We start from the raw sequence: 51093 nt of genomic DNA on the forward strand, positions 1-51093 counted from the left end.
ACTTCTCTTCGTTGTGATTGACATCACTTCGGAAGAGGCGGCTATTCTAGCGACTTAATTTTCAGTGTCAAACACTTTTGAAAATTAATTTCTACTTTCTAAAAGTAGAAGCGAATAATCGCTTGAAGCTAGTTGCCAAACTAACATTCTTCGCTGAAGCCTTATGGCGTCTGCCGTGCCAGTGAGGCGGCATTATAGAGATGTCGCTCACATTGGCAAGTGTTTATTTAAGAAAAATGCAAAAACGAGGCTTATGTGATGGATAAACCACCAAGGGCTTATTTATGCAAGTTTACTTACAAAGTACCTACAAAATAATCACAGAGTTATCCACAGGCGTTGTTGTTTTGCCCCCAGAAAAGCAAAAAAGCTGCCCTAAAGCAGCTTTTTAATCAACAATGAGCCTAAATACCAGAGCCATATTGTTCGCCATCGTCCTCATGAAGCCCACATTCTCGTTTTAACCCGTTAAAGCGGGTTTCTTCTTCTGTCATACCAGGCTCCCACTTCTTAGTTGTGTGTGTATCGCCAACTGAAAGGTAACCCTGCTCTCGAAGCGGATGATAACTCAGACCGTGCTCTTCTAGGTAGTAGTGAACATCTTTATTGGTCCAATCTATTATAGGTAAGAACTTAAACACACCATTCTGGATAGATAAGATTGCCAAGTTTGCACGAGATTGGGATTGCTCTCTTCTCAACCCTGAGAACCAAGTACCAGCCTCAAGTTCATCTAACGCCCTTCTCATTGGTTCAACTTTATTTAGCTTGTTGTACTTCTCAATACCTTCTAGTCCTTGCTCCCAAAGTTTCCCATATTGTGCTTCTTGCCAATTAGGGCTTTGCTGAGCACGAAATACTTGTAGGTTTAAGGTGAGCTTCTGGCTTAACTCATCTATAAAGCGATAGGTATCTGGAAATAGATACCCGGTATCGGTAAGGATAACTGGAATATCCGGCTTTGCCTGAGTGACTAAGTGCAGCATGAGTGCTGCTTGGATTCCAAAACTTGAGGACACCACATGTGTCCCTTCTAAGTTTTCTAGTGCCCATTTCACTCTTTCTAAAGCAGTTAGCTGTTCTAACTCTGCGTTAATCTGTCCAAGACGAAGTACCTGCTCCGTCTTGGTTAGTGCGAGTAGTTCTGCTAACTTCAATTTTGAAGCGACAGAATTATGCATGCAGATCCCTCTTTGAAATGATCACCTCTTGGATGATGCCAGCTCGGATTGTGAAATCACCGAACCCTTCGTTCTCTTCTCGCTCTGCAGCCCAACGGCCCACCAGCGTGTCAATCTCTTCTAAGATTTGAGCTGATGTGATGTTCTCTTTATACATCTTAGGAATACGAGTACCGGCTTTGTTGCCACCTAAGTGCATATTGTAACGACCTGGCGCTTTGCCTACTAAACCAAGCTCAGCCAACATTGCACGGCCACAGCCATTTGGACAACCGGTTACACGAAGGATAATGTTATCGTCTTCTGGTAAACCGTGTTTCTTGAGAATACCTTCAACATCGGTAACAAACTCTGGAAGAAAGCGTTCGGCTTCTGCCATTGCTAGAGGACATGTTGGAAATGCCACACACGCCATCGAATTTTTGCGTTGTTCACTTACCGCGTCATCCATCAAACCATATTGACGAGCAAGCTTCTCAATTTTTGCTTTTTGGCTCTTAGGTACACCTGCAACAATTAAGTTTTGGTTTGCAGTCATACGGAAATCGCCTTTGTGGATCTTAGCAATTTCTGCGACACCGGTTTTCAATGCTTTACCAGGAAAATCAAGCAAGCGACCATTTTCAATAAACAGCGCCAAATGGTGCTTACCATCAATGCCTTCAACCCAACCGATACGGTCACCACGCTCCGTGAATTCATAAGGGCGACTTTCCGAGAACTTAACACCCGCACGCTTTTCAACTTCCGCTTTGAACACATCAATACCTACACGGTCTAGTGTGTACTTAGTTTTTGCATTCTTACGGTTTGAACGGTTACCCCAATCACGCTGTGTGGTAACAACCGCTGCCGCAACATCTAACGTATTTTCTAGTGGTACGAAACCAAAGTCGTCAGCTTTACGAGCATAAGTAGAGGTATCGCCGTGCGTCATTGCTAAGCCGCCACCAACTAACACGTTAAAACCCACCAGCTTTCCGTCTTTAGCAATTGCGACAAAGTTAAGATCGTTAGCATGAACATCAACATCATTTTGTGGTGGGATCACAACTGTTGTTTTGAATTTACGCGGTAGATAATTATTACCTAGGATAGGCTCATCATCGGTTGTTTCTAATTTCTCACCATCAAGCCAGATCTCAGCGTAAGCACGAGTTTTAGGAAGTAGGTGTTCACTGATCTTCTTCGCCCACTCATAGGCTTCTTGGTGAAGTTCAGATTCAACAGGGTTTGTCGTACACAGAACATTTCGGTTTACATCACCCGCAGTAGCAATTGAATCAATACCAATGCTATTTAACGTTTGGTGCATCAGCTTGATATTTGGCTTTAACACGCCGTGAAACTGAAACGTTTGACGGGTCGTTAAACGGATTGAACCATAAGACGTACTTTCATCAGCAAACTTATCTATTGCTAGCCACTGCTTAGGAGTAATGATGCCACCAGGCATACGCGCACGAAGCATAACATTATGTAGAGGCTCTAGCTTTTGCTTAGCACGTTCGTTACGAATATCACGGTCATCTTGTTGGTACATGCCATGGAAACGAATCAGTTGAAAGTTATCTGCTGTAAAGCCGCCAGTGATACGATCTTGTAAGTCTTGCTCGATCGTACCGCGCAGGTTATTACTCTCACGCTTTAGACGCTCATTGTCAGCCAATGGACCAAGTACTTGGCCTAGCACTTCTTGCTCTATTACTTGCTTGCTCATTAGTACACATCCCTTTGGTAACGTTTCGCTTTACGTAAATCATTAATGTATTGTTCAGCTTGCTCGCGGCTTTGATTGCCCAGCTTTTCAGCAATCGTAACTAGCGCTTCATGTACGTCTTTCGCCATTCGAGTCGCATCGCCACACACATAGAAGTACGCGCCCTCTTGTAGCCATTGCCATACTTGTTCTGCTTGCTCGATTAAACGGTCTTGAACATACACTTTCTCTTTTTGGTCGCGGCTAAAGGCAACATCTAGCTTGGTTAGGGCTCCAGATTTGAGGTACTTCTGCCATTCAACTTGGTATAGGAAGTCTTGAGTAAAGGTACGGTCACCAAAGAACAACCAGCTCTTACCTTGAGCATCTGTGTTTTCGCGCTCTTGAACAAAGCTGCGGAATGGTGCGATACCTGTACCCGGACCGACCATAATGATTGGAGTATTGTCGTCTTGTGGTAGCTTGAAGTTATTATTGTTCTCTACGAACACCTTCACTTCACCACCTTCTTCTAAACGCTGAGCGAGGAAACTTGATGCTCCACCTAAGCGAGACTCTTCACCTTTTTGGTATTCAACCAAACCAACCGTTAGATGAACTTCTTCATCCACTTCAGCTTGGCTCGATGCGATTGAGTAAAGACGAGGTGTAAGCTTACGCAACAGACCTAGAAGTTCATCAGCCGATAGTTTGGTTTTCTTCTCAGCTAATACATCAACAATTTGCGTGTTGCTCGCGTATTCACGAAGCTTGTCTTTATCTTCCACCAGCTTTAACAGTTTCTTGCTACCAGATAGCTCAGCAAACTTAGTCACAAGTTGAGGGTTTGAAGCCGTGATCTCGAACTTACTCACTAGAGCACTATGAATTGAGAGGTTTTCACCATCCACATCGACACTCTCGATACCAGAGAGCCCAACTTTAGCAAGAATCTGATTCGCTAATTCTGAACTGTTTTCATACCACACACCCAGTGCGTCACCCGGTTGATAAGTAATACCGGACTCATCCAGATCAATCTCGATATGACGAACGTCTTTACCCGAATCACGCCCTGTGATCTTTTGACTTGTTAGCAATGTTGCAGTGTATGGGTTTTGCTTGGTGTACTGTGAATGACCGGCAGCAGCTTGACCTACTGGTAATTGAACTACCTCGGCCTCAGCGCCCGTCGACAGTGTTTCTTGTACTTGTGATAGAGCTTTAGCGCGCCACTCGGTTGCTGCCGCTTCGTAATCTACGTCGCAGTCAAGACGGTCAACAAATGATTTAGCACCAAGCTTAGCTAGGAAGTTATCGAAGTCTTTCGCAGTTTGGCAGAAAAACTCGTAGCTTGAGTCACCCAGACCAATCACACCATATTGTAAGTTTGATAGCTTTGGCGCTTTCTTTGATTGTAGGAATTCGTGCAGCTCAATCGCGTTATCTGGCGCTTCACCCTCGCCATTAGTTGAAGCCACGAAAATGACGTGCGTCTCTTTAGCCAGGTTCTTGCCTTTGTAATCACTGGCATCGAAAAGCTCGACGGCGATACCTAGGGCTTTTGCTTCTGCCTCTAGTGATTCAGCGACACCTTTGGCATTACCGGTTTGAGAAGCAAAGATAATGCTGAGCTTGCCAGCAGGTTTTGCAGCAACCGCCGCAGCTGCTTGAGTAATCGGTGCGGCTGCGCCCACAGGTTGAGCCTGGCTCACCCCCCATAGGTAACCACTGACCCATGCCAGTTGCTGAGAAGATAATTCGGAAACAGTTTGTTGAAGATGACCCAGTTGTTGGTCATTAAGCGGTGCAGCTAATCCAGGTAGCTCGTTCGCCCCAGACTGTGCATTATTATTTTGTGAAGACTCTTTCTTATTTAAAGACATGGTCACGACATCCTTAATCATTGCGTGACGATAGATTAACCACTCCTTTTAATAACAAGAAAGAATAGAAAAGTATGTTTTATAACTTTTTGGAAGTAAAAAGCGATTGAATAGGTAAATGGGCTACTGGTTTTCAATACGAACTTGTTGAAAACCGACCGCCATTGCCGACTTAGATGCTAGGTCTAAATCCGCGTAATGGCACTCCTCACCATGGACATCAGTAAGCAGAACAAAGCCGCCTCCCATATGGCGAAACTCCACAACCCAAGACCCTTCTTGTATTGAGGGTTCTATGATGGCTTCAACTAACAAATTTTCTCGATATAAATTGCGTAATTCATTGAGTGTCATATTCCATCCCTTGTTCTGACCCAACAACATAGACCTTATAAGAATAGACGTTAATCAGCTCTCTGTATAAGGATGGTCGAAAGTGATGAATGTGCTAACTAATTACAGAAAGATATATACCCAAGTAACCTCAAGATGCTTGGGTATAATCAACAGATATAAAAAACGCCACTTAATAAAGCGGCGTTCTTAAAATTAGTTTTAGATGTTCTTTAGGGTGTACTTAGAATCGCACTTCTGCGCCAGCAAACCAGCCATCTACCATGACAAAGTTTTTACCTAGCTCAGAATCAAAGAACTCATCAGAATCTAAGTCGATAACACGGTAGCCACCACGCAAGGCAATTTCAGACTCTGATACTGGGATTCGGTACTGAACACCCGCCATCAAATCTGTGCTCTTAATACCACTGCTATCACCGAACTCCATGGTACCAATGATATCGAAATTGGTGTCAGGAACGTTGATCTCTGCGTTACCGTAGAAGCTCCACGTAAATTCATCGAAGCTAGCTTGAGTTCCTTTTTGAGGTTCAATGTAATTCGAGTTTGAGTACTGAGTAAACGTCAGACCCGCATCGAAGTTCATCAACTTGTGCTCTAGCAACGTGTAGTAGAATGTGTAGTCGTACTTATCAAAAGCCAGTGCATCCGTATCAATAGACGTATAACGGAAGCTAGCATTTGGCAACATTGGGGCATTATGCTCAAATGCGAAATACACAGAAGGAGAGTTAGAGTCTTCGTCTTGTCTCACTTCGTTTAGCTTGGTACTTCCCCACCACATATCGGCACCGACTTTAGCCGTGTAAGAAAACTCTTCCTCAGCAGATACCGCTGAACTTAAAGATAGCATTCCCACTAAAGCAATTAATGGCATTTTATTCATTTGAGATAGCTCCAATTCCATATCGTTGTGCTAAGTGTATGCACATTCATAGATTATTGGGGAAAATTCTACCACACATCTGAAAGACTAAAACGATAAACCGACGGCAAGCCGATATTTGACGGTGTCATGACTTTAGTAGCGTCTCTGGTTCGAGCTATGTACAAAGTTTTTGAAAAACCACACACCGATTGCAATCACAATCAACCAAGGCAGTAATTTAAACACCACACTCATCATACCAAGCAGCAACATTACAGCTAATGCGACTCCTGTTGCCGCTAATACCGTCATAAACGTAATACCGGTCACAAGTAGCGTAGCAACGAAAATAAGAACAAAGATTAATTCAAACATAATGGTCTCCCTAATGAGTTAATGACCTATCTTTCATAATTTCTAACATTGCAGCTTCTGTACCAAGTCACAAAAACCAATAAAACTCTTATTTATCAAGCAAATAAAAAGCCACACATTCTCATGCGTGGCTTTTTAAACAAATCAGAGTGGTAAATTTTGCCTTTGGTGGCGAATTTAACCTATACGTTCAGCTCTTTAGGAATCTTAGCCAATGCCGTCTGCATGACTTCGATACCCGCGCCTTTCTTATGCGCATTTTCGCTGATGTAGCGACGCCATTGTCTTGCACCCGGCATGCTTTGGAACAGGCCAAGCATATGACGAGAAATGTGTCCTAGGCTTGCACCCTTTGAAAGCTCACGCTCAATGTACGGGTACATCTCTTCGACAACTTGTGAGCGTTTCTTGATTGGCGTATCTAAGCCGAAGATCTGTTGGTCCACTTCCGCCAGAATAAATGGGCTATGATAAGCCTCACGACCGATCATCACGCCATCAAGGTGCTGAAGATGCTCTTTTGTCTGCTCTAAAGTGGTGATACCACCGTTTACTGCGATCACTAGATCTGAGAAGTCTTTCTTGATCTGGTAGGCACGATCATAATCCAGAGGTGGAATCTCACGGTTCTCTTTCGGGCTAAGACCACTCAACCACGCTTTACGCGCGTGAATAGTGAATTGCTCACAACCACCCTTTTCAGAAACCGCTGAGATAAACTTCGTCAGAAACTCATAAGAGTCTTGATCATCGATACCAATGCGAGTTTTCACCGTGATTGGAATATCAGTCACTTCTTTCATTGCTGATACACAGTCTGCTACTAGCTCTGGTTCAGCCATTAAGCATGCTCCAAAGCGACCGTTTTGAACTCGGTCTGAAGGGCAACCTACGTTGAGGTTTACTTCATCATAACCACGCTCAGCTGCAAGCTTGGCACAAGCCGCAAGATCAACTGGATTTGAACCACCAAGTTGAAGAGCTAGTGGATGCTCTTGCTCGTTATATTCTAGGAAATCGCCCTTACCGTGTAAGATCGCGCCTGTTGTTACCATTTCCGTGTACAGAAGAGTCTGCTGAGATAGCAAACGGTGAAAGTAACGACAGTGGCGGTCAGTCCAATCGAGCATGGGTGCAACAGAAAGTCGGTTACTAGCGTATTTGCTGGTTTTATTAGTGTTTGTCATGATTCAGTCTCAATTAACACTGTACAAACATACAGTGAATTACCTAGAATTAATCGGAATTACTTCCTGTAGTACCCCTCAAGTACCCCTTTAGGAGTTGGACAATGGCAAGTTATACCATCGAGACCAGAAAGCTAAAAAGCGGTGAACCAAGGTTCAAGGTAACAATCATCGTTAAAAAGAATTCGCGCATTATACACAGGGAAAGCAAAACTCTAAAAAAGAAAGCTCTCGCTAAAGCTTTCGGTAAAAAAAGGGTAGCTGAACTAGAAGCTCAAGGGGTACTCAATCAGCCAAAAACAGTCCCCCTTTCGGTACTCCTCGATTTATTTATGACGGAGCGTGACCTTTGGGACAATACGGGGCGAACCAAACGCTACGTCATTAAGATGCTCAGGGATTGTGACATCGCCAATGTTGAGAGCAATCAACTCCGCACAAGCGACTTAATCGAGCACTGCAAAAACAGAAGAGGTGCAGGAGCCAAACCCGCAACGATTTATCATGATATTGCTTACCTACGTTCTGTAATGAAAAAGTCTAAGCCTGTCTTCAACATCGACACCAATCACCAGATATTTGATGAAGCCGTACCCGTACTCATTGATATGGGGTTAGTCGGTAAGAGCCAGAAACGAACACGCCGCCCTACTTCTGAAGAACTGAAACTCTTAAAGCTTGGGTTAGAACAACGTGAGTCTTTCCGGCCAAACGGTACAACTCGAATCCCATTCACTGACATTCTTGAGTTCAGCATTCTTACTTGTATGCGAATAGGTGAAGTCTGCAAGCTACGCTGGGAAGACCTTAATCAAGAACATAAAACGATACTCGTTAGAGATAGAAAAGACCCAAGGAAGAAAGAAGGTAATCACATGATTGTTCCTTTGCTTGGCGAGTCATTTGAGATCGCACAAAAACAACCAAACAAAGGGGAGCTTATTTTCCCATACAACTCGAGGAGCGTTAGTGCAGGTTTCCAGAGAATCAGAAACGAATTAGGTATTGAGGACTTGAGGTATCACGACTTGCGAAGAGAGGGGGCTAGTCGATTATTTGAAAAGGGTTACTCCATTGAAGAAGTTGCCCAAGTAACTGGTCACAGAAACCTGAATATTTTGTGGCAGGTATACACGCAGCTATTTCCGCATAAATTACATAAAAAGGCTCAGTAATGAGCCTTTCACTAACTCAAACTTCCTTCTTGTAATCTTTTTGTTGACGAAGTACTGAAGTACGGCCACCCACTATCGCCTCTTGATAATCATAATAACTTCAACACCTTAAACACTCAAAAAACTAACAGACTAGCTATTTTTCTATTGTTTTTTGAACAAAATCACACAACCAGATAGTCAACCAGATGCCTATGCGCTAGATTTGAAATTAAATACATCATCGATGGCGTTAGCTCTCAATGCAAAATAAATATAAAACCAAACTTAATGGAGAAGAACAGTCAATGACTCGATATATCTCTGACATAGTCGAACACGACTTATTGACTGCAGAAGAAGAAGTTTTCCTTTTTGAAAAATATAAAATGGGATGCAGCTCGGCTAGAGATAGGCTTATAACTTGCAACCTCAAACTTGTAGTAAAAACGGCTCGATCTTATTCGCAAAGAATTTGTGTCTCACTTAACCTTTTGGACTTAATTAGTGAGGGTAACATCGGCCTGATGAAAGCCATCGACAGGTTCGATCACACTTCTGGTAATCGCTTTTCAACTTACGCTATATGGTGGATAAAAGAATCTATCGAAACGGCGTTGTATAATGTGAGCCGAACTGTTCGCATACCTGTTTACAAGTTAAGACTTGCTTACAAAATCTCTCGCATCATGCGCAACAAATATGAGAAGAACTCCATTAGTCGATGCACAGTTCAGAACATTGCCGATGAGCTGGAGGTCTCCATCTCAGACATTTATGAAGCCATGTACATCGTTGGAATAGGATTCGATAATACAGCTAACGCAGAACCACAAACCCATTTCATTACAGAAATGCACTCTGAGTCTATCGTTTGCCCACTTGATTTTCTGTGCAAAGCCGAGCTAGAGAGTGACATAAGAATACTTATTGAAAACTTGCCTGAGCGAGAGCGTATAGCAGTTTCAACTCGTTTCTCGGTCTCATCGAGATCCGACTCTATGGTCCATTTCAAAGATGTAGGGGATGAACTAGGAGTATGTTTTGAACGAGCACGCCAGATCAACAAGCTAGGTATTGAGCGATTAAGATTGAGATTAAGGGAGAAAGGGTGGGACTCACTCAATTAGCTTTTTACTCGGTGTCTTGATTGTTATGTTTATTTAGCTCTTTTAAGTCGTTTGCTCTCATGCGTAGATATTTAAATGTAAAATAGCCTCCAAGAGTAAGAGATATAACTAGTAGAGCTGATAATACAATTGTCACTTCTGAGTTCATATAGTTAGCTCCGTTAATGTCCCTTTAAATACTATAGAAGGCACCATACAGTTTGTCATGTAAACTACACGTTAGGGCTTTTACTTTCTAAACGCGTCAGACGTTCATCCATCTTTTCCATCATCAGACGCAACCACTTTACATCCGTTTTGAGTGTGATACCCACCCCCACCCCGCTAGACAAGGCACTCGCAACCGCGACTATTAGTGTTTGATACTCTGCCATTTACTTGAACTCATTGCGCAGGGTTTCCCATAGGCCAAATACTATTGGAGCACTTACGCCAATAATGCCACCGAATTGAACACCGTCTGCCGATACGCTCGCGGTGATAAGTTCAGGATGACCAGCTACCAAAGCAGCTCCCGCGCCAAGTAACGCTAAACCCTTTTTAGTGGATGGTTGGTCGAGGTCGATTCCAATTTTTTCTAATAAGCTTTTCATAGTAATTTACTCTTCCTTAAATACTTGATGGTGTAACTATGAGTAATGGGCTCTATCAAGTTCGATATGAGGACCATCTTTAAAACTGACCCAATCACCGCCCCATACAATCGGAATACCTAACTCGTCCGCTGCCTGTTTGAATGCCCAACTCACTTGTTCGTAATAACTAAAGCCCCACGTCACTTTGCCGTTTTCGTCGTACACCACGAAATCAACCGCGCAGCCTGATTGGTGGCGGCTTTTTTTGCTGTACCCGTCTAACTGGCTTGCGCCTTGTTTGAACAGAGCGTTTTGCTCCTCTGCGGTGCGCTTACCTGATGTGATACCAAAATCAAAAGGGGTTAGCTCAATAGCTCGGCGAACGACACGTTTTAAATCACCGTGTACGCCCACCATACGCATCTCACTTCTAGCTGATAAAGCAAACCCGCCCACTATTTTGATTATCTTGTCTTTTTTCATTAGATACCCCCCAAGCAGGATTAGAAAAATCAGTCCTAAAAAATACTTAATATTCATTACCGTCAACGCCTTGTTAATCCGGTATTGGGGGAGAGACTTGCTCAGCAATCCACGCCTTTTTGACATGAATAAACCCAAACAAGCTTTCTAACGTTGCAGGAGCCTCTTCCAAGTAAACCATCACATCATTAGTTATATCTTCCACATCGAAAGACATTTGAAGCTCTGACTCTGCAATACTGGCTACATCGCCCGCTTGAACATTGAGAACAACATCAGACGAACCACCAAATACCAATGATGAATCACTCGAAGAGTACGCTGCTGTCACACTGCAATACGTACCTCTATAGGATGGGGCTGCTTGAGTCTTAATTCCGATTACGCAAGAAATGGGCGCACTCATAGCACTTACTTTCGCAGCCGTTGACGCATCGAGGTTTACTTTCCCTTTGAGCGTAACCCCAAGCAGAAAGGAGACAGAATCATAAGGCTCTGCTTTCGTGAGCAAGTCGACAGCCGACTTCAATTCCAATCTTCGACCGTATTCACCATTAACGCTCTCATCTCGATGATATAGAGCGGCATTGTGACCGCGCTCAGAGTCATCATGAGTGTTATTTAAGATGGTCACGAAACCAGATGCACTCCCACCATATTGAGCATCTAGAGGAATACAGGACAAAACATTAGCCCCGACTTCCCCAACGGAGCCCGGATTCGAAGAACCTTGGGGCGGATTTGAAAGTTGAAACATTAAATAAACTCCCCTACTTTTACGCTGTCACCCAACGCACCTTTCAGCGTCACAATGGCATCTGTTTGAATTAACACGTGACCGCCAGCCGCAAGGTCAATAAAGCCTTGCACCAAGACGGGACTAGCATTTCTGGTGGAAGCCTGAATAAAGAGCCCTTTACGCCCTGCTTTCCCATCAATAACTTGCTCATCGCTTGTTAAATCCAGTAATCCATTGCCGACCTTTTGCAAGGTGTACAAGTCAGCAAGCTTTTCCACCTTGAGGACATCATTTTGAATGCGTGTTTTGACCTCGGCTTGGACTTCGCCCACCTTGATGGGGGATAGAACTTTATCAACCGTAATTGGCGTTAAAATCTCGCTGATCGCCACCGAATTACTGATATCAATTTTTTGCGCTTTGGTAATGATTGGAATATCTGCAATTTGATACTCAATCGTCACGGCATCCGCTTTGTGATTAAAAAGTTCAAGCTCATCAAAACGAGTAATATCAACCGTGTCACCGCGCTCAACCTCTACAGGTCGCAGAGCATCACCGCGCAACATAACGGTATTGCTAGCCTCGCGCATGATGAGGTACTTACCCGACTGACCAGCATTAAATTTAATGGTTTCACCCATCTTTAAGGTATGCAGTTGCTTCATTGCTTACGCCCCGCGAACATATAAGCCATAGTTAATACTGAAACAAGAATCCCCACGATAAGAGACACATTTTTCAGTAACTCGTTATTGCTTTCGTTCTCACCCGTTTGCTCTCGTGCTTTTGCCGCCCCTGCTATAGCAAGTGCCGCTTTGGTCGTTTCAGTTTGTTGGCCTGCCATAGACTTAATGGAATCTATCGCGTGCTCACTAAGACTTGCATTTGCATCTAATGCACTCTCACCAAAGCTGAATGCTCCATCTAAAGCTTTCTCACCAAACTCCAAAGACGCATCAACGGTATCTGCTGAAAAATCTAATGTGTCAGTTCCGAATTTAAACGCCTCTTCTGCCGTTCGACCTGCAACTGCCATTGCACCATGGTCAGTCATGCTTAAATTAATGTCAGAGTTTTCTATCCCTGACAGAGCAAAGCCATTGTTATCACCACCGATACCTTGGCTATTACTTTTGTTTGTGGTTGTGGTGACGGTTTTAGCGTCACTTCTTGAGCTGCTTCTTCCGCCCATATCATCAAACCTTATCTGTAATACATGCTCATTCTTGTGAGTTTCAATCTCTCGAACGGGCAATCGTAATTTACGCTGAATATAGCGATAGGCTCCGCGTTTACTAAAGTGGGCGCGAATGGAGTCAAACCCATTCGCTTTGCCGTGATTAATTGCACTGAGCGTCCCTGCTGCCATATCCCCCGCTAAAGCCACCACAACCAACTCTTTTGAGCCTGATTGTGACTGCTCACCACGGAGTAACATGTAGGTATCTTCCACTCGATAAAGGGACTCTCGCCCCTCCTTAACTTCAATTTCTGCTTGTTTGAGGTAATCACCAAGGGCTTTACATAGCCTCGGCTTGGCATTACTCCAAGTCTCAGGAATTAAGTTACTTTCGAGTGAGAACATACAGCGCAATCAGAGCAACAAGCGCAACTCCCCACCACGGTATGCCGTTGTTACTGCCAAAATTCATTCCGCCAACAGTAAAGCCACTGTTATTCGTAGTGTTAGACGTGTTACCTGACTTTGCAGGACCCGAAGACCCGCCTGTCAGACCACCACCACCCGTTAAAGACGTCAAAGAACCTAGCATTAGCGAAATACTCCCGATTTGTAGGCAAGGTATAGAAGGGCAACCACTGCGGTAGCAGTCAGAGCTTTATTGATACCCTGACTCACACCAAACCCAAGCGCAGACCCAAGCCCAAGACCACCTAACCCCATGAAAATTAATGGCATAACTATTTACCTTTCAGCATGGTGACAAGTAGAACCAGCACTAACAGCGCAGCAATACCGCCACCGATATAAAGCAGGGTATTATCTTTCGCTACAAGTGAGCCTTGAGGGGTTGTAACTGCATTGCCGTTGTTATCAACAACGGGGGCATTTGGTTGTTGAGTAGTGCTCGGGTTAGATGAATTATCATCATCACCAAACAGCCAATCGGCATTTTCACCTACGCTATCGAGCGCACCGCCCCCAAACTCTAAGAGGTCATCAAAAAAGCTCATATCGGCTCCTTAGCTGCGACCCGCGAGCATTTCAGGGCGAACCACTTTCACCGATTCAACCAAAATAGGAATTGAGCCAGCTACGTCACTCGTTGTTACAGAGAACTTCAAGTTAGAGCTGTGCTGCGTTGGAAATAGCTCATCAATAGAGAAACCACGCACAATTGGGTCGAAATGAAAGTAACCCGCTTGAGGTGTACGCTCGTTACGCTTGGCGTTAGCTTCATTGATAAACTTGTTGGCTTCGTACTCTTTAACAAAGTCGCGCTCAACTTCAAGCTTAGTGATACCCGTATGCATAAAGTGCGCACGACGTAGACTAATCAACGGGCTTGATACAAGGCTTGTAAATTCGTTTACCCCTGCGGCATTCGCAGGCATGGTTTCACGCTTGACCATTGGCACAATAATTCGTGCAGGCTGCGCATTCGTTACCCACGCATGAACTTGAATTGATAGCGGGTCACCACTGGCTTTCGCTTTAAACTGAATATCCAAGTGAATATTGTCACCCGCTTCCGTTACCAGTCCCGTGTAGCGAACACCATTTTTGGTGCGAGCCGTGATATCACTGAATGGGATCACGTAATGACCCGTTGTATGAGCACGTTGTTTGTAGCGCTCAAGCATCAAAATCTCACTGCCCGTTAAGACATAGATTTCTTCTGCATTAAGCGTGATAGACAAACGCTCAATATCGGCAGCTTCTGCATTGGTTTCTAATACCAACTCTTGATAAGTAGGTCCGACAGGGATAGGTAAAGTACCTTTTTGTCCCCAAGCAGCACCGACCATTGAGTTAAGTTTGATTGGTTTTACTGACATGTTTATATCTCCTTAAAACCAGCCACGCTTGCCGTTAATGAGTTCTTTGACTGCTTCTAGCGTTGATACGTTATTGATGATGGCAATCACCAGTAAGGTCAGTGCTACAGCAATCAACATGTTTTTATGTTGTGCTTTCATAAGCTCCCCTGTCTCTCGACGTTGGATTGTGAATGTTCAAATTGAGCGTTTATCAAATAGGAGTAAGGTGAAAAAAGGAAGGGAACTTAACCTATAGGTTGAACGGGTAACCTATAGGTTAAAAACGTCGATTAACGGTAGTTTAAATTGAGCTTAGAGCCAGACTGGCAGTTAAACGCTTTGTGCTCGATATTGCCGATACCATCACCAATCAATAAATATTCGGCTATCGGTTTACCAATGCGCTCTTTATTGACCTTGGCAGACTTTAGCCCTGCAACGGTGTTTACATCTAACCCACGCTTATCAGCAATCCAGTGTGCATCACTCATTGAATTGACCGCACCCACCCACCAAACACTTGATTGTTCAGTCACGGTTTTAGGTACCTCTTGACCTCGTTGAAACACCGTATGAACAACGAGACCATACTGACGACCACCTCGTAAAAGCTCACCCGCACGACCTCGAAGCTTGCCTGCGGTTTCAACACATGAGGCTAATTCTTCGATAACGGTATAGAGCTTACTCGCTCGACCGTTACCCACCGACCACACCACCGATGCAAAGAACTCTAATTCGTCACCAGTTGCCCCGTTCCTTGGGATATAAGCCAGCTTAAACGACCCACCACGACGACGCGCCATAATGAGTGTTTTGACAAAGGTTAAGCGTGATGAAGTGCCGTGACACATTTGACCTTGGAACTTACTTCCTGCGTAGTTGGTGTAGGGGTCAAAGAAGACCACTTGAGCCGCTTTGGGAACGAGTCCCAAATGCTTAACGGCTGAGGTTTTACCTCCACCCGTTCCCGCCACATAAATCGTGTGTTCTGCATCATGCGACGGGTTCGAGTTAACGGGGTTCGGTAGAGCTAGGGGCTTCAGCTTTTTCACCGTCCACCTCCTTTGATTGTTGCAACATTACCAATTGCTTTTTAGAGGCATAAATCAAACCAAGAACCGCAAGCAATAAAGTTGCCTCTTCGATGTAATCCCCAAACACGCCCATAAGCGCATTACCATGTTTTGCAAAGACAGGTTCAGCAGCATCCATCACCGCTTGCTTACCTTTACCGTCAAACTCAAATTCAACCCCTGAAATAATGGAGGTCGCTTGCTCAGTTAAGGCAAACAAAATATTCAGTAAGCCCGCCATAGCTTGAGTTTTATCTTCGGTTTCCGTCTCAGCTGACTCAGTTAAACCAATCAAATCGCTATCGGTTTTCTCTTGTTCTTCAAGCTGATTAATAACGGAGCCAAAGTCCCCCCAATCATCCAGTTCAATTTGCTCACCTGGTAAGGTTTCATTAGCTTGCTCCATGCTCACCCCCTTGCGATTGTTCGATTGGGGCTTTCGGTAGCAATTGAGACACAGCCCAAATGATGAAGATAACCGACGCTAACCCCGCGAATACTCGTTTAAAGGGGAATTTACTTAGGGGACTTTCTGTTTTTTCAGTGACGACCGTTTCGGTTACCTCTCGGTTAGAAACCTCTTCTTTACTGACTTCATCCACTTGCACCGATTCGGTTAACTCAATTGCATCGGTAGGGTTAGGCTCAGTTATCAAATCAGACTCAATAACCGAACCTTTTTCGGTTGAGTTCGGTTTAAGTTCGCTTAACTCTGCGACAGAATTTGCTTTGATGAACTCTGTAACCTTTTTACTATTCGAACTATTACCGCACTCAGGGCAACGGTAATACATGAGCCCAATGTTACGACTGTTTTTTGGTGGCTCACCAGACGCAATCAATTGTCCCTCACCCACTTGGTGAGTAGTGGCTGCAGACTGGCAAACAGGACAGGAAATATACCCACGAACAGGGTTTTCATATTTAGCCATGTTTCACCTCAACGCTCTCCACTTCACTAAGCTTTTCTTGGTTAGCCACAACGACAGCTCGGTATTTACTGCGCGCCACCCCGTTGAGTTTTTCGAGCTGCTCTAATTGCTCAAATAAATTGACGGGAAGCCCTAACGCCTCAAGTGATAGGTTTCCACCCATCAGCATTCCCATGGCTTTTTTCATGAGCTTGCTGGTATCCATTTCTTTGAAGCGGTCGATTTCCACTTTCATGTTATTCGTTAGCTTTTCAGCCGCATCCAAAGCGGCTAAATCTCTTTGGCACTCTTCAAGCGATAGTATTTTCATTTTTAATCCTCTGTCTCACGACGTTGTTTAGTTTTTAGCCCCTGATTCACATCGTTGGCAATGGTTTAATACACAATCAGACGGTTGTTTCTAAAGCTGATACTCGTGTATTTATCAATTTGAACTTTGGCTCCCCGCATCAGCGGTGATATCAAGCATTGGACTCCCTCCACGCTCCATCCGGTCGCGCGTTGAAGATGTTCAACTAAGGGAGAGTTACAGTTATTTTCAGTACTCCAAGGTGAGACGCTCCGCGCCTCTTGAAGACGCTTCACGTCTTTTTTCTTAACGAGCGAATAGCACTCGCTAGATGTTTCGATAAGACGACCGAGCCAAGAAAAGCCGATCACCTTTTTGGTTGTTTCACCGTATTGGTTTTGTTTCGATTGGTAGGCAACTTTTGCACTATCAGCCAATTGACAGAACAGCGACCACTTCGAAGAATCTGCCGCTTGGCGTAGCTCTTCGAGCTTTGGGTCTATCATGGTCTGTTCCGGTTTTGCCCTGCGTAGATTTCGCCAAAGGGACACAGGCTTACCACCAAATTGCTGAAACTGGCGGATTCGATGAGTAGAAGCCCAAGCACGAGCACGATAGGCAGATTCTTCACCCTCGCTCTCTGGCATATGCTTTCCGTTGATGTTTTTCGATACGTATTTGGCAATGTAGGCAGTCGCCCCGCCCTTTTTCGGGTCTGCTTCTTTCACATCAAAGCGAGGCGAAATATCAGAGCCAAGCTCGAACCTATCCTCAGAGATCGCGCACGACTTTAAGGTTTCGATAATCAAGTCTTTATCGTCGGGTGAGCAAAACAGAAAGTAGTGAGCATGACTGGTCGCGTCCTTATGTGGCTCAGCCACTCGAAACCCAAAATAATGAATATCTTCCTTAGCTATCAAGGCGCGACCTAAAGCCCACTGCTGCATTAGAACTTGGTGACCATCTTTAATGCTCGCCCCTTTCCAATTTTTAGAGACTCGGTGATATTTGCTCGGCAATGTCCAAGTAATAAATAGTGCGGTATAGCCCAAGTCTTGAGCCAATTCTTCGAAACCACGAGAGCGCACCATCATTTCAATACGACGGTTTTCTGGGTTTGCAGTCGTTCGCTTGATCACATCTTCAAGGTCGAACGAATCACCCGTCTCGTTATTCATCACCGCCATGGTTTCAAGAAATGCTTTAGCGTCACGTTGTTTCTGTTTCCAGTTAGAAAATGACAATGCACTAATCACAGGGGACTGGTGCTTACCTTGCCCCACACGCTCAAGCGTGATTTGTGAGTACTCAATGTATTGCGCTCGGAGGTGTAACAAGCGTCCCTCAATCCAAGATTCAGATTGCATCTTGAGTACCGCGACCTGTAGGTCTTGCTCTAGCTCTTCCGGTTTCTTGTCGCGCTTTTTTAGGTTCACTTGTGGCGCATTAACATGAATTGTTTTTAGTTCGGCTGACTGCAATTGGTAAACGTGCTCTATCGCATCCAAAAAGCTTTTGAATACTTCAGGTTGGCTTTCTTCAGTAAGCAATAACGCGCATTTATCAGCGAACTCTTTTGCTAGTTCGCTGACAGCATCATCACGCATTAAAATATCGTGGCTTAAAGGTTGAGCTCGGCTCTTGGCGCGACTATCGACAAACGGAAATTTATCCTCAATGAAGTGCGCTCTTTTCAGTCCAAACTTCACCGCGTCTTCTGCTGCGAGTATTAGGTTTTCTTTGGTAGGGTTTTGACGCTGCTTACGCTGCACAATTTTGCGCTTCACATCATTACGCACGATTTTAGGTAAGCGGGGAAAGAAGCGTTTCGTGAACGCAGAGTAACGAGGAATGTCCCCTGCTTCACTTTTAGCTTCCATGCTAGTAAGTGCATCTATTGCCGCTTGTTCGTTCATTACAGCCCCGCACACGAATGATTTGTGCAAACGTAGTTCATCGGCTTTGCTTTGCGCTTTGAGCGCTTAGACAAGCCGTGTTTCTCACGTAATTTATCTAACAAGTAGATAGAGCGTTCGCGTAGCTCCGGTTTTGGGTCAATCATGCCGAGCATATCGGGGCAAGGTAGGTGGATAGGGTCAGATACATTCATGGCAACCACCTACCCGTTAACGGAATGCCAATCTTGCTTGGCTTCCTCGTGGCACTTATCGATATAAACAGCTAGATCTTCAATCTTGATCAGTGACGGGCTACGCTCCGAATTACGGAGCTTGAATGTAGGAACAGGGAAGTCACAAGCTTTCGCTCGTTGCTCCGCTGTCCTAGGAGTGATGCCAAAAAACTCTTGGCTGACTTGTTTTAATTCTACGGTTGGGCTCTCAAACCTAGCTAGTAGTGCAAATTTTGTGTTCATGCATCCTCCGTGTAGTACACTTGAAGTCATTCGAGGAAACTTAAGTATCCCTCAAACATCCCTAATCATTTCACAGGGAATTATTGAGGATCTAATTTCAATTAGCAACCCCAAATGTACACGGAGATATTTAAATGGGAAGTTTTGAGGAACAACTTAAAGAATTAAAAGAACTGACGAACACATCTAAGAATGTTGATTTAGCAAGAGTTTTAGGTAAATCACCTAAGACAATTTCAAACTGGAAACACCGTGATCACATCCCTGAAGATATTTTCTTAAAAGCGAAAGAGATCGCAAAAACGGGGTCTCTTGCACCAAAAGGTTATTTGGAATTGAAGTTCTTCGATATTGAAGTAAGTGCAGGACATGGAGCGCTTGTTGAAAAAGAAGAAGAATCTAGCGCGATGGTTTTTAGTGAGCGATTTATTAGACAAGAGCTTGGCTTTAATCCAAACAACATTTTCTTAATGCCTGTTCGCGGTGACAGCATGATCCCTACCCTCAAAAATCAGAGTGTCGTAATGGTGAACCGCGTTGATGGTTTTTCTACTGATGGGATTTACGTATTCAGGTATGACAATCGATTGATGGTGAAGAGACTTCAATTTCTACCAAACGGAATCAAGGTAGTCAGTGACAACAGTGCTTATGAAGCATGGGAACTTGGAAAGAAAGAGATAGAAGGTGCCGACTTCGAAATCATCGGTGAAGTGGTTTGGTCAGGACAGAGAATGTAACTTAGAAAAAGGAGAATAACTTGGGATTAAAATACTCACCAAAAGTTGGCCAGATACTCATGTGTGATTTCAAAGGAATGAAAGAACCTGAAATGGTAAAAAGACGTCCGGTTATCGTTATAAAATCTTCTCGTTATGGACCAAAATTAGTACAAGTAGCTTGCCTAAGTACTGCCACCCCAGAACCGCAAATGGCCTATCACATGTTAATCGATGATAAATACCTACCCAGAGATAAATTCTTTGAAGGAAAGGAAACATGGTTGAAAGGCGACATGATTTACACAATGGGTTTTGAGCGGTTAGACCTGATCAGGCTAGGGTTTGATAATGGTAAGAGGGTTTACTTCGAGCAATCACTTAGCCGTGAAAATATGAAAAGTATTTTTACTTGCGTATTACATGGGATGAACCTAGGACACTTGGGTAATCACCTGTAATGCTTAATATTATTTGCCTAAACTAAAGGTCATTGAGGGTTATTGAGAGTCATTGGAGGATATTGAACGCGGTTAATAACTTGTCAGTTCTAGGCTATACATGTAATATTTACTTGTTCCCGCTCCTTTGAGGAAACTCAAAGAGATGCACTAAGACTGTTTTCGTAGGATTACAGCCAGCCCAAAGACAGGTGATAACAAACCTATTGGTGCTGCCGATTTACAGAACCCTCGCTTCGGCGGGGGTTTTCTGTATTTAAGGAATAGCATAGAACACTACGTGGTACTCCTATGGTACCCCTCAAACTCGCTCAGCCCTTGCTAAGGCTGCTTAATCAATCCAATCGAGCATTGGAGCGACAGACAACCTACATGAATGTGTCATGGCAAAGTACCCTAGTAGCGAGTCAAACAAAGATGCTGGAATACCCAGCATAAGCAAAGTCGGCTATTGTAAAGGCTATGCTCTGTTTGTGCTATATGAACTTTGCCTCACACTTTTTTATAAATCATTCACCAGATCTCTAATTCAGCCTCACTAATCAGTTATGCCTTGAGTCACAATGTCATTTTGAGTTACCTTGTCTTATTCAAAGTCGTGGGTCACAATACGCTCTGTACCTGACTTTAATAGAAATCAATGGCTCCTTAGCCGAAATAACCTGAAAATAGGGTTTGTTTAAGGATGTCCGATTGAATGGTGAAGAATTTGGACCACACATTAATAGAGCAAGTTGAAGGGATATGCGCATCGCGTGGCGTTAGATTAACGCCTCAAAGAAAGCGAGTGTTTGAGCTCATCCTCTCTAATAAGAAAGCCTCTAGTGCTTATGAATTATTAGAGCAATTGAAAGTCAGTGAGCCGCAAGCCAAGCCACCTACAGTATATCGCGCTTTGGATTTCTTGTTGGAGCAAGGTTTCATTCACAGAGTTGAGTCAACCAATAGCTTTATATGCTGCTGTTCTTGTAATGCCAACAAACATTTCTCCCAACTACTGATCTGCGATAAATGTGGCACAGTGGTAGAACTACAAGACGATTCCCTTGTAACTCTGCTCGCGAGTAACGCTGAGAAGCATGGATTTCAATTGACCAACCACGTCATTGAGTCGCATGGCATTTGCCAGTCTTGCTCCTCCGATATGAAAGAATAAGATTATAGAAGAACATTATGCGCGCTGAATTTGTAAACCCGTTTTTAGCTTCTTTGATGAACGTTCTAAAAACGATGGCTTCTCTAGAATTGAAGCCACAAAAACCAAGAGTTAAGAAAGATGAAATCGCTCGTGGTGATGTCTCTGGTTTAATCGGTATGGTTGGTCCACAATCACGTGGCTCAATGTCGATTACCTTTGATGAAGGTCTGGCTCTGGAAATCATGGAAAACATGCTTGGTGAGCGACCAAACGGTTTGAACGAAGAAGTCACCGACATGGTTGGTGAGATCACCAACATGGTAACGGGCGGTGCAAAACGTATTCTTGCGGAAAGCGGCTTCGACTTCGACATGGCAACGCCGATTGTGGTTTCTGGTAAAGGCCACACTATTCGTCACAAATGCGAAGGCGCAATCATCATCATGCCTTTCTCATCTCAGTGGGGTAATGCCTTCATCGAGATCTGTTTCGAATAAAAGTAACTACTGCAAAATATTTAGAAGGCTGGCGTCGATACGTCAGCCTTTTTTATTACCTGCGATTGAACCGTTATTAGATCGTTAGAGTTATAGATACAAAAACGCCAACCCTAAGGTTGGCGTTTACTTTTATGCTATCAACTCAATTAAGCTTTAAGTGCTTTGAATGCGTTGATTAGACCGTTCGTTGAGCTATCGTGAGATATCACTTCTGCGTCATCAGCAAGCTCTGGAAGAATTTGGTTTGCTAGTTGCTTACCAAGTTCTACACCCCATTGGTCGAAGCTGAAGATGTTCCAAATAACACCTTGAACGAAGATCTTGTGCTCGTACATCGCGATTAGGTTACCCAGAGAGCGAGGTGTAATTTGCTTAACAAGAATAGAGTTCGTTGGGCGGTTACCTTCAAACACTTTGAAAGGTACCAGTTCAGCTACTTCTTCTGCAGTTTTGCCAGCCGCTAGGAATTCAGCTTCCACTGTTTCTTTTGTCTTACCGAATGCTAGTGCTTCAGTTTGAGCAAAGAAGTTAGACATTAGCTTCTGGTGGTGATCAGATGCTGGATTGTGGCTGATTGCAGGCGCGATGAAGTCTGATGGGATCAGCTTAGTGCCTTGGTGAATCAGTTGGTAGAACGCGTGCTGGCCGTTTGTACCAGGTTCACCCCAGATGATAGGACCTGTTTGGTACTCTACTGGGTTACCTTCACGGTCTACAAACTTACCGTTTGATTCCATGTTGCCTTGCTGGAAGTAAGCAGCAAAACGGTGCATGTACTGGTCGTAAGGTAGAATCGCTTCTGACTCAGCGCCGTGGAAGTTGTTGTACCAAATACCGATTAGCGCAAGGATAACTGGGATGTTGCTTTCAAATTCAGTTGAAGCAAAGTGCTTATCCATCTCGTGAGCACCTTCTAGTAGCTCAACGAAGTTATCGAAGCCAACAGAAAGAGAAATAGAAAGACCGATCGCAGACCATAGTGAGTAACGACCACCAACCCAGTCCCAGAATTCGAACATGTTGTCAGTATCGATACCAAACTCAGCTACTGCAGTTGCGTTAGTCGATAGTGCAGCGAAGTGCTTAGCTACGTGCGCTTCATCACCTGCTTCAGCTAGGAACCAATCACGAGCAGAGTGTGCGTTCGTCATTGTTTCTTGAGTCGTGAATGTTTTTGATGCTACTAGGAATAGCGTTGTTTCTGGGTTTAGAGGCTTAAGTGTCTCAACGATGTGCGTACCATCTACGTTTGAAACGAAGTGCATGTTTAGGCGAGTTTTGTATGGCGTTAGTGCTTCAGTCACCATGTATGGACCAAGATCCGAACCGCCGATACCGATGTTTACAACATCAGTGATCTCTTTACCTGTGTAACCTTTCCACTCACCAGAAACGATGCGGTGTGTGAACAGTTCCATTTTTGCTAGTACAGCGTTAACTGCTGGCATTACGTCTTTGCCGTCAACCATTACTGGCTTGTCGCTACGGTTACGTAGTGCAGTGTGAAGCACTGAACGGCCTTCAGTCTTGTTGATCGCATCACCGCTAAACATCGCTTCAATTGCAGACTTAACTTCAGTCTCGTTTGCAAGAGCAAATAGGTGCTGCATCGTTTCTGCGTCGATTAGGTTCTTAGAGTAATCGACTAAGATGTCTGAACCGAAACGAGTAGAAAAGCTCTCGAAACGTTTTGCATCTTGAGCAAACAGCTCTTTCATATCCATATCTTGAGCAGACTCAAAATGAGCTGTTAGAGCTTTCCACGCTTGTGTTTGCGTTGGGTTGATATTTTTCAACATGGTATCTATCCCGATGTTACTGTAGGTTTTATTCTAAACGTCACCTAGGTGATGAATAGAACCCCCGATTAGGCGAAAGTTTATATTTTTCTGTGATGACCAAACCGCGTCACCACTGAAAGATTCTTTGTAATTTTTTTTCACGACGTATTATGCCGTATATGAAGAGCTGTACCTTGAGATAAATCAGGATTAGATTTCCTGAGACAGGAATCGGTACAGACTCTGGCTCTAACATAATTAAATGTGAGCGAGACCTGATAAATTCAAGTTCAAAAGATAGCCTCAAACCACTTTTTTTCCAAATACATTATAAAGGATGGCGTATGTGGATTCAGAAGACTATACACCTAAACGCACAAAAGCGTGGATTTCATCTCATTACTGATGAAATTGAACAACAGATACACGAGATGAGCTCCCTATCTGTTGGTTTATTACATCTATTTATTCAGCATACTTCTGCCAGCTTAACGCTCAATGAAAACGCCGATCCGACCGTCCGTAGTGATATGGAGTCACACTTCAACAAGTTTGTGCCCGAACGAGCGCCCTATTACAAGCATACTTATGAAGGTGATGATGATATGCCAGCTCACATAAAAGCATCGACACTTGGCAACAGTGTGACAATCCCTATCACCAATGGTCGTTTAGCTTTAGGAACATGGCAGGGCATTTACTTAGGAGAGCACCGAGACTATGGTGGTAGCCGCACTGTAGTTGCTACGATTCAGGGAGAGTAGACTGCTTAAAAGCAAGATCTTCATAATAAAAGCAATGCCTTCTTAATAAAAAAGAGTGGTGTATTTCCACGACCACTCTTATAAATACAGCGCTTGGCCTACTGTGGGCCAAATGCTTTAGAAAGGTTGGTTTATCATAACCCGAAAGGTCCCTTCATCACCGCCTCGCGCTAATTCCGCACGAACCACAATACCTTCCACTTGGAAACGAACCGCGCCGCCGAGGCTCCATTTCATATCCGTATGCAGTGTTTTGATGTCATACTCATCAGCAACGCGCCCAACTTCAGCAAACGCCACCCATTGCCACCAAGGCAAATCGTAGTAGTTAATCAGTGGGATATCACCCAGTGGCTGCCAATCTGGAAGTACACGGTATTCTGCAGAGTAATGCACCGCCGAGCGTCCATGATAGCGACCTCCGGTGTAGCCTCGTAAGCGATACAAACCACCCAATCGAGCTTGCTCCGTTTCTGGTGGACGAGCGCAGTCTTGACTTGAGCAGTTATCCCAAGTGGGCGTATCAGCCGTATAGAAATCAAATGCCACGACTTGTTGATCGAATAAGTCCCCCAACGGACCTAAAGCAAAATACTGGCTGTTTTGAAATGTCCACTTCAGCCATAAATCGTCGTTAGACCAACTTTCAGCACCAGTAGTGAACTCAAGGTTAGTATGAGAACCTTTGGTTGGATTACGTGTGCTATCACGATTATCCCAATCAAACGCAAAACTAAAGCCCGTCGCCTCTTCATTATTATTTAAACCTTCTAACTCTCGAGAAGTATAAAAAGGTGTAAAAATAATCGAACTGACACCCGACTCAACAGGTGAAGCAAAACTTACATCTTTAATTGGTTGAAACGCACCCAACAAACCATGTTCAGCAACATTGCCCCATGGCAACAGGTACTTAAACTCAAACTGATAGTTTTCTTCTAAGCCATCAGCAATGGTTTTGTCATCAATCGATGAATCGTTATCGCCTTGAGAGCCAATGTAATACGGGTTTTCGTTAAAACGAGCTTGGTACATCTGAGTGCTGAACAATATGTTCTCAGACAGTGCAAAATTAAAGGCAGATAGGAAACCGACATAGCTGTCTTTATCTGAATACAACGCCATACCAAACAAAGCGGCTTGAGGTTGCCAAACACCCTTTGCAACACCAGCAACCCCAAAGGTATTACCCATGGTTTCAGTGCTGAAGTAGAAAGGGACAAAGGCTGAGTCTTTTTCTTCACTCAGAGCTGAAGAAGAAAAGCTAACACCGAGTAATGCCATTGCTGACATCACTAGTTGTCGAGTGGTTCGCTTGAACATCATTTACTGTACTGAACCCATAGCTACTTCACATATTCCATCGCTACACGCGAGGTAAGCTTAGTAACCAGCTCGTAAGCGATCGTGCCGATATGTTCTGCGACTTCTTCAGAAGGTAACTCTTTCCCCCAAAGTGTCGCTTCATCACCGACTTTATCTTGAGCATCCGGCCCAAGGTCGACCGTTAACATATCCATAGAAACTCGGCCTGCAATAGGCACTTTTCGACCATTTACAAACACAGGTGTACCGTTAGGGGCGGTTCGAGGGTAGCCATCACCGTAGCCAATTGCGATAACACCAACCTTGGTATCACGTTCGCTGGTCCAGTTACCGCCATAACCCACGCTTTCACCTGCTTTCAAATCACGAACCGCAATCAGGTGAGAGGTGAGAGTCATCACAGGTAAAAAGCCAAGCTCTTGAGCCGACTTATCTACGAAAGGTGATACGCCATAAGAGATGATCCCAGGACGAACCCAATCTAAATGGCTATCTGGCCAAGCAAGTAAACCTGCAGAGTTAGCAAGAGAGCGCTCACCTTCACAGCCTTCAGTCAAAGACAGGAATAATTCAGTCTGTTGCTCTGTGGTTGCTTTATCTAACTCGTCAGCACAGCCAAAGTGGCTCATGTAGCGCAAAGGCTTAGCCACATTCACACATTGATGCAGGCGCTCAACGAAATCTTGATACTGTTCAGAGCGAACACCTAAGCGGTGCATACCACTATCGACTTTTAGCCATACCACAACCGGTGATTCTAGAACTGAATTTTCCAGAGCACTAAGCTGTTCTTCACAATGCACCACCGTTTGGATGTTATTGGTCACCAATATTGGTAAATCGCCTGAAGAGTAAAAACCTTCTAGCAATAAAACCGGCTGAACAATACCACCAGCACGCAGTTGTAAGGCTTCCTCAATACGAGCCACACCGAATGCATCTGAGCTTTTTGAGTGCTTAGCAATGTGCAGTAAGCCGTGACCATAGCCATTGGCTTTGACAACAGACATCACTTTGCACTGCGGGGCTTTCGACTTAATTTGGTTCAGGTTGTGCTCAAGCGCATTTAAATCAATGCTCGCGGTCGCCGCTTTCATATACGTCATTAGCGATTACTCGTCATCAAATGCAGGACCTGCATAGTTATCGAAACGGGAGTGTTGCCCTTGGAATGTAAGACGAACCGAACCGATCGGACCGTTACGTTGCTTACCGATAATGATTTCAGCGATGCCCTTCAGCGAGCTGTCTGGGTTATAAACTTCGTCACGGTAGATGAACATGATTAAGTCGGCATCTTGCTCAATCGAGCCCGATTCACGCAAGTCCGAGTTAACTGGGCGTTTATCGGCACGTTGCTCTAGGGAACGGTTAAGCTGAGAAAGTGCCACAACTGGAACGTTCAACTCTTTCGCTAGCGCTTTTAGGGAACGTGAAATCTCGGCGATCTCAAGGGTACGGTTATCAGACAGTGAAGGGACACGCATCAGTTGAAGGTAATCGATCATGATCATTGAAAGACCGTCATGTTCACGAGCAATACGACGCGCACGAGAACGAACTTCGGTTGGTGTTAGGCCAGAACTGTCATCAATGTACATGTTCTTCTTATCCATGAGGATACCCATGGTCGAAGAGATACGAGCCCAATCTTCGTCATCAAGTTGACCGGTACGAATTTTGGTTTGGTCTACGCGAGACAGGGATGCAAGCATACGCATCATCAGCTGTTCACCTGGCATCTCTAGCGAGAAGATAAGCACGGGCTTGTCTTGTTTCATCGCCGCGTTTTCACACAAGTTCATCGCAAACGTGGTTTTACCCATCGATGGACGAGCAGCGACAATGATTAAATCAGAACCTTGTAGACCAGCGGTCTTCTTGTTGAGGTCATTAAAGCCGGTATCGACACCTGTCACACCGTCTTGCGGAGTCTTGTACAGGATTTCGATACGCTCTAGCGTCTTCTCAAGAATGCTATCTACGTTTTGAGGGCCTTCGTTTTCGCTCGCACGACCTTCTGCAATCGCGAATACTTTACTCTCAGCAAGGTCGAGCAGGTCTTCTGATGTACGACCTTGTGGATCGTAGCCAGAATCGGCAATCTCATTCGCCACACCAATCAGGCTACGAACCAGTGCGCGCTGAGCGACGATATCCGCATAAGCGTTAATGTTAGCCGCACTTGGCGTGTTCTTAGCTAGGTCAGCAAGGTAGGCAAAGCCACCCACTTCTTCAAGTTGCTCACGCAGCTCTAAGTGTTCAGAGAGTGTAATAAGATCCAGAGGAGAGCTTTCTTCAAGGATATCTTTTACCGCTTCAAAGATCAGACGGTGAGGACGACTATAAAAGTCTTTGGCCACAACCTTTTCAGCAACCGTATCCCAGCGTTCGTTATCTAATAACAAACCGCCAATAACAGATTGCTCAGCTTCTAATGAATGTGGCGGGACCTTGATGGCGTCCACCTGATCTTTGGCTGATTTCTGACTTTTGGTATCCACTATGACTACACTCAATAACTAATAATGATCGTTCATTATACCCAAGAACACTCATTTGTAATCCGATCCTATGAGTTTGTTTTATTCTTCAGGAAGAATTTACTTATTGCTGACGGAATTAACCAAGGGTAGCATTACGATCTCGCCATTCATTCACTGTATAACTGAGGTATGCGTGTCCAAACTATTGGCTCTGAGCACAGGTCTTCTAAGCACTGGTCTCCTGAGCGCTCCGATGGCTTTAGCTGATGATGCTAAAACCGATGTTGATGCAATCCTCGACTCGATAGTAGTACCAGAACCTACTGCTGAGCCGATCGTCGTTGCACCAGCACCAGAAGAAAAAGATATGGATATCGCCCCAAGTGATACGAGTGACACTGAACTGCCAAGCCCACTAAAAACTGAAGTCGAATTTGGATATCAGTCGCATACTGGTAATTCCGATTCACGCTCTCTAAACGCACGCCTAAACGGTGAGTACACGGCTGGCCGCCACAGAACCAGTGGCGAATGGAAATACTACAACCTCTATAAAGATGGCGAAGAAGATAAAAGGCAATCAACTTACACGGCTCAGAGTGACTACAAGTTAAGCCCTAAAACCTATCTTTACGGCAGTTTTAAAGGCGTCGATTCACGATACAGTGCTTACTTTAAGGATTACACCGTTTCGAGCGGTCTGGGTTACCAGTTTTCGAATACCGAAGAATTCGTGCTGGAAGTCGAAGTGGGCCCGGGCTTTCGTTACCAAGAACCAAACCTCGATGAGCTAGACGATGATGACATCATCTTCCCAGAGATCGTTGAAGAAGCGATTTTCCGTGGCAACGTCAATACGTCTTGGCAGGTGTTGAAGAATTTGCAGCTAAAAGCCGATGTAACATTAGTGTCTGGTCACAGTAACTTGAAGTTCGATACTGAGTTAGAAGCGATCAACGATATTACTGACAATATCGCGCTGAAGATTGCACACTCTCGCCAGTACCACGACAAGGTACCCGAAGGGCTAGATAAAGAAGACTCGGTTCTCTCTATTAACCTGCTGTTCCAATTCTAATTTCCATGGCTGATTGTTCAGCCACTAGAGCTTTTGGATCATAGTAAGCTTTTTACTTACTGTAACCCTCCCTTACTCTTTCCTATATTCCAGACATAAAAAAACACCAGCCGAAGCTGGTGTTTAAAACTTTCATAAAGAAAGAATTCGTCTTGGTACTGAAATTACTCAGCTGCAACGATAGCGATTTTCGCAGTAGCAAAAACTTCAGAGTGAAGTTGGATGCTTACTTCGAATTCGCCGATGTTACGTAGAGCGCCTTCAGGTAGGCGTACTTCGCTCTTAGCTACTGCAACACCTGCCGCTGTGATAGCGTCAGCGATGTCACGAGTACCGATAGAACCGAATAGTTTACCTTCGTCACCAGCTTTAGAAGCGATAGAAACGCCTTCTAGAGAGTTAACTTTCTCTGCACGAGCTTCAGCAGCAGCTAGTTGCTCAGCAACTTTAGCTTCTAGTTCAGCACGACGAGTTTCGAACATAGCAACGTTGTCTTTAGTTGCCATAACTGCTTTACCCTGTGGGATAAGGAAGTTACGAGCGTAACCAGATTTAACGTTTACTTGGTCGCCAAGGCCACCTAGGTTACCGATCTTATCAAGTAGAATAACTTGCATTATCTTAGTCCTCTTAAACTATTATTAACTATTACCGATTACTGATGCTTGTCAGTGTACGGTAGTAGAGCTAGGTAACGAGAACGCTTGATAGCGCGAGCTAGTTGACGCTGGTACTTAGCGCTTGTACCAGTGATACGGCTAGGTACGATTTTACCAGCTTCAGTGATGTAGTTTTTAAGAGTTGCTACGTCTTTGTAGTCAATCTCTTGTACGCCTTCTGCAGTGAAACGGCAGAATTTACGACGACGGAAGAAACGAGCCATGGGCTATCTCCTGATCTTAAATTTAATAATGCAGCCTTTCAAAACTTAGGAAAGTGGTGAAAGACTTAAAACAAGTTGAGAATTTTTTAAGGCATTAAGCCAAAAAAGAATTACTCAGCAGCTGCTTCTGGTTTAGCTTCTGTACGCTCTTCACGACGAGGAGCACGCTCTGCACGCTCTTCTTTTTGCTTAAGCATAATAGATTGCTCAGTCACAGCGCCTTTAGTGCGCATGATCATGTTACGTAGAACTGCATCGTTGAAACGGAAAGCAGTTTCTAGCTCGTCAATCACTTCTTGACCAGCTTCAACGTTCATAAGAACGTAGTGAGCTTTGTGAAGCTTGTTGATTGGGTAAGCCATTTGACGACGACCCCAGTCTTCTAGACGGTGGATAGTACCGCCAGCTTCAGTGATAGAACCAGTGTAACGCTCGATCATGCCAGCAACTTGCTCGCTTTGATCAGGGTGAACCATGAATACGATTTCGTAATGACGCATTTGGTTGCTCCTTACGGATTATTAGCTTCCACGAATGGCTCGGTCGTCCAGAGGAAGCAAGGAACTAAAGATAAATGACCGAGTTTTAAGGACGGCAAATATTATAGAAAGAACCCTGTATTGGCAAGTGGTATTTGGCGAATAATGAAACAGTTTTTCTTTCGCCATTTAGGGGCTGTTAATCTTTCGAGCTGGCTTTTGCAGCTCTTTGTGGGAAATTGATACAAGACAGAGGCTTTGACGTGTAGCTAGCCTACATAAAAAGCCGATAACGCAGTAGAAATGAACCACAAAGGCTGCCCGAAGGGTTCGAGCTAGGCGCCCCCACTAAAATCATTTTATGCTTTGTTGAAGAATATTTGCGTAGAATGACTAGGCTACATAATCTTCGCCGCGCCTAAAACGATTTTATCTCGAACAAAACTCAACCACGAAAGAGCAACAGCCCCTTACCACCTGTGATTCTGTCAATTTGTCACTCGATGCCCTAAAAACAAACGCCCACCAGCAAGTGGTGAGCGTTAATAAATTCATAGACTTAAGTCGCTTAAGCCGGCGTCTCTTTAAAGGTTACTGAGCTAGACGCTGACGTACCGCTTCAAACAGACAAATACCAGAAGCCACTGATACGTTTAGGCTTGATACGCTACCAGCCATCGGAATCTTGATGAGGTCATCACAGGTCTCACGCGTTAGACGACGCATACCGTCACCTTCTGCACCCATTACTACGGCTAGAGGGCCTGTTAGCTTCGCTTGGTAGATGTCGTGCGTCGCTTCGCCCGCTGTACCGACAAACCATACACCTTGTTCTTGCAGAGCACGCATTGTGCGAGCTAGGTTAGTTACACGTACTAGAGGAACTGTTTCAGCCGCACCACATGCAACCTTACTAACTGTTGCTGTTAATGGAGAAGAGCGGTCTTTAGGCACGATAACCGCAGCAACACCAGCCGCATCCGCATTACGCAGACACGCACCTAGGTTATGAGGGTCTGTTACGCCATCTAGAACCAACAGCAATGGCTGTTCGTGCTGCGCTAGGATGTCATCTAGGTGAGTTTCGTTAAGCTGTTTAGCCGGCTTCACCTTAGCGATAATGCCTTGGTGGTTTGCACCTTGTGCTTTGTCATCCAGCGGCTTACGGCCCATCTGTTGAATGGATACACCAAACTGTTGTAGCTGATTCAGTAGTGGTAAAAGGCGCTCGTCTTGACGACCTTTTAGCACATACGCTTCGATGAAACGTGCTGGATCTTTTTCTAATACGGCTTTCACCGCGTGAATACCGTAAATAAATTCGTTACTCATTGTCTCAAATTACTCTTATTGCTCAGAGATGAACGGCACTAACTCCAATGCATCCAGCTCTGCGTTGTTTATTTCGAGAGTATGCGTTTCACGCCCGATACTCTCGCATTACATTCGTTGTTAACGCTTGACGGTGCCCTAAGACTTATCCGCCCTTGCCTTGCGAGTTGCTGAGCGCTTTTTCTTCGCTCGAGCTTTTGCTGCACCGGTCTTATTACGCGATTTTTTCTTCTTCTCAGAAGCTTCTGAACTACCGTCTGGTCGCTTAGTTGGCTCAACCAATGGTTTAGCTGCGACACCTGGTTTGTTGCTCTTCACTGCGGCGCGTTTCTTACTTTTCGCCTTTTTCATTGCTTCAGCAGCACGCTTCTTAGCTGTTTTACCTTTGCCACGAGGCTGACGAGCAGTGTCTTCCAAATCAAAATCAATTTGGCGAGTTTCTAGGTTAACTGCAGAAACCTTCACTTTAACCGAGTCACCCAAGCGGTAGATGTTACCTGAGCTTTCACCTACCAAGCGCTGACCAACCGCATCGAATTGGTAGTAATCGTTCGCGAGCGCCGAGATGTGTACTAGGCCATCAATGTGCAATTCCGTTAGACGCACAAAGAAACCAAAGCCGGTAACATTGGCAATCACACCGTCCATCACTTCACCGACGTGGTCTTGCATGTATTCACATTTCAGCCAGTCGTTCACTTCACGAGTTGCATCATCGGCACGACGCTCAGTCATTGAACACTGCTCGCCGTAGAAGTCCATTTCATCGAAAGTGTAGTGGTAACCGCCCGTTGGTGTCCAACGTTCGCTGTTACGCCCCTCTTCTTTCGCAATAAGGTACTTAATTGCACGGTGCAGTAGCAAGTCAGGGTAACGACGGATCGGCGAGGTAAAGTGAGCGTAGCGTTTTAGCGCTAGACCAAAGTGACCTACGTTATCAGCGTTGTATACCGCTTGCTTCATCGAGCGTAACAGCATAGTTTGGATTAACTCGCGATCTTCACGCTCGTTAATTTGCTGCATTAGCTTTGCGTAATCCGTTGGTGACGGAGACAAACCGCCGTCTAGCGATAAACCAAGTTCACTTAGGAAGTCTTTAAAGCCTGCTAAGCGCTCTTCACCTGGAGTTTCGTGAATACGGTACAGCGATGGCTCTTTCGCTTTCTCCACCAAAGATGCAGACGCGATGTTCGCTAGAATCATACACTCTTCGATGATTTTGTGTGCATCGTTGCGAACAACGGGTTCAATACGGTCAATCTTACGATCCGCATTGAAGATAAACTTAGTCTCTACCGTTTCAAACTCAATTGCGCCACGCTCGTCACGAGTCTGCTTCAGTACTTTGTACATTCTGTGCAGCTCTTCTAGATGCGGCACCTCTTGTACGTAACGCTCACGAAGTTCTTCGTTACCATCTAGGATCGCACCTACTTTATTGTAAGTAAGACGAGCATGAGAGTTCATTACCGCTTCGTAGTGCTTGTAGCCCGACAGCTTACCTTTGTCTGAGATAGTCATCTCACACACCATACACAAACGGTCTACTTGAGGGTTCAACGAACATAGGCCATTAGAGAGCACTTCTGGCAGCATTGGGACGACTTGTGACGGGAAGTATACCGAGTTACCACGGTTGATCGCTTCTTTGTCTAGTGCAGTATCAGGGCGAACATAGTAGCTTACATCAGCAATCGCTACCCATAGGCGCCAGCCTCCACCTTTCTTCGCTTCACAATAAACCGCATCATCGAAGTCACGTGCATCTTCACCATCGATAGTTACCAATGGCAATTTACGCAGGTCAACACGCCCTTCTTTCGCTTCTTCAGGTACATGCTCACCCAAGTTAGCAATTTGCTTATCGACAGCTTCAGGCCACTCATTTGGGATCTGGTGGGTATGAATAGCAATCTTGGTTTCCATGCCCGGAGCCATGTTCTCACCAAGCACTTCAGTTACCTTACCCATCATGTTACGAGAGCGACCGCCACGGTCAGTAATTTCAATCACAACCACATTACCCATTCGAGCTCCGCCTTTATGCTCGGTTGGGATAAGGATGTCATGGCTGATGCGCGAGTCGTCGGCAACTACATAAGAGTGACCATACTCCAAGAAGAAACGGCCAACAATTGGCGTGGTACGTTCTTCAAGTACGCGAACTAAACGACCTTCACGACGGCCACGCTTGCTGTTGTCCGTTGGCTGAGCCAATACGTAGTCACCGTGCATGATGGTTTTCATCTGATGGTGTGGCAGTAGAATATCGTCATCCTTGCCTTTGCTACCATCAGGGCGAACCCAGCCATGACCGTCTTTGTGACCAATCACGTAACCTTTCACTAGCTCTAACTTTTCAGGTAGCGCGTAGCATTGGCGACGAGTGAAGACCAGTTGTCCATCACGCTCCATAGCACGTAAACGACGACGTAGCCCTTCATATTGCTCCTCTCCAGCAAGGCCAAGCGCTTCGAATAGATCATTGCGGTTCATTGGGATATTCGCTTCCGTTAGAAACGATAAAATGAACTCTCGGCTTGGTACTGGATTGTCGTAATTTTTCGACTCTCGATCGGCAAAAGGGTCAACATTAGTGCTAGCTGTCGTGTTTTCTGACATCGGTGTGTTTTTTGACATAGGCGGGCCTGCTTAAGCAAGGAAGGTATATACCCCTAGTATATCCGATGCTAGAGGTAAGCTACAGATATGCTTTAGAAAACCCGAAAATAACCTCAGATTGATACATATCTTCATTTTGTGAAACATCACTTCATCATCACAAACTACCATAAGAATTTCGCGCAAACGATAAAACAAACGTTTGCCTCATGAATGAAATGCACTATTATCCAGACACTTTTACCAACTCCTGTTCTGAGTATTGATATGAAATTAAAACGCACCTTATTGGCTTCAGCAATGGCGAGCCTTGCGCTATTCCCACTCGCAAGTTCTGCGATGGAAAAGGCTGACCTAATGATTACCGATGCGATGGTTCTAACCATGAACCAAGACAAAACGGTTTATGAGAGCGGAACGGTTGTCATCAAAGACAACAAAATCATTGCGGTTGGTGATGCTTCACTAGAGAAGCAATACAAGGCTGAGCAAGTGCTAGACGTGGATGGCGACATCGTGATGCCAGGTCTAATCAATACTCACACCCACGTATCAATGACGGTTTTCCGTTCACTGGCTGATGATGTTCCAGATCGACTACACCGCTACATCTTCCCACTAGAGAAGAAGTTAGTATCACGCGACATGGTACGTATTGGTGCCAACTTAGGTAACGTTGAGATGGTTAAAGGTGGTGTGACGACTTACGCCGACATGTACTACTTCGAGGATGAGGTCGCAAAAACCGTCGATAAGATTGGTATGCGCGCCATCCTTGGTGAAACTGTGATTAAGTTCCCGGTTGCCGATGCTGCTAACGCCGAAGAAGGTATCAAGTACGCGCTGAACTTCATTGAAGAGTACAAAGATCACCCACGTATCACTCCAGCATTTGCACCACATGCGCCTTACACCAACACCACAGAGATCCTGCAAAAGATTTCTAAGTTATCACTAGAGCTCGATGTACCAGTGATGATCCACCTTGCAGAATCGCACCGTGAAGTAGAGAAGATCGCAGAGCGTTCAGAAGGCTTATCGCCGGTTCAATACATGGATAGCATTGGCGCACTCAACAAAAACCTAGTTGGCGCACACATGATCCTAGTTGATGACCATGACATTGAGCTTGTTAAAAAGTCGGATATGGGTGTCGCTCATAACATGAGTGCAAACATCAAGTCGGCGAAAGGCGTATCACCTGCACTACAGATGTATGACGAGAATGTACGTATTGGTTTAGGTACTGATGGTCCAATGTCTGGCAACACTCTGAGCACCATTGATGAATTCAACCAAGTTGCTAAAGTTCATAAGCTAGTCAATAAAGATCGTGCAGCGATGCCGCCGATCAAAGTGATCGACATGGCAACAATGGGCGCAGCAAAAGCCCTACACATGGAAGATAAGATCGGCTCTCTTGAAGCCGGTAAGCTAGCAGATATCATAGTGATCGACACTAAAGCACCAAACATGGTTCCTGTTTACAACCCATATTCAGCACTGGTGTATTCAGCTAACTCTGGCAATGTTCGTCACACGATCGTCGATGGCAAGATCATCATGCAAGATCGCGACATGCTAACAGTAGATGAAGATAAGATTCGTCAGGAAGCACTCGATTTCACTAAGGTAGTTCGTGAAACCGTTATCGAATCTGGTGAAGTAGTTCAATAAGTTCGCTATCGAATAACATGACCATCTAAACGTAAAAAGCCCCGCACTAATTCAGTTAGGCGGGGCTTTCTAGATCTTGTGACCTGTAATAATGAGTGCAGGAATCATTACAGGTTTCTTGTTCTGTATTACCAGAACACGTCTCGACGTTTTGCTCGAGCGATAATATTGTCTGGCATTCTCTTTTCCAAACCACTTCGCAATACAGTAATACGCTTATGTTGCCTTTGATCTGCCGTGACAGAGTTGTACAACCAGCGGTAGGCATCTTCGTAATCTAATGGACTGCCATAATCACGTAACAGCAATTCTGCTAGATGAATACTGGCACTCAGATTCCCCAGCGAGGCTGCTTCACGCAGGTATGGGATCGCACGCTCTTGGTCTTGTTGAACCAAGGTTCCACGAGAATAATAACGACCCAATTGCTCTAGTGCTGCAGGTAAACCTTGGTGTGCCGCGTTTTCCATATAGTAAAGACCAAGCTCTACATCTTGAGGAACGCACACGCCCCACGCCAGCATATCGCCGTATAAAAACTCATAAGAAGGCAAGCTAATACGCGTTGCACGAGCAACGATATCTTCAACTAACTGGCACTTATCAGCTTTCACTCGCTCTAGGTGTTGATTATTCTCGATTAAATTAATCAGTTCAGCTTCTGTATATATTGGAACTGGCTCCCCGACATCAGCCAAATTTGCATGACTCAAGGGTGAGCTCAGCGCCATTATCAATGAAGCTGCCACAATTCGTAGCTTCATACCTGCACTCTTTTATCGGTTTTAAAAACGAATCGAGCTTTTGGACACCCCAAACTCAATTACATTTCACTCACTATGATATCTGTATCGGCAACTCAGCGTATCGCTTTAGACAAAACTTGCCGCTAATGGGCAATATTTTGCCAGATGGCCTTCAAAAGTTCATCAAAGACGGCTTCGTTTTCAAATTACAGGTATAAAAAAGCCGACTTAAGAAAGTCGGCTTTTAGAAAACGATTTAATTATCAAAGCACTAAAGGTGCAGTGGTAATCACTCAATCAGGCATTATGCGCTGTATGGGTGAACCTTGATGATAGTTTCGTTACGGTCTGGACCAGTTGATACAATATCAATTGGCACACCTGTTAGGTCTTCGATACGTTTTATGTAATCAAGAGCAGCTTGTGGAAGCGCATCAATTGACTTAGCACCAAATGTGTTCTCGCTCCAACCAGGCATTGTTTCGTAGATTGGCGTCGCTTCTTCGAATGACTCAGCAGCCATTGGAGAAACTTCTAGGATAGAACCATCTTTCATCTTGTAACCAGTACAGATTTTTAGTTCTTCTAGGCCATCTAGAACGTCTAGCTTAGTTAGACACATACCAGATAGAGAGTTGATTTGGATTGCACGACGCATAGCAACAGCATCGAACCAACCAGTACGACGTAGACGACCAGTAGTTGCGCCAAACTCGTGGCCAACATCACCTAGGTGCTTACCTACTGGGTCTTGCTTGTCTAGGCCATCGTATAGCTCAGTTGGGAATGGACCAGAACCAACACGAGTACAGTAAGCCTTAGTGATACCAAGGATGTAACCGATGTGACGAGGACCGAAACCAGAACCTGCAGCAACACCACCAGCAGTAGTATTAGAAGACGTTACGTATGGGTAAGTACCGTGGTCGATATCTAGTAGAGTACCTTGAGCACCTTCGAACATGATCTTGTCGCCGCGCTTACGTGCTGCGTCTAGTTCGTCAGTTACGTCGATAACCATTGAAGTTAGTAGATCTGCGTAACCCATGCACTGCTCAAGTACATCTTCGTAGCTTACTGTTTCAGCTTTGTAGAAGTGCTCTAGTTGGAAGTTATGGAATTCCATTACTTCTTTTAGTTTTTCAGCGAACATTTCTTTATCGAAAAGGTCACCAACGCGTAGACCGCGACGAGCAACTTTATCTTCGTAAGCTGGACCGATACCACGACCAGTTGTACCAATAGCTTTCGCGCCACGAGCGATTTCACGCGCGTTGTCGATAGCGATGTGGTAAGGAAGAATTAGAGGACAAGCTTCAGAAACGAAAAGACGCTCGCGAACTGGGATACCGCGCTCTTCAAGAGGCTTCATTTCTTTAAGAAGTGCTTCAGGCGAAAGTACAACACCGTTACCGATAACACATTTAACGTTATCGCGCAGGATGCCTGATGGAATTAAGTGAAGAACGGTTTTTTCACCGTCAATTACAAGTGTGTGACCTGCATTGTGACCGCCTTGGTAGCGAACCACGTATTTTGCATCTTCAGTTAAAAGGTCAACGATTTTACCTTTACCTTCATCACCCCATTGGGTGCCTAGAACGACTACGTTATTTCCCATCTTTCCAATTTCTGTTGCTAATTAAAAATGGATTCTAGCACTGAATCACACTTCTTGCAGTCACTTTTTGTTCATAAACGTTAACGCTGTACAAAAATAAAACAGCGATTACGAAGGGCAGATCGCTAAAGATGCTGATATCATTATATTTTTATAGATATAAGGCAGCATCATGTCTGATTCAATTTGGCTCGCAATTGGGCTTGTTCTCATCGTTGAAGGGCTTGGCCCATTAATCGCACCAAATGGCTGGAGAAATATGGTCGCCCAGCTAAGCGAGCAGCCCGATACTCAATTACGCCGCATTGGTGGCTGCCTTGTTGTAGCTGGTGCCGTGATCGCCTTTATGACTCACCACTAACTCACATCACCGCTTCTCAGAATAGCTTCGCTACATAATTCCTGAGCTTCGCTAGCTGATAGATAGTTCGAGCAACCACTCTCCCATATCAGCTCAAGACAAGAAAAATAACAGAACTCTAAAAAGTAAAAAGGCTCCCACAATGGGAGCCTTTTAAGTCTTAACGTGTCTTGTTATTGAAGGTCAGCGTTTGCTGTTTCAATAACTGATCAGCTTATTTCGCTGGAGCACCGCTCGCTTGATTCATGTATTGGAAGAAGTCTGTCTTCGGATCCAGTACTAGAATGTCGCTCTTATCGCTAAATGATGACTCATAAGCTTGCAGTGAACGCATAAAGCCAAAGAACTCAGGATCTTTGTTGTATGCATCAGAGTAGATCTTCGCCGCTTCTGCATCTGCATCACCACGAGTTACTCGAGCAGTACGGTCAGCTTCAGCAAGTACTGTAGCAACTTCTAGCTCAGCTTGAGCACGGATAACTTCAGCACGCTCACGACCTTGAGAACGGTGCTTACGAGCAACCGACTCACGCTCTGCACGCATACGCTTGTAGATAGAGTCACTGATGTTGTCTGGAAGGTTGATTTTCTTCATACGGAAATCAACAATCTCAACACCTAGATCTTTCAGCGCACTTTCACGAGTATCTGCAAGTACGTTTTCCATGATCTTGTCACGCTCACCATCAACCTCTAGGGCTTCAGCAGCAGCAACTGTTGTCACTTCTTCACTATCAGCAGAATCTGGCAGTACATCGTTATTACGAGGGCCTGATACGATTTGCTTGATTTCACGAGAACCGATTTCAGAACGAAGAACGTCTGTCACTTTACGCTCAAGAAGTGCTTCTGCTGTTAGTGCGTTACCACCACCTGTTGCTAGGTAGTATTGACCGAAGTCTTGGATACGCCACTTAACGTATGAATCGATGATCACGTCTTTTTTCTCAGACGTTACGAAACGGTCAGAACGGCCGTCCATTGTTTGAATACGTGCATCAAGAGTTTTCACACGGTCGAACAATGGCAGTTTGAAGTGCAGACCTGGTTCGTGGATACGAGAGATGTCGTTAGTATCTTTCAATACACGACCGAAACGAATCACGATACCGCGCTCGCCTTCAGGAATCACGAATACTGACATCAGTAGCAAAGCTAACGTAACAACCAATACAGGGATCATTAATTTACGCATTATTAGTATCTCCCTTGACGTGAGCTATCTGAACGAGACTGAGAGCTCGACGCTGGTTCAGGTTGAGTTTCTAGTTCAATCTGATCGTAAGTCGATGGTGCCTTTGTTGAGCGAGTGCCCGACTGAGAACCACCTTGAGCGCCTAGCTTATCAATTGGTAGGTACAACAAGTTACCGCTTGATTCAGAGTCAATCAGGACTTTAGATGTGCTTGAGTACACTTTTTCCATTGTATCTAGGTACATACGGTTACGTGTTACTTCTGGAGCTGCTTGGTATTCAGGTAGCAGTTTCTCGAACTGAGCTACTTGACCTAGAGCACCATTAACTGTGCGCTCAGAGTAACCAACCGCTTCTTTCTTCAAACGCTCAGCACGACCTGTTGCTTTTGGAAGAATGTCATTTCGGTAAGCTTCAGCTTCACGTTCAAAACGCTCTTCATCCTCACGAGCCGCGATAGCATCATCAAATGCATCTTTAACTTGCTCAGGTGGACGTGCTGACTGGAAGTTCACGTCAACAATAAGAATACCCATATCGTAGCTATCGATAATACGGTTAAGCGTTTCTTGAGTGCTTTGACGAATCTGTTGACGACCACTTGTTAGGATGCTGTCCATCAGTGAGTCACCGATTACTGCACGAAGCGCAGAATCAGTCGCCTGACGTAAGCTGTCGTCCGCATTCGTTACACGATACAAATATTTGTATGGATCAGATACACGGTATTGAACACCCATCTCAACCGTAACTACGTTTTCGTCTTTCGTTAGCATGGTGCCAGAAGCACGTAGAGAACGAATCGCTTGAACGTTTACTAGCTGCTCATCACTGATTTGATCGATGAAACGTGGATGCCAGTTAAGACCAGGTTCTTCAATACGGTCGAATTGACCTAATCGAAGCACAACTGCTCTTTCTGCTTCGCCAACGGTGTAGAAACCTGCGAAGAACCAGATAGCAATAGCAATAACGGCAATGACACCAAAGCCAATTGCACCGCCACCACCAATAGATGGCCCGTTTCCGTTACCACCTTTTTTACCAAACTTGCCACCCAACTTTTGACTCAGCTTGTTAAACACTTCGTCTAGGTCTGGCGGTCCTTGATCTCGGCCACCGCGATTATTTTTATTACCCCAAGGGTCATTATCGCGGCCGTTATCGCCGTTGTTATTTCCAGGCTCATTCCACGCCATTAGAAAGCTCCATCATTTGATATGACGTTATACTGTAGCAGTCTCTGAGGTAACGATAAAGTCACCCAAGAGCGCCCCTTCTCTTTTTTCAAGTTTAGACCAATCTATCTGTTGCATTCGGATATCTATCAACAAGTTACCATTTTCATCATACTCTTCCTGTTGAATACATTTCAGCTGGAAAAATAAACTACGAATTCGGCCTTGATGTTGATGCGGAATACACAGTCGGTATTGAACCATTTGACTCGCTAAACGCTCAGTTAAAGCTTCAAACAGCAGTTCAATACCTTCGCCTTCCATCGCAGAAACCCAAACAGCGCGTGGTGCGCCCTCTTCGTCTCTATCAATGCGAGGTTTTTGGTCTTCCATGCAGTCGATCTTGTTCATGACTACAAGGGTTGGCACTTCATGAGCATCGATTTCTTCTAATACATCATGAACAGCCTGAATGTTCTCACGAAAGCGGTCATCACTGGCATCAACAACATGTAACAAAATGTCAGCTTCCTGCGTCTCTTGTAACGTAGCCTTGAACGCAGCGACCAAGTCGTGTGGTAGATGACGGATAAAACCTACGGTATCTGCGAGAATCGCAGGCCCGACATCTGACAAATCAATCTTACGTAGTGTTGGGTCTAGTGTTGCAAACAGTTGGTCTGCCGCATAAACACCGGCACTAGTGATTCGATTGAAAAGCGTTGATTTCCCCGCGTTGGTATAACCAACTAAAGAAACGGTTGGGATCTCAGCTCGATTACGAGCACGTCGCCCTTGTTCACGTTGCTTAGCTACCTTAGCTAAACGACGTAATATTGCCTTTATACGGTCACGCAACAAACGTCGATCGGTTTCCAGTTGAGTTTCACCTGGACCACGAAGACCAATACCACCTTTCTGCCTTTCAAGGTGAGTCCAACCACGAATCAATCGAGTAGAGATATGACGAAGCTGAGCGAGCTCAACTTGTAGCTTACCTTCATGAGTTCGCGCACGTTGTGCAAAGATATCTAAGATCAAACCCGTGCGATCAATCACACGACATTTACACAATTGCTCGAGGTTTCGCTCTTGGGCAGGAGAGAGGGAGTGGTTAAAAATCACAATTTCAGCACCGGTCAGCTGAACAGCTTGTGCGATTTCTAGGGCTTTACCTTCTCCGACATAGTATTTAGGGAGTGGGGATTGGCGGCTACCAGTAACCACTTGTAGCGTTTCTACCCCCGCAGAGGAGACCAGCATTTCGCATTCGCTTAGGTCTTCCCATTCTCCCTCATGCGTGAAGTTGATATGAACAAGTACGGCTCGCTCACCGGATTCATAACGGTCAAACAAGCAACCAACTCCTTATCACAGCATTTGCTGTGTTAATTGAACGATTAATCTTCTGTCTTCTCAGTACGATCAGATGGAGCACGTTGCTCGCCGCTGTGGTGACTTACTGCACGAGCAGGAACCACAGTAGAAATCGCATGCTTATAAACCATTTGGTTTACAGTGTTCTTCAGCAAGATCACGAATTGATCGAAAGACTCGATCTGACCTTGCAGCTTAATGCCGTTTACAAGGTAGATTGAGACTGGAATGCGCTCACGGCGGAGTGCATTTAGGAATGGGTCTTGTAGCGATTGCCCCTTAGCCATTTTATTTTCCTTATTTTGTATTTTGTTGTAATTATTTAGCTAGTGGTGCACAAAAAGGTGCGGCCTTTGCATCTGAGCTAAATGAATAAAAAAACTCCGTTGTTATTGAAAGGCTGTGATTTTAAAAAGCCTCAATAACGGATCCTTTCCAGAGTATATTCACGCAAAAGCGATCACATTATACACAGCAATGCTAATCAGATGCTATTGCATCTGAAAGAGTTTCTAACGCTTGATCAATGTTTTCGCTATCCAACCAAGTTAAATCATCCCAACTGCGCAACCAGGTGATCTGTCGCTTGGCCAACTGACGGGTTGCACAGACACCACGGAAAACCGCTTCGTCTAAATCACAATTACCGTCTAAATAATCCCACATCTGCCTATAACCAACGCATCGGATCGATGGCAATTCAGGATGAAGATCTTCTCTGGCGTACAGCGCCTTCATTTCTTCTTCAAACCCTGCTTCGATCATCTTCTCGAAACGCAGCTCAATGCGGCGATGGAGTTCTTTCCTTTCCTTGGGAGCTATTGCAAATTGTTTTACACGAAATGGCAGGCTATCGCCTTTCGTTTGAGTTAGCTCTGTTAATGTTTTACCCGAAATTCGATAAACTTCCAATGCCCTTGAAAGCCTTTGTGGATCATTTGGGTGTATTCTTTCAGCGGATACGGGATCAATCTCTCTTAATTGATCATGTAATGCTTGCCAACCTTGCTCAATAGATTCCGCTTCAATCTGCTTACGAATCTCGGGATCCGCAGCCGGTAGTGGCGATAAACCTTCCAACAACGCTTTGTAGTAAAGCATAGTGCCGCCCACCAAAATAGGGATCTTGCCTTGGGCAACGATCTCGTTCATCTCTTTCAGTGCATCACGACGAAAATCTGCCGCAGAGTACGCTTCGCTTGGATCAAGAATATCAATCAAGCGGTGAGGCGCGAGCGCAAGCTCTTCTGCATCCGGTTTAGCGGTGCCAATATCCATGTCTTTGTAGATAAGTGCCGAGTCGACGCTGATGATCTCTACTGGGTATTTCTGACGTAAGCGGATAGCTAAATCTGTTTTCCCTGATGCCGTTGGGCCCATTAAAAACAACGCTAAAGGTAATTTTTCAGTCATGATAGTTAGTATTTGTTTCTCAGTTATAGCGCTTTGTAGCAAAGGGCTTTTGTCACGAGGGATTCGCGTTCAAAAAAGCGTCCATCGTAAAAATAAAATCATACACAGCCTAAGCCGTAAACTAGCTCAATTTATCAATAAACTAAGCCATAAATGCCGCAATAGTCGCCGAAAAGTCGATAGGATTAACAAACTCAGGATCATCTAATGGAAGTAGACCATGCCAAAGTTGTTCAAGTTCCCCAACTAATTGAACCGCTTCAGATAAAGTGTAGTCGCTTTTTACTTGTGCGGTTTGAATCCCGATCCAGTTAACCAAAGCTGACAACATGTCATTAGGTTGCTTCACTGCACCCTGGGCATTTATTGAAGCCGCGTACGATAACAGATCTGGGATCAGAATTTGTAAGTTTTGCTGTCTTAATGGAGAAGGAACCCCCATCACCATAATGGCTTCACTATTTCGAACTTTAAGCTCAATACCAAGACGAGCCAGTGGTTGGCTCAATGCCTTCGCCACCTCAACCAATTCACTGCCAATTTTAAGCGATAAAGGCACCAGTAATGGCTGGCTTTTTAATGCCCCGCTTCGTGTATCCAGCTGGCCAATAACGCGCAATAATTCCGCTTTAGCCAAGGAGACCAACACGCAACCATTCTTATTGCCCATCATCAGGTACTGACGCTCGACAATCGAGACCGCCTTACCTAATTCAGTGACTGGTGTTCTTGGCTTCGACTGAGGCAACTCAGTATCGCTTGGCGCTGTTTGCGTCACCGGCTGTTGAGCATCTGATGGCTCCACCGTTTGGCGCTCAAAATCTGGCGTTTTCAACAGCTCTTTGTAAGCGCTCACCTCACGCTTCGAAGGTGCAGGTTCGGCGTGGTGTTGATGTGACTCTTTCTCTTTCTTCGGAGCCGGTCGTGATTCTATCCACTCTTGACGAGGCGAACCGGTAAAACTGGTTTCACGAGCAGACGAGTTTCGGTTAACAGGTGAGCCCAAATTACTTGAAGAGCCTCTATTCGACGCTGAACTATAGTGCTGACCACCATCATTAACGCTATGTTGAGCCTGGTTATAAACTTGCTCGGATTCTGCTTTTCTCGGATAGGCTGGAGTCTGCTCAATCGCATGTCGCACTCTTTCAGAAACCTGCGATTGTTCCGAATGAGCTGGGACATAGCTTTCTGGAGCGCTAAAGCTCGTCATATCTTCCGCTTCAGGCACGGAACTATCTTGTTGATAGTTAGGGGCTTCTGATTGATGGAAAGCAGATTGATTAATCGGCGCCGCATCGATTTGCTTACTTTGTGCTAGACCATCACTCAATGCCTGATAGATGAAGTCATGCACCAGACGAGCCTGATGAAAGCGCACTTCATGTTTAGCAGGATGAACATTCACATCGACTTGATGCGGGTCCAGTTCAATGAAGAGTACGTAAGTTGCAAATTGGTCTGGACGCAAGCTGGTTTCGTAGCTTTGACGAATCGCGTGATTGATCAGTTTATCACGCATCATGCGACCATTCACATAGCAGTATTGTAAGTCGCTTTGCTGTCTTGCCCCTTCTGGCGTGGTGATCCAGCCATGAAGTTTCAATCCTTGGTGCTCAAGCTCTATCTTAAGCATATGACGAACAAATGGATTACCACATACCGCAGCAATTCGTTTTTCGGCTTGAACCTCTGTCTTAGCAGCGCGGTACTGACGAATCATCTTGCCGTTGTGACGAAGATTGATCGTCACATCAAAGCGACTTAATGCGATGCGCTTAAGCAGCTCATCAATATGAGTGAATTCGGTTTTTTCAGTACGTAAGAATTTTCGGCGTGCCGGGGTATTGAAAAACAGATCCAGCACTTCAACCGAGGTGCCAATTGGATGCGCGGCAGGCTGCAATTTTACCTGCATGTCTCGGCCTTCACTGTGCGCCGCCCAAGCTTGATCTTGAGTAGCAGGACGTGAGGTCATGGTTAAGCGCGCTACTGAGCTAATACTCGCTAGCGCTTCACCACGGAAACCTAGGCTGACGATCGCCTCAAGGTCATCAAGAGTATGGATTTTAGAGGTAGCGTGGCGACTTAGTGCGAGAGCAAGTTCATCTTTTACGATGCCCTTACCGTTATCACGAACACGGATCATCTTGGCGCCACCTTTCTCGATATCAATATCGATACGTGTCGCGCCGGAATCCAAACTGTTCTCAACCAGCTCTTTTACAACAGAGGCTGGCCTTTCTACCACTTCACCCGCTGCGATTTGGTTCGCTAAGCGAGCTGGCAGTATTTTGATCGTCATATTTATAGCTACCTTACTGCCATTCATAGAAGCCCTTCAAAGTTTAGAAGGCACTTCTATGTTAGTTAAACTCGATTATTTATGAGGAATAATCAGCACTTGTCCAATCGCCAGTTCATCAGAGCGTAGCTTATTCGCTTGGCGAATGCTGTTCACACTCACGCCGTACTTCGCGGCAATCTTGCCTAAGTAATCACCTCTTGCGACTTTATGTTTGCGCAGAGGAACATCCTTAACCTCAACCGTAATACGTAACTTTTGACCCACTCTCACCGTTTCTGATTTTAGACGGTTCTCACGTTTAATATCAGCTACAGATACTTTATAACGGCTAGCGATCTTACCTAAGTATTCTCCAGACTTAACCGTGTGAGTGATAGTCTTAGTTTTAACCGTACTGCTTGATGATGAGCTTGAAGCACCGCCTGGAATCTTAAGCACTTGGCCAATCGCTAGGCTGCTCGACTTAAGATTGTTGTACTTCATCAATGCTTGTGTCGATGTTCCGTACTTACTCGCAATCACAGATAATGACTCACCACGAGACACCTTATGCTGACTCACGCTGCCTGTTGATGATGTCGCATTCGACAAGATAATCCCTTCTGGCGGGTTCGTTTTCAGGTATTTCACCACAGCTTTAGTTACCGCACGTGCAAGCTTATCTTGGTGCGAACGTTGGAAAAGTAACTTCTCTTCCGTTGGGTTTGAAATAAAGCCCGTTTCTACCAATACCGATGGGATCTGTGGTGAGCGCAATACTGCCAAGCTCGTATTAATCGGCTTACTGTTGTGTAGCTTAGCGACTTTACCCATTTCAGACAGAATCGCTGTTGCCAGTTTATAGCCCTCTTTTTGAGAATGGCTAAACTGCAGGTCCAACAAGGTTTGGTTTACGTTCTTATCATCAATATTGCTAGTGAAAGCAGCGCCGCTGCCCCCCAACAATTCTGATTGCTTCTCTTTATTCTCAATCCAACGGGAGATTTCTGTATTCGCACGTCGAGTGTTCAATACAAACACCGAACCGCCTCGAGGTTGAGGTGTGGTAAACGCATCCGCGTGAATCGAGATCAACAGGTGAGCTTCATTTTCACGAGCGATAGCAACACGTCGATTGAGGTTTACGAAGTAGTCAGCATTGCGAGTCATGCGAGTTTTGATGCCCGGAACCGCATTCAATTGAGCAGCTAACTTCTTTGAAATACTCAGCGTCGCATCTTTTTCATATTTACGACTTGGACCAATCGAACCAGGGTCTTCACCACCATGGCCAGGATCAATCACGATCAAAATGTCTTTCTGACGCTTAACCTGGTTAATATCTTTGCTTACCGTCGGCTTGCTCGGAGTTGTCGCAGGCTTACTCTTGCCCGCAGCACCATGAGGCAGATCGATCACCAAGCGGTGCCCGTATTGGCCGCCCGGTGTTGGGCTCAACTTAAAGAGTTCAGCTTTAGAAGATTTCTTCAATTCGAAAACTAAGCGATAGGTTCCCTTCTGTGGGGGAGAGCTTTTACGAACTTTAGACAGTACTGGGCTGTCTTTCACCACCACCGGTAGCTTAGTGGCCAATTCGGTATTTTTTAAATCGACAACCAAGCGGCTTGGGCTACTCAGTGTGAAATAGCTAAAGTCGACCTCAGATTTAAGATCGATAACCACACGCGTTTCTTCAGGTGAAGGCCAAACCCTCAAACCTTTTAGTGAATTCGCAGAAACCAGTGATGAAAATAGTAAGGAGAAAACAGCAGCCATCATGGCTACTGTTGGAAAAAGGCGTCTAGAAATCAACATAACTCCAACTGACTAAGTAAGCGCTGTCCGTATTCACTATTAGCGGTTAAAGAAACAATACGGTGATCGTCTTGGTAACGAATATCAATATCCATGTCCGCTTCTGGCAGTAATCCATAACCCTTCTCTGGCCATTCAACCAAACAGATCGCGTCAGGCGTAAAGTAATCACGAATCCCCATAAACTCGAGTTCTTCAGGATCGGCTAGGCGGTAAAGATCAAAGTGATATACCTGCCAATCTGCAAGTTGATAAGGTTCAACTAGAGTATACGTGGGGCTCTTTACATTTCCTTGATGACCAAGTGCTTTTACAAAGCCGCGACTAAACGTCGTTTTACCTGCGCCAAGATCACCATGCAGATAAATCGTTGTCTGCTGTGAGCAAAGATTAGAAAGCTCCGTTCCTAGTTGAATCGTTGCTTGTTCATCTTTCAAAGTAAATTGTTTAGTGCTCATGAATACGTTCTCTAAAAATCGATCGTTGACTATATAAAAATCAAAAGAACAAGAATAGTAAACCGTGATGCTTTTGGGAGACAAGCACTCAAGTGTAAGTTCTATGAAAAATACTGCTCAAAACACGTCTGTTCTGGTCAACACCACTAAGATCCGTTAAGATCCGCCCCCATTTTTGCCGAACCGAATTTTAGTTATCCTTATCTCTATAAGAATGAAGCCATGAATCTAGACCATCTTGCTGAAAAAATTAAAATTTGGGGAAAAGAGTTAGGCTTTCAAAAAGTTGGCATCTGCGATGTTGATCTCAGTGAACACGAAGCTCCTCTCCAAGCATGGCTAGATGCAGGTCACCACGGCGAAATGGATTGGATGGCTCGACATGGAATGATGCGTGCACGTCCTAATGAACTTCACCCAGGAACCATTCGAGTCATCAGCGCCCGAATGAACTACCTACCACCAGAAGCTCAATTTGCCTCAAACCTCAGTGATACCACTCAAGGTTATATCAGCCGTTATTCTTTAGGCCGCGATTATCACAAATTGTTCCGTAACCAATTGAAAAAGCTGGGACAAAGAATTGAAAAAGAGGTCGAGGGTTTAGACTCACGCCCTTTCGTCGATTCAGCGCCTATTTTGGAAAGACCACTTGCTCAAAAAGCAGGGCTAGGCTGGACAGGCAAACACTCACTCATTCTCGATAAAGACGCAGGCTCTTGGTTCTTCTTAGGAGAGCTACTGGTTAACATCCCTCTTCCAACGGATGAGCCGAGTGTTGACGAATGCGGCAAATGCACCGCATGCATCACCTCCTGCCCAACCGGCGCCATTATTGCGGATGGTGTGGTTGATGCTCGCAAATGTATTTCATATTTAACGATTGAATACGATGGCGTAATCCCAGAAGAGTTCAGAGAAGCGATTGGGAACCGGATCTATGGTTGTGATGACTGCCAATTGGTCTGCCCATGGAATCGGCATGCTGATATCACTGAACAAAAAGACTTCCACCGTAGAGAAGATTTTCAAGAAGCCGATCTCGTTTTACTCGCAAGCTGGGATGAAGCGACCTTCTTAAAGAAAATGGAAGGCTCAGCGATTAGACGCATTGGCCATACCCAATGGTTACGCAATATCTATGTTGCTATGGGTAATGCGCCATTCCAACAACGTATTGTTGAAACGTTAGAGTCTCACCGAGGTAATAACGACCTGTTAGATGTTCATATCGAGTGGGCTTTAGAAAAACAATTACAGCAATTGCCGAGCATTATTGAGGTTCAAAAAGGTAACAGCAAAGTTGCAACTAAAAAGCATCGGCTGATACGCATCGTTGAGAAAGGACTACCAAGAGATGCTTAGCCCTATATATGCCAATGCATGAGAAGCTAGCTCTTACTAACAGTCCAATATTTAAGACAACCCGTTGCACATAATTTTAGAACAATGTTTGACCTTGTTCTCAATTTTGACAATGTGGAAAAAATTCAGAACTCTCGTAAACTTCCGACACCTGCGCAAAGTTAAACACAGTACCGATAAATGATTAAGATCAAAAAACAACAAGTTAACGATCTTTCGCCTAATTCCACAGACGCACCTAAACCCATAAAAAACAACAAGTTACAAACGCCAGAATTCAGCTAATATATTGAAAATAAGAAAGATCTTTTTGGGATATATAAAGAATTAAGCCTGAAATAACTTTATCAACCAAGTTATCCACATCTAACTATTTGTGGATAAGTCTGTTTATAGATGTGAAAAACCTCAAGTATCTGCTTCAGAGACCTGATGTTTACTAGCATTCCAGTTGCTAAGAAAAATTTAAGACAAAAAAATATCCACCATGATGGAGGATTATTTGCTTTTTTGGGGGATTATGCTTCGCAGCATTAAAGAAAGAGCGTGACCTTTGTGGTCGCCTTTAAACTCTGTGATCTAAAGAACAACACGGTGGTTTAAAGTACTTATTAGCTTTTTTAGAAGAAAGCTGGAGCGATACATCGGGTTCGAACCGATGACCTCAACCTTGGCAAGGTTGCGCTCTACCAACTGAGCTAGTATCGCATAAGTTAACCGCTA

Annotated in this window: 54 protein-coding genes and 1 tRNA gene; 11 read left to right on the forward strand and 44 right to left on the reverse strand. The window is 44.8% G+C overall.

Annotated elements, in window-relative coordinates; translation table 11 throughout:
• Positions 1-404 precede the first annotated feature (404 nt).
• From OH460_RS24525 to dusA, 7 genes are all read right to left on the reverse strand, one after another.
• Entirely contained in the window at positions 405-1181 is a 777-nt protein-coding gene (locus tag OH460_RS24525; RefSeq protein WP_269999852.1) for a phosphoadenylyl-sulfate reductase, read from the reverse strand.
• The gene (cysI, locus tag OH460_RS24530) at positions 1174-2901 is read right to left on the reverse strand and encodes an assimilatory sulfite reductase (NADPH) hemoprotein subunit (protein ID WP_239940470.1); all 1728 of its coding nucleotides are present in this window, start codon (positions 2899-2901) and stop codon (positions 1174-1176) included. The genes OH460_RS24525 and cysI overlap by 8 nt, the downstream gene beginning before the upstream one ends.
• The gene (locus OH460_RS24535; RefSeq protein WP_269999853.1) at positions 2901-4766 is read right to left on the reverse strand and encodes an assimilatory sulfite reductase (NADPH) flavoprotein subunit; all 1866 of its coding nucleotides are present in this window, start codon (positions 4764-4766) and stop codon (positions 2901-2903) included. The genes cysI and OH460_RS24535 overlap by 1 nt, the downstream gene beginning before the upstream one ends.
• 123 nt (positions 4767-4889) lie before the next feature.
• Positions 4890-5120, reverse strand: a complete 231-nt coding sequence (locus tag OH460_RS24540; protein ID WP_004735813.1) for a hypothetical protein — start codon at positions 5118-5120, stop codon at positions 4890-4892.
• Positions 5121-5343: 223 nt separating this feature from the next.
• Entirely contained in the window at positions 5344-6009 is a 666-nt protein-coding gene (locus tag OH460_RS24545) for a TIGR04219 family outer membrane beta-barrel protein (protein WP_105025776.1), read from the reverse strand.
• 135 nt (positions 6010-6144) lie between these two features.
• Positions 6145-6366, reverse strand: coding sequence for an envelope stress response protein PspG (gene pspG / locus OH460_RS24550; protein ID WP_008224319.1), 222 nt, complete (start codon positions 6364-6366; stop codon positions 6145-6147).
• A 182-nt stretch (positions 6367-6548) separates the two neighbouring features.
• On the reverse strand, positions 6549-7553 hold the full coding sequence (gene dusA, locus OH460_RS24555; protein WP_269999854.1) for a tRNA dihydrouridine(20/20a) synthase DusA: 1005 nt from the start codon (positions 7551-7553) through the stop codon (positions 6549-6551).
• A gap of 104 nt (positions 7554-7657) precedes the next feature.
• Between dusA and OH460_RS24560 the strand changes: the two genes are divergently transcribed.
• Positions 7658-8728, forward strand: coding sequence for a tyrosine-type recombinase/integrase (locus OH460_RS24560; protein WP_269999855.1), 1071 nt, complete (start codon positions 7658-7660; stop codon positions 8726-8728).
• 242 nt (positions 8729-8970) lie between these two features.
• Positions 8971-9837: a sigma-70 family RNA polymerase sigma factor gene (locus tag OH460_RS24565; protein WP_269999856.1), complete on the forward strand. Its 867-nt coding sequence runs from the start codon at positions 8971-8973 to the stop codon at positions 9835-9837.
• A 374-nt stretch (positions 9838-10211) separates the two neighbouring features.
• On the opposite strand, the gene OH460_RS24570 is transcribed toward OH460_RS24565, so the two are convergent.
• The 17 genes from OH460_RS24570 to OH460_RS24650 form a co-directional block, all read right to left on the reverse strand.
• Positions 10212-10430: a hypothetical protein gene (locus tag OH460_RS24570; RefSeq protein ID WP_102279189.1), complete on the reverse strand. Its 219-nt coding sequence runs from the start codon at positions 10428-10430 to the stop codon at positions 10212-10214.
• 36 nt (positions 10431-10466) lie between these two features.
• The gene (locus tag OH460_RS24575) at positions 10467-10895 is read right to left on the reverse strand and encodes a M15 family metallopeptidase (RefSeq protein ID WP_198779007.1); all 429 of its coding nucleotides are present in this window, start codon (positions 10893-10895) and stop codon (positions 10467-10469) included.
• Between the two features lie 73 nt (positions 10896-10968).
• On the reverse strand, positions 10969-11652 hold the full coding sequence (locus tag OH460_RS24580) for a hypothetical protein (RefSeq protein ID WP_269999857.1): 684 nt from the start codon (positions 11650-11652) through the stop codon (positions 10969-10971).
• Positions 11652-12302, reverse strand: coding sequence for a hypothetical protein (locus tag OH460_RS24585; RefSeq protein ID WP_269999858.1), 651 nt, complete (start codon positions 12300-12302; stop codon positions 11652-11654). Before OH460_RS24585 ends, OH460_RS24580 begins: the two co-directional genes overlap by 1 nt.
• Complete coding sequence (locus OH460_RS24590) at positions 12299-13222, reverse strand: hypothetical protein (protein ID WP_239917550.1); 924 nt, start codon at positions 13220-13222, stop codon at positions 12299-12301. The genes OH460_RS24585 and OH460_RS24590 overlap by 4 nt, the downstream gene beginning before the upstream one ends.
• On the reverse strand, positions 13203-13409 hold the full coding sequence (locus OH460_RS24595) for a hypothetical protein (protein WP_269999859.1): 207 nt from the start codon (positions 13407-13409) through the stop codon (positions 13203-13205). The genes OH460_RS24590 and OH460_RS24595 overlap by 20 nt, the downstream gene beginning before the upstream one ends.
• On the reverse strand, positions 13409-13555 hold the full coding sequence (locus OH460_RS24600) for a hypothetical protein (RefSeq protein ID WP_198779012.1): 147 nt from the start codon (positions 13553-13555) through the stop codon (positions 13409-13411). Before OH460_RS24600 ends, OH460_RS24595 begins: the two co-directional genes overlap by 1 nt.
• A gap of 2 nt (positions 13556-13557) precedes the next feature.
• A complete protein-coding gene (locus OH460_RS24605; protein ID WP_198779013.1) occupies positions 13558-13830 on the reverse strand; it encodes a hypothetical protein in 273 nt (90 codons plus the stop codon).
• 9 nt (positions 13831-13839) lie between these two features.
• Complete coding sequence (locus OH460_RS24610) at positions 13840-14655, reverse strand: major capsid protein P2 (RefSeq protein WP_141925965.1); 816 nt, start codon at positions 14653-14655, stop codon at positions 13840-13842.
• Between the two features lie 12 nt (positions 14656-14667).
• Complete coding sequence (locus OH460_RS24615; protein WP_256099348.1) at positions 14668-14796, reverse strand: hypothetical protein; 129 nt, start codon at positions 14794-14796, stop codon at positions 14668-14670.
• A 131-nt stretch (positions 14797-14927) separates the two neighbouring features.
• A complete protein-coding gene (locus OH460_RS24620) occupies positions 14928-15692 on the reverse strand; it encodes a hypothetical protein (RefSeq protein ID WP_269999860.1) in 765 nt (254 codons plus the stop codon).
• Complete coding sequence (locus OH460_RS24625; protein WP_269999861.1) at positions 15652-16119, reverse strand: hypothetical protein; 468 nt, start codon at positions 16117-16119, stop codon at positions 15652-15654. The genes OH460_RS24620 and OH460_RS24625 overlap by 41 nt, the downstream gene beginning before the upstream one ends.
• The gene (locus tag OH460_RS24630; RefSeq protein WP_239937576.1) at positions 16106-16645 is read right to left on the reverse strand and encodes a hypothetical protein; all 540 of its coding nucleotides are present in this window, start codon (positions 16643-16645) and stop codon (positions 16106-16108) included. Before OH460_RS24630 ends, OH460_RS24625 begins: the two co-directional genes overlap by 14 nt.
• Complete coding sequence (locus OH460_RS24635) at positions 16638-16955, reverse strand: hypothetical protein (RefSeq protein ID WP_198779017.1); 318 nt, start codon at positions 16953-16955, stop codon at positions 16638-16640. The genes OH460_RS24630 and OH460_RS24635 overlap by 8 nt, the downstream gene beginning before the upstream one ends.
• A gap of 65 nt (positions 16956-17020) precedes the next feature.
• Positions 17021-18850: a replication endonuclease gene (locus OH460_RS24640; RefSeq protein WP_269999862.1), complete on the reverse strand. Its 1830-nt coding sequence runs from the start codon at positions 18848-18850 to the stop codon at positions 17021-17023.
• Positions 18850-19044 carry a hypothetical protein gene (locus OH460_RS24645; RefSeq protein WP_116869734.1) on the reverse strand — a complete coding sequence of 65 codons (195 nt, stop codon included), beginning with the start codon at positions 19042-19044 and terminating at the stop codon, positions 18850-18852. Before OH460_RS24645 ends, OH460_RS24640 begins: the two co-directional genes overlap by 1 nt.
• Positions 19045-19053: 9 nt before the next feature.
• Positions 19054-19308 (reverse strand): pyocin activator PrtN family protein, encoded by a 255-nt coding sequence (locus tag OH460_RS24650; protein WP_017071569.1) that lies wholly within the window; start codon positions 19306-19308, stop codon positions 19054-19056.
• Positions 19309-19442: 134 nt separating this feature from the next.
• Here OH460_RS24650 and OH460_RS24655 point away from each other — a divergent pair, with 134 nt between their 5' ends.
• From OH460_RS24655 to OH460_RS24670, 4 genes are all read left to right on the forward strand, one after another.
• Positions 19443-20048 (forward strand): S24 family peptidase, encoded by a 606-nt coding sequence (locus tag OH460_RS24655; RefSeq protein WP_017071570.1) that lies wholly within the window; start codon positions 19443-19445, stop codon positions 20046-20048.
• Between the two features lie 20 nt (positions 20049-20068).
• The gene (locus OH460_RS24660; protein ID WP_017071571.1) at positions 20069-20488 is read left to right on the forward strand and encodes a type II toxin-antitoxin system PemK/MazF family toxin; all 420 of its coding nucleotides are present in this window, start codon (positions 20069-20071) and stop codon (positions 20486-20488) included.
• A 697-nt stretch (positions 20489-21185) separates the two neighbouring features.
• Positions 21186-21644 carry a zinc uptake transcriptional repressor Zur gene (gene zur / locus OH460_RS24665; protein ID WP_004741270.1) on the forward strand — a complete coding sequence of 153 codons (459 nt, stop codon included), beginning with the start codon at positions 21186-21188 and terminating at the stop codon, positions 21642-21644.
• 17 nt (positions 21645-21661) lie between these two features.
• On the forward strand, positions 21662-22123 hold the full coding sequence (locus OH460_RS24670; RefSeq protein ID WP_004741271.1) for a chemotaxis protein CheX: 462 nt from the start codon (positions 21662-21664) through the stop codon (positions 22121-22123).
• 149 nt (positions 22124-22272) lie between these two features.
• Here the strand turns inward: OH460_RS24670 and pgi are convergent, their stop codons facing one another.
• Positions 22273-23925 (reverse strand): glucose-6-phosphate isomerase, encoded by a 1653-nt coding sequence (gene pgi, locus OH460_RS24675; protein WP_269999866.1) that lies wholly within the window; start codon positions 23923-23925, stop codon positions 22273-22275.
• Between the two features lie 326 nt (positions 23926-24251).
• Between pgi and OH460_RS24680 the strand changes: the two genes are divergently transcribed.
• Positions 24252-24671 carry a secondary thiamine-phosphate synthase enzyme YjbQ gene (locus OH460_RS24680; RefSeq protein WP_171762868.1) on the forward strand — a complete coding sequence of 140 codons (420 nt, stop codon included), beginning with the start codon at positions 24252-24254 and terminating at the stop codon, positions 24669-24671.
• A gap of 117 nt (positions 24672-24788) precedes the next feature.
• Here OH460_RS24680 and OH460_RS24685 read toward each other — a convergent pair whose 3' ends face one another.
• The 3 genes from OH460_RS24685 to OH460_RS24695 are packed head-to-tail and all read right to left on the reverse strand — an operon-like array spanning position 24789 to position 28501.
• On the reverse strand, positions 24789-25994 hold the full coding sequence (locus tag OH460_RS24685) for a BamA/TamA family outer membrane protein (protein ID WP_269999875.1): 1206 nt from the start codon (positions 25992-25994) through the stop codon (positions 24789-24791).
• Between the two features lie 23 nt (positions 25995-26017).
• Positions 26018-27103, reverse strand: coding sequence for an alanine racemase (alr, locus tag OH460_RS24690; protein WP_269999867.1), 1086 nt, complete (start codon positions 27101-27103; stop codon positions 26018-26020).
• Positions 27104-27109: 6 nt separating this feature from the next.
• On the reverse strand, positions 27110-28501 hold the full coding sequence (locus tag OH460_RS24695) for a replicative DNA helicase (protein ID WP_004741275.1): 1392 nt from the start codon (positions 28499-28501) through the stop codon (positions 27110-27112).
• A 175-nt stretch (positions 28502-28676) separates the two neighbouring features.
• Between OH460_RS24695 and OH460_RS24700 the strand changes: the two genes are divergently transcribed.
• The gene (locus OH460_RS24700; protein WP_061034272.1) at positions 28677-29561 is read left to right on the forward strand and encodes a DUF481 domain-containing protein; all 885 of its coding nucleotides are present in this window, start codon (positions 28677-28679) and stop codon (positions 29559-29561) included.
• Between the two features lie 164 nt (positions 29562-29725).
• Here OH460_RS24700 and rplI read toward each other — a convergent pair whose 3' ends face one another.
• From rplI to rnr, 5 genes are all read right to left on the reverse strand, one after another.
• Entirely contained in the window at positions 29726-30178 is a 453-nt protein-coding gene (gene rplI, locus OH460_RS24705; RefSeq protein ID WP_008223927.1) for a 50S ribosomal protein L9, read from the reverse strand.
• Between the two features lie 38 nt (positions 30179-30216).
• Entirely contained in the window at positions 30217-30444 is a 228-nt protein-coding gene (rpsR, locus tag OH460_RS24710; RefSeq protein ID WP_000090472.1) for a 30S ribosomal protein S18, read from the reverse strand.
• A 110-nt stretch (positions 30445-30554) separates the two neighbouring features.
• Positions 30555-30944: a 30S ribosomal protein S6 gene (gene rpsF, locus OH460_RS24715; protein ID WP_004741278.1), complete on the reverse strand. Its 390-nt coding sequence runs from the start codon at positions 30942-30944 to the stop codon at positions 30555-30557.
• 570 nt (positions 30945-31514) lie between these two features.
• Positions 31515-32255 carry a 23S rRNA (guanosine(2251)-2'-O)-methyltransferase RlmB gene (gene rlmB / locus OH460_RS24720; protein WP_004741280.1) on the reverse strand — a complete coding sequence of 247 codons (741 nt, stop codon included), beginning with the start codon at positions 32253-32255 and terminating at the stop codon, positions 31515-31517.
• 138 nt (positions 32256-32393) lie between these two features.
• Positions 32394-34895, reverse strand: a complete 2502-nt coding sequence (gene rnr / locus OH460_RS24725; RefSeq protein WP_061034271.1) for a ribonuclease R — start codon at positions 34893-34895, stop codon at positions 32394-32396.
• Positions 34896-35144: 249 nt separating this feature from the next.
• On the opposite strand from rnr, the gene OH460_RS24730 reads away from it, so the two are divergent.
• Positions 35145-36554, forward strand: a complete 1410-nt coding sequence (locus OH460_RS24730) for an amidohydrolase (RefSeq protein WP_269999868.1) — start codon at positions 35145-35147, stop codon at positions 36552-36554.
• 128 nt (positions 36555-36682) lie between these two features.
• On the opposite strand, the gene motX is transcribed toward OH460_RS24730, so the two are convergent.
• A complete protein-coding gene (gene motX / locus OH460_RS24735) occupies positions 36683-37318 on the reverse strand; it encodes a flagellar protein MotX (RefSeq protein ID WP_004741283.1) in 636 nt (211 codons plus the stop codon).
• Between the two features lie 286 nt (positions 37319-37604).
• Positions 37605-38921 carry an adenylosuccinate synthase gene (locus OH460_RS24740; RefSeq protein WP_061034268.1) on the reverse strand — a complete coding sequence of 439 codons (1317 nt, stop codon included), beginning with the start codon at positions 38919-38921 and terminating at the stop codon, positions 37605-37607.
• A gap of 172 nt (positions 38922-39093) precedes the next feature.
• On the opposite strand from OH460_RS24740, the gene OH460_RS24745 reads away from it, so the two are divergent.
• A complete protein-coding gene (locus OH460_RS24745) occupies positions 39094-39282 on the forward strand; it encodes a DUF2065 domain-containing protein (protein ID WP_004741286.1) in 189 nt (62 codons plus the stop codon).
• A gap of 214 nt (positions 39283-39496) precedes the next feature.
• On the opposite strand, the gene hflC is transcribed toward OH460_RS24745, so the two are convergent.
• From hflC to tsaE, 8 genes are all read right to left on the reverse strand, one after another.
• Complete coding sequence (gene hflC / locus OH460_RS24750) at positions 39497-40477, reverse strand: protease modulator HflC (protein ID WP_008223939.1); 981 nt, start codon at positions 40475-40477, stop codon at positions 39497-39499.
• Between the two features lie 2 nt (positions 40478-40479).
• A complete protein-coding gene (hflK, locus tag OH460_RS24755; protein ID WP_008223941.1) occupies positions 40480-41676 on the reverse strand; it encodes an FtsH protease activity modulator HflK in 1197 nt (398 codons plus the stop codon).
• A gap of 27 nt (positions 41677-41703) precedes the next feature.
• Positions 41704-43011 carry a ribosome rescue GTPase HflX gene (hflX, locus tag OH460_RS24760; protein WP_269999869.1) on the reverse strand — a complete coding sequence of 436 codons (1308 nt, stop codon included), beginning with the start codon at positions 43009-43011 and terminating at the stop codon, positions 41704-41706.
• 44 nt (positions 43012-43055) lie between these two features.
• Positions 43056-43319: an RNA chaperone Hfq gene (gene hfq / locus OH460_RS24765; protein WP_269999870.1), complete on the reverse strand. Its 264-nt coding sequence runs from the start codon at positions 43317-43319 to the stop codon at positions 43056-43058.
• 193 nt (positions 43320-43512) lie between these two features.
• Positions 43513-44445, reverse strand: a complete 933-nt coding sequence (gene miaA, locus OH460_RS24770) for a tRNA (adenosine(37)-N6)-dimethylallyltransferase MiaA (protein WP_269999871.1) — start codon at positions 44443-44445, stop codon at positions 43513-43515.
• Between the two features lie 142 nt (positions 44446-44587).
• Positions 44588-46750, reverse strand: coding sequence for a DNA mismatch repair endonuclease MutL (mutL, locus tag OH460_RS24775; RefSeq protein WP_269999872.1), 2163 nt, complete (start codon positions 46748-46750; stop codon positions 44588-44590).
• Positions 46751-46825: 75 nt separating this feature from the next.
• Positions 46826-48547, reverse strand: coding sequence for an N-acetylmuramoyl-L-alanine amidase (locus OH460_RS24780; RefSeq protein WP_269999873.1), 1722 nt, complete (start codon positions 48545-48547; stop codon positions 46826-46828).
• A complete protein-coding gene (gene tsaE / locus OH460_RS24785) occupies positions 48541-49005 on the reverse strand; it encodes a tRNA (adenosine(37)-N6)-threonylcarbamoyltransferase complex ATPase subunit type 1 TsaE (RefSeq protein WP_008223947.1) in 465 nt (154 codons plus the stop codon). Before tsaE ends, OH460_RS24780 begins: the two co-directional genes overlap by 7 nt.
• Positions 49006-49227: 222 nt before the next feature.
• Between tsaE and queG the strand changes: the two genes are divergently transcribed.
• Positions 49228-50370, forward strand: a complete 1143-nt coding sequence (queG, locus tag OH460_RS24790) for a tRNA epoxyqueuosine(34) reductase QueG (protein ID WP_269999874.1) — start codon at positions 49228-49230, stop codon at positions 50368-50370.
• 632 nt (positions 50371-51002) lie between these two features.
• On the opposite strand, the gene OH460_RS24795 is transcribed toward queG, so the two are convergent.
• Positions 51003-51078: transfer RNA gene (locus OH460_RS24795), tRNA-Gly, on the reverse strand.
• Between the last annotated feature and the right edge of the window lie 15 nt (positions 51079-51093).

This window comes from Vibrio sp. Makdt, from assembly GCF_027587015.1.
Taxonomy (GTDB): domain Bacteria; phylum Pseudomonadota; class Gammaproteobacteria; order Enterobacterales; family Vibrionaceae; genus Vibrio; species Vibrio chagasii_B.

Excerpts from the sequence above, each read along its gene's own strand:
- OH460_RS24525 (WP_269999852.1), bottom strand. The coding sequence starts at position 1,181 with ATGCATAATTCTGTCGCTTCAAAATTGAAGTTAGCAGAACTACTCGCA.
- cysI (WP_239940470.1), bottom strand. The coding sequence starts at position 2,901 with ATGAGCAAGCAAGTAATAGAGCAAGAAGTGCTAGGCCAAGTACTTGGT.
- OH460_RS24535 (WP_269999853.1), bottom strand. The coding sequence starts at position 4,766 with ATGTCTTTAAATAAGAAAGAGTCTTCACAAAATAATAATGCACAGTCT.
- OH460_RS24540 (WP_004735813.1), bottom strand. The coding sequence starts at position 5,120 with ATGACACTCAATGAATTACGCAATTTATATCGAGAAAATTTGTTAGTT.
- OH460_RS24545 (WP_105025776.1), bottom strand. The coding sequence starts at position 6,009 with ATGAATAAAATGCCATTAATTGCTTTAGTGGGAATGCTATCTTTAAGT.
- pspG (WP_008224319.1), bottom strand. The coding sequence starts at position 6,366 with ATGTTTGAATTAATCTTTGTTCTTATTTTCGTTGCTACGCTACTTGTG.
- dusA (WP_269999854.1), bottom strand. The coding sequence starts at position 7,553 with ATGACAAACACTAATAAAACCAGCAAATACGCTAGTAACCGACTTTCT.
- OH460_RS24560 (WP_269999855.1), top strand. The coding sequence starts at position 7,658 with ATGGCAAGTTATACCATCGAGACCAGAAAGCTAAAAAGCGGTGAACCA.
- OH460_RS24565 (WP_269999856.1), top strand. The coding sequence starts at position 8,971 with ATGCAAAATAAATATAAAACCAAACTTAATGGAGAAGAACAGTCAATG.
- OH460_RS24570 (WP_102279189.1), bottom strand. The coding sequence starts at position 10,430 with ATGAAAAGCTTATTAGAAAAAATTGGAATCGACCTCGACCAACCATCC.
- OH460_RS24575 (WP_198779007.1), bottom strand. The coding sequence starts at position 10,895 with ATGAAAAAAGACAAGATAATCAAAATAGTGGGCGGGTTTGCTTTATCA.
- OH460_RS24580 (WP_269999857.1), bottom strand. The coding sequence starts at position 11,652 with ATGTTTCAACTTTCAAATCCGCCCCAAGGTTCTTCGAATCCGGGCTCC.
- OH460_RS24585 (WP_269999858.1), bottom strand. The coding sequence starts at position 12,302 with ATGAAGCAACTGCATACCTTAAAGATGGGTGAAACCATTAAATTTAAT.
- OH460_RS24590 (WP_239917550.1), bottom strand. The coding sequence starts at position 13,222 with ATGTTCTCACTCGAAAGTAACTTAATTCCTGAGACTTGGAGTAATGCC.
- OH460_RS24595 (WP_269999859.1), bottom strand. The coding sequence starts at position 13,409 with ATGCTAGGTTCTTTGACGTCTTTAACGGGTGGTGGTGGTCTGACAGGC.
- OH460_RS24600 (WP_198779012.1), bottom strand. The coding sequence starts at position 13,555 with ATGCCATTAATTTTCATGGGGTTAGGTGGTCTTGGGCTTGGGTCTGCG.
- OH460_RS24605 (WP_198779013.1), bottom strand. The coding sequence starts at position 13,830 with ATGAGCTTTTTTGATGACCTCTTAGAGTTTGGGGGCGGTGCGCTCGAT.
- OH460_RS24610 (WP_141925965.1), bottom strand. The coding sequence starts at position 14,655 with ATGTCAGTAAAACCAATCAAACTTAACTCAATGGTCGGTGCTGCTTGG.
- OH460_RS24615 (WP_256099348.1), bottom strand. The coding sequence starts at position 14,796 with ATGAAAGCACAACATAAAAACATGTTGATTGCTGTAGCACTGACCTTA.
- OH460_RS24625 (WP_269999861.1), bottom strand. The coding sequence starts at position 16,119 with ATGGAGCAAGCTAATGAAACCTTACCAGGTGAGCAAATTGAACTGGAT.
- OH460_RS24630 (WP_239937576.1), bottom strand. The coding sequence starts at position 16,645 with ATGGCTAAATATGAAAACCCTGTTCGTGGGTATATTTCCTGTCCTGTT.
- OH460_RS24635 (WP_198779017.1), bottom strand. The coding sequence starts at position 16,955 with ATGAAAATACTATCGCTTGAAGAGTGCCAAAGAGATTTAGCCGCTTTG.
- OH460_RS24640 (WP_269999862.1), bottom strand. The coding sequence starts at position 18,850 with ATGAACGAACAAGCGGCAATAGATGCACTTACTAGCATGGAAGCTAAA.
- OH460_RS24645 (WP_116869734.1), bottom strand. The coding sequence starts at position 19,044 with ATGAATGTATCTGACCCTATCCACCTACCTTGCCCCGATATGCTCGGC.
- OH460_RS24650 (WP_017071569.1), bottom strand. The coding sequence starts at position 19,308 with ATGAACACAAAATTTGCACTACTAGCTAGGTTTGAGAGCCCAACCGTA.
- OH460_RS24655 (WP_017071570.1), top strand. The coding sequence starts at position 19,443 with ATGGGAAGTTTTGAGGAACAACTTAAAGAATTAAAAGAACTGACGAAC.
- zur (WP_004741270.1), top strand. The coding sequence starts at position 21,186 with ATGGTGAAGAATTTGGACCACACATTAATAGAGCAAGTTGAAGGGATA.
- OH460_RS24670 (WP_004741271.1), top strand. The coding sequence starts at position 21,662 with ATGCGCGCTGAATTTGTAAACCCGTTTTTAGCTTCTTTGATGAACGTT.
- pgi (WP_269999866.1), bottom strand. The coding sequence starts at position 23,925 with ATGTTGAAAAATATCAACCCAACGCAAACACAAGCGTGGAAAGCTCTA.
- OH460_RS24680 (WP_171762868.1), top strand. The coding sequence starts at position 24,252 with ATGTGGATTCAGAAGACTATACACCTAAACGCACAAAAGCGTGGATTT.
- OH460_RS24685 (WP_269999875.1), bottom strand. The coding sequence starts at position 25,994 with ATGTTCAAGCGAACCACTCGACAACTAGTGATGTCAGCAATGGCATTA.
- alr (WP_269999867.1), bottom strand. The coding sequence starts at position 27,103 with ATGACGTATATGAAAGCGGCGACCGCGAGCATTGATTTAAATGCGCTT.
- rplI (WP_008223927.1), bottom strand. The coding sequence starts at position 30,178 with ATGCAAGTTATTCTACTTGATAAGATCGGTAACCTAGGTGGCCTTGGC.
- rpsR (WP_000090472.1), bottom strand. The coding sequence starts at position 30,444 with ATGGCTCGTTTCTTCCGTCGTCGTAAATTCTGCCGTTTCACTGCAGAA.
- rpsF (WP_004741278.1), bottom strand. The coding sequence starts at position 30,944 with ATGCGTCATTACGAAATCGTATTCATGGTTCACCCTGATCAAAGCGAG.
- rlmB (WP_004741280.1), bottom strand. The coding sequence starts at position 32,255 with ATGAGTAACGAATTTATTTACGGTATTCACGCGGTGAAAGCCGTATTA.
- rnr (WP_061034271.1), bottom strand. The coding sequence starts at position 34,895 with ATGTCAAAAAACACACCGATGTCAGAAAACACGACAGCTAGCACTAAT.
- OH460_RS24730 (WP_269999868.1), top strand. The coding sequence starts at position 35,145 with ATGAAATTAAAACGCACCTTATTGGCTTCAGCAATGGCGAGCCTTGCG.
- motX (WP_004741283.1), bottom strand. The coding sequence starts at position 37,318 with ATGAAGCTACGAATTGTGGCAGCTTCATTGATAATGGCGCTGAGCTCA.
- OH460_RS24740 (WP_061034268.1), bottom strand. The coding sequence starts at position 38,921 with ATGGGAAATAACGTAGTCGTTCTAGGCACCCAATGGGGTGATGAAGGT.
- OH460_RS24745 (WP_004741286.1), top strand. The coding sequence starts at position 39,094 with ATGTCTGATTCAATTTGGCTCGCAATTGGGCTTGTTCTCATCGTTGAA.
- hflC (WP_008223939.1), bottom strand. The coding sequence starts at position 40,477 with ATGCGTAAATTAATGATCCCTGTATTGGTTGTTACGTTAGCTTTGCTA.
- hflK (WP_008223941.1), bottom strand. The coding sequence starts at position 41,676 with ATGGCGTGGAATGAGCCTGGAAATAACAACGGCGATAACGGCCGCGAT.
- hfq (WP_269999870.1), bottom strand. The coding sequence starts at position 43,319 with ATGGCTAAGGGGCAATCGCTACAAGACCCATTCCTAAATGCACTCCGC.
- miaA (WP_269999871.1), bottom strand. The coding sequence starts at position 44,445 with ATGACTGAAAAATTACCTTTAGCGTTGTTTTTAATGGGCCCAACGGCA.
- mutL (WP_269999872.1), bottom strand. The coding sequence starts at position 46,750 with ATGACGATCAAAATACTGCCAGCTCGCTTAGCGAACCAAATCGCAGCG.
- OH460_RS24780 (WP_269999873.1), bottom strand. The coding sequence starts at position 48,547 with ATGTTGATTTCTAGACGCCTTTTTCCAACAGTAGCCATGATGGCTGCT.
- tsaE (WP_008223947.1), bottom strand. The coding sequence starts at position 49,005 with ATGAGCACTAAACAATTTACTTTGAAAGATGAACAAGCAACGATTCAA.
- queG (WP_269999874.1), top strand. The coding sequence starts at position 49,228 with ATGAATCTAGACCATCTTGCTGAAAAAATTAAAATTTGGGGAAAAGAG.